The organism is Sphaerisporangium sp. NPDC088356 (assembly GCF_040685555.1).
In the GTDB taxonomy this organism is placed as follows: Bacteria; Actinomycetota; Actinomycetes; order Streptosporangiales; family Streptosporangiaceae; genus Sphaerisporangium.
Genome location: NZ_JBFBIK010000006.1, coordinates 1 through 57671, shown reverse-complemented (window position 1 = coordinate 57671; position 57671 = coordinate 1). Strand labels below are relative to the sequence as shown.

43 protein-coding genes and 1 other RNA gene (1 of these 44 running past the window's edge) are annotated in these 57671 nt (G+C 70.3%); 32 read left to right on the top strand and 12 right to left on the bottom strand.

What is annotated here, in order from left to right:
• Positions 1-1581 carry the 3' portion of a preprotein translocase subunit SecA gene (gene secA / locus AB0O34_RS04380; protein WP_363912476.1) on the top strand. 1224 nt of this gene lie to the left of the window's left edge, so only the last 1581 of its 2805 coding nucleotides appear in the window; its start codon lies beyond the left edge, outside the window; its stop codon occupies positions 1579-1581.
• Between the two features lie 51 nt (positions 1582-1632).
• Here secA and AB0O34_RS04375 read toward each other — a convergent pair whose 3' ends face one another.
• The 3 genes from AB0O34_RS04375 to AB0O34_RS04365 all read right to left on the bottom strand — a co-directional run bounded on the left by AB0O34_RS04375 (position 1633) and on the right by AB0O34_RS04365 (position 4548).
• Positions 1633-2238, bottom strand: a complete 606-nt coding sequence (locus AB0O34_RS04375; RefSeq protein ID WP_363912474.1) for an Rv3235 family protein — start codon at positions 2236-2238, stop codon at positions 1633-1635.
• Positions 2239-2445: 207 nt separating this feature from the next.
• Positions 2446-3777 (bottom strand): PTS transporter subunit EIIC, encoded by a 1332-nt coding sequence (locus tag AB0O34_RS04370; protein ID WP_363912472.1) that lies wholly within the window; start codon positions 3775-3777, stop codon positions 2446-2448.
• A 30-nt stretch (positions 3778-3807) separates the two neighbouring features.
• On the bottom strand, positions 3808-4548 hold the full coding sequence (locus AB0O34_RS04365) for a GntR family transcriptional regulator (RefSeq protein WP_363912470.1): 741 nt from the start codon (positions 4546-4548) through the stop codon (positions 3808-3810).
• Between the two features lie 159 nt (positions 4549-4707).
• Here AB0O34_RS04365 and AB0O34_RS04360 point away from each other — a divergent pair, with 159 nt between their 5' ends.
• The 12 genes from AB0O34_RS04360 (at position 4708) to AB0O34_RS04305 (ending at position 15993) form a co-directional block, all read left to right on the top strand.
• Positions 4708-5742: an SIS domain-containing protein gene (locus AB0O34_RS04360; RefSeq protein WP_363912468.1), complete on the top strand. Its 1035-nt coding sequence runs from the start codon at positions 4708-4710 to the stop codon at positions 5740-5742.
• Between the two features lie 40 nt (positions 5743-5782).
• A complete protein-coding gene (locus AB0O34_RS04355) occupies positions 5783-6019 on the top strand; it encodes a PTS glucose/sucrose transporter subunit IIB (RefSeq protein WP_363912466.1) in 237 nt (78 codons plus the stop codon).
• Between the two features lie 32 nt (positions 6020-6051).
• Entirely contained in the window at positions 6052-6501 is a 450-nt protein-coding gene (locus AB0O34_RS04350; protein ID WP_363912464.1) for a PTS glucose transporter subunit IIA, read from the top strand.
• A 43-nt stretch (positions 6502-6544) separates the two neighbouring features.
• Positions 6545-7183 carry an HAD family phosphatase gene (locus tag AB0O34_RS04345; RefSeq protein WP_363912462.1) on the top strand — a complete coding sequence of 213 codons (639 nt, stop codon included), beginning with the start codon at positions 6545-6547 and terminating at the stop codon, positions 7181-7183.
• A gap of 80 nt (positions 7184-7263) precedes the next feature.
• A complete protein-coding gene (locus AB0O34_RS04340) occupies positions 7264-7521 on the top strand; it encodes an HPr family phosphocarrier protein (RefSeq protein ID WP_363912460.1) in 258 nt (85 codons plus the stop codon).
• A 22-nt stretch (positions 7522-7543) separates the two neighbouring features.
• Positions 7544-9214, top strand: coding sequence for a phosphoenolpyruvate--protein phosphotransferase (gene ptsP / locus AB0O34_RS04335; protein ID WP_363912458.1), 1671 nt, complete (start codon positions 7544-7546; stop codon positions 9212-9214).
• Positions 9215-9294: 80 nt separating this feature from the next.
• The gene (locus AB0O34_RS04330; RefSeq protein ID WP_363912456.1) at positions 9295-11019 is read left to right on the top strand and encodes a glycoside hydrolase family 3 protein; all 1725 of its coding nucleotides are present in this window, start codon (positions 9295-9297) and stop codon (positions 11017-11019) included.
• A gap of 51 nt (positions 11020-11070) precedes the next feature.
• Positions 11071-11724 (top strand): HAD family phosphatase, encoded by a 654-nt coding sequence (locus AB0O34_RS04325; protein ID WP_363912454.1) that lies wholly within the window; start codon positions 11071-11073, stop codon positions 11722-11724.
• 181 nt (positions 11725-11905) lie between these two features.
• Complete coding sequence (locus tag AB0O34_RS04320) at positions 11906-12412, top strand: hypothetical protein (RefSeq protein WP_363912452.1); 507 nt, start codon at positions 11906-11908, stop codon at positions 12410-12412.
• 67 nt (positions 12413-12479) lie between these two features.
• Positions 12480-13118: an HAD family hydrolase gene (locus AB0O34_RS04315; RefSeq protein WP_363912450.1), complete on the top strand. Its 639-nt coding sequence runs from the start codon at positions 12480-12482 to the stop codon at positions 13116-13118.
• A gap of 182 nt (positions 13119-13300) precedes the next feature.
• Entirely contained in the window at positions 13301-14008 is a 708-nt protein-coding gene (locus AB0O34_RS04310; RefSeq protein WP_363912448.1) for a haloacid dehalogenase-like hydrolase, read from the top strand.
• A gap of 104 nt (positions 14009-14112) precedes the next feature.
• Positions 14113-15993, top strand: a complete 1881-nt coding sequence (locus tag AB0O34_RS04305) for an acetoacetate--CoA ligase (RefSeq protein ID WP_363912446.1) — start codon at positions 14113-14115, stop codon at positions 15991-15993.
• 78 nt (positions 15994-16071) lie between these two features.
• Here the strand turns inward: AB0O34_RS04305 and AB0O34_RS04300 are convergent, their stop codons facing one another.
• Both AB0O34_RS04300 and AB0O34_RS04295 read right to left on the bottom strand, forming a co-directional pair.
• Positions 16072-16503 carry a VOC family protein gene (locus tag AB0O34_RS04300; RefSeq protein ID WP_363912444.1) on the bottom strand — a complete coding sequence of 144 codons (432 nt, stop codon included), beginning with the start codon at positions 16501-16503 and terminating at the stop codon, positions 16072-16074.
• A gap of 203 nt (positions 16504-16706) precedes the next feature.
• Positions 16707-18212 carry an FAD-binding oxidoreductase gene (locus AB0O34_RS04295; RefSeq protein ID WP_363912587.1) on the bottom strand — a complete coding sequence of 502 codons (1506 nt, stop codon included), beginning with the start codon at positions 18210-18212 and terminating at the stop codon, positions 16707-16709.
• A 284-nt stretch (positions 18213-18496) separates the two neighbouring features.
• Here AB0O34_RS04295 and AB0O34_RS04290 point away from each other — a divergent pair, with 284 nt between their 5' ends.
• On the top strand, positions 18497-23362 hold the full coding sequence (locus AB0O34_RS04290; protein ID WP_363912442.1) for an NAD-glutamate dehydrogenase: 4866 nt from the start codon (positions 18497-18499) through the stop codon (positions 23360-23362).
• A gap of 11 nt (positions 23363-23373) precedes the next feature.
• Here AB0O34_RS04290 and AB0O34_RS04285 read toward each other — a convergent pair whose 3' ends face one another.
• Complete coding sequence (locus AB0O34_RS04285; protein ID WP_363912440.1) at positions 23374-24429, bottom strand: hypothetical protein; 1056 nt, start codon at positions 24427-24429, stop codon at positions 23374-23376.
• Between the two features lie 83 nt (positions 24430-24512).
• On the opposite strand from AB0O34_RS04285, the gene prfB reads away from it, so the two are divergent.
• From prfB to ssrA, 6 genes are all read left to right on the top strand, one after another.
• Complete coding sequence (prfB, locus tag AB0O34_RS04280; protein ID WP_363912438.1) at positions 24513-25631, top strand: peptide chain release factor 2; 1119 nt, start codon at positions 24513-24515, stop codon at positions 25629-25631.
• A gap of 474 nt (positions 25632-26105) precedes the next feature.
• The gene (gene ftsE / locus AB0O34_RS04275) at positions 26106-26795 is read left to right on the top strand and encodes a cell division ATP-binding protein FtsE (protein WP_114029179.1); all 690 of its coding nucleotides are present in this window, start codon (positions 26106-26108) and stop codon (positions 26793-26795) included.
• A gap of 34 nt (positions 26796-26829) precedes the next feature.
• Entirely contained in the window at positions 26830-27738 is a 909-nt protein-coding gene (gene ftsX, locus AB0O34_RS04270) for a permease-like cell division protein FtsX (protein ID WP_363912436.1), read from the top strand.
• A gap of 23 nt (positions 27739-27761) precedes the next feature.
• On the top strand, positions 27762-28229 hold the full coding sequence (gene smpB, locus AB0O34_RS04265; RefSeq protein ID WP_363912434.1) for an SsrA-binding protein SmpB: 468 nt from the start codon (positions 27762-27764) through the stop codon (positions 28227-28229).
• A 31-nt stretch (positions 28230-28260) separates the two neighbouring features.
• Entirely contained in the window at positions 28261-30144 is a 1884-nt protein-coding gene (locus AB0O34_RS04260; RefSeq protein WP_363912432.1) for a penicillin-binding transpeptidase domain-containing protein, read from the top strand.
• A gap of 317 nt (positions 30145-30461) precedes the next feature.
• Positions 30462-30839, top strand: a transfer-messenger RNA (tmRNA) gene (ssrA, locus tag AB0O34_RS04255).
• A 453-nt stretch (positions 30840-31292) separates the two neighbouring features.
• On the opposite strand, the gene AB0O34_RS04250 is transcribed toward ssrA, so the two are convergent.
• Together AB0O34_RS04250 and AB0O34_RS04245 are read right to left on the bottom strand one after the other, a co-directional pair.
• Positions 31293-31928, bottom strand: coding sequence for a hypothetical protein (locus AB0O34_RS04250; RefSeq protein ID WP_363912430.1), 636 nt, complete (start codon positions 31926-31928; stop codon positions 31293-31295).
• Positions 31929-32194: 266 nt separating this feature from the next.
• Complete coding sequence (locus tag AB0O34_RS04245; RefSeq protein ID WP_363912428.1) at positions 32195-33301, bottom strand: trypsin-like peptidase domain-containing protein; 1107 nt, start codon at positions 33299-33301, stop codon at positions 32195-32197.
• Positions 33302-33647: 346 nt separating this feature from the next.
• Between AB0O34_RS04245 and AB0O34_RS04240 the strand changes: the two genes are divergently transcribed.
• From AB0O34_RS04240 to AB0O34_RS04210, 7 genes are all read left to right on the top strand, one after another.
• The gene (locus AB0O34_RS04240; protein ID WP_363912426.1) at positions 33648-34736 is read left to right on the top strand and encodes a hypothetical protein; all 1089 of its coding nucleotides are present in this window, start codon (positions 33648-33650) and stop codon (positions 34734-34736) included.
• A 91-nt stretch (positions 34737-34827) separates the two neighbouring features.
• A complete protein-coding gene (locus AB0O34_RS04235) occupies positions 34828-35667 on the top strand; it encodes a TIGR03619 family F420-dependent LLM class oxidoreductase (protein WP_363912424.1) in 840 nt (279 codons plus the stop codon).
• A gap of 163 nt (positions 35668-35830) precedes the next feature.
• Positions 35831-38029: an acyl-CoA dehydrogenase gene (locus AB0O34_RS04230; RefSeq protein ID WP_363912422.1), complete on the top strand. Its 2199-nt coding sequence runs from the start codon at positions 35831-35833 to the stop codon at positions 38027-38029.
• A gap of 194 nt (positions 38030-38223) precedes the next feature.
• Positions 38224-39855, top strand: a complete 1632-nt coding sequence (locus AB0O34_RS04225) for a hypothetical protein (RefSeq protein WP_363912420.1) — start codon at positions 38224-38226, stop codon at positions 39853-39855.
• Between the two features lie 452 nt (positions 39856-40307).
• On the top strand, positions 40308-41615 hold the full coding sequence (locus AB0O34_RS04220) for a glycosyltransferase family 4 protein (RefSeq protein ID WP_363912418.1): 1308 nt from the start codon (positions 40308-40310) through the stop codon (positions 41613-41615).
• A gap of 20 nt (positions 41616-41635) precedes the next feature.
• Entirely contained in the window at positions 41636-45781 is a 4146-nt protein-coding gene (locus AB0O34_RS04215; protein WP_363912416.1) for an alpha-(1->3)-arabinofuranosyltransferase, read from the top strand.
• Complete coding sequence (locus AB0O34_RS04210; protein ID WP_363912414.1) at positions 45778-46767, top strand: DUF3068 domain-containing protein; 990 nt, start codon at positions 45778-45780, stop codon at positions 46765-46767. The genes AB0O34_RS04215 and AB0O34_RS04210 overlap by 4 nt, the downstream gene beginning before the upstream one ends.
• Here AB0O34_RS04210 and AB0O34_RS04205 read toward each other — a convergent pair.
• Entirely contained in the window at positions 46708-47451 is a 744-nt protein-coding gene (locus AB0O34_RS04205; RefSeq protein ID WP_363912412.1) for a class I SAM-dependent methyltransferase, read from the bottom strand. The genes AB0O34_RS04210 and AB0O34_RS04205 overlap by 60 nt on opposite strands.
• 126 nt (positions 47452-47577) lie before the next feature.
• Here AB0O34_RS04205 and AB0O34_RS04200 point away from each other — a divergent pair, with 126 nt between their 5' ends.
• Positions 47578-49455 carry a hypothetical protein gene (locus AB0O34_RS04200; protein WP_363912410.1) on the top strand — a complete coding sequence of 626 codons (1878 nt, stop codon included), beginning with the start codon at positions 47578-47580 and terminating at the stop codon, positions 49453-49455.
• Here AB0O34_RS04200 and AB0O34_RS04195 read toward each other — a convergent pair.
• A complete protein-coding gene (locus AB0O34_RS04195; protein ID WP_363912408.1) occupies positions 49409-50746 on the bottom strand; it encodes an acyltransferase in 1338 nt (445 codons plus the stop codon). The two genes, AB0O34_RS04200 and AB0O34_RS04195, sit on opposite strands and share 47 nt — an antisense overlap.
• Before the next feature lie 201 nt (positions 50747-50947).
• Here AB0O34_RS04195 and AB0O34_RS04190 point away from each other — a divergent pair, with 201 nt between their 5' ends.
• From AB0O34_RS04190 to AB0O34_RS04175, 4 genes are all read left to right on the top strand, one after another.
• Positions 50948-51892, top strand: coding sequence for a DUF3068 domain-containing protein (locus AB0O34_RS04190; RefSeq protein ID WP_363912406.1), 945 nt, complete (start codon positions 50948-50950; stop codon positions 51890-51892).
• 53 nt (positions 51893-51945) lie between these two features.
• The gene (locus AB0O34_RS04185; RefSeq protein ID WP_363912584.1) at positions 51946-52806 is read left to right on the top strand and encodes a decaprenyl-phosphate phosphoribosyltransferase; all 861 of its coding nucleotides are present in this window, start codon (positions 51946-51948) and stop codon (positions 52804-52806) included.
• Positions 52807-52864: 58 nt separating this feature from the next.
• Positions 52865-54190 (top strand): FAD-binding oxidoreductase, encoded by a 1326-nt coding sequence (locus AB0O34_RS04180; RefSeq protein ID WP_363912404.1) that lies wholly within the window; start codon positions 52865-52867, stop codon positions 54188-54190.
• Positions 54191-54269: 79 nt separating this feature from the next.
• Entirely contained in the window at positions 54270-55022 is a 753-nt protein-coding gene (locus AB0O34_RS04175) for an SDR family NAD(P)-dependent oxidoreductase (protein WP_363912402.1), read from the top strand.
• A gap of 381 nt (positions 55023-55403) precedes the next feature.
• On the opposite strand, the gene AB0O34_RS04170 is transcribed toward AB0O34_RS04175, so the two are convergent.
• Positions 55404-56180: a type I restriction enzyme HsdR N-terminal domain-containing protein gene (locus AB0O34_RS04170; RefSeq protein WP_363912582.1), complete on the bottom strand. Its 777-nt coding sequence runs from the start codon at positions 56178-56180 to the stop codon at positions 55404-55406.
• A 964-nt stretch (positions 56181-57144) separates the two neighbouring features.
• A complete protein-coding gene (locus AB0O34_RS04165; protein WP_363912580.1) occupies positions 57145-57435 on the bottom strand; it encodes a MerR family transcriptional regulator in 291 nt (96 codons plus the stop codon).
• Positions 57436-57671 lie beyond the last annotated feature (236 nt).

Sequence of the window (57671 nt, the reverse complement as noted above, 5' to 3'; positions counted from 1 at the left end):
ATGGTCCGCAAGGACCAGGCCGACGTGGTCTACAAGAGCGAAGACGCCAAGTTCAACGCCTGCGTGATCGACATCAAGGAGCGCTACGAGCGGGGCCAGCCGGTGCTCGTCGGCACCACCTCGGTCGAGAAGTCCGAGAGGCTCTCCAAGGCGCTCAAGCGGGCCGGCGTCCAGCACGAGGTGCTGAACGCCAAGAACCACGCCCGTGAGGCCACGATCATCGCCGAGGCGGGCCGCAAGCACGCCGTCACCGTCGCGACCAACATGGCCGGCCGAGGCACCGACATCATGCTCGGCGGCAACTCCGAGTTCCGCGCCGACATCGAGCTCCAGCAGCGCGGCCTGTCCCCCTCGGAGACCCCCGAGGAGTACGAGAAGGCCTGGCCCGAGGCGCTCGAGAAGGCCAAGGACGCCGTCAAGGCCGAGCACGAGGAGGTCACCGAGCTCGGTGGCCTGTACGTCCTCGGCACCGAGCGCCACGAGTCCCGGCGCATCGACAACCAGCTCCGAGGCCGCTCAGGCCGTCAGGGCGACCCGGGCGAGTCCCGCTTCTACCTGTCGCTCGAAGACGACCTGATGCGGCTGTTCAACTCCGCCCGCGTCGAGATGATCATGACGCGGCTGAACATTCCCGAGGACGTGCCGATCGAGTCGGGCATCGTCTCCAAGGCGATCGCCTCGGCCCAGCACCAGGTCGAGCAGCAGAACTTCGAGATCCGCAAGAACGTCCTCAAGTACGACGAGGTCATGAACCGCCAGCGCAAGGTGATCTACGCCGAGCGCCACCGGGTCCTTGAGGGCGCCGACCTTCGCGACCAGGTCCGCGACTTCATCACCGAGGTCGTCGAGGGGTACGTCCAGGCGGCCACCGCCGAGGGGTTCGCCGAAGAGTGGGACCTCGACAAGCTGTGGAAGGCGTTCCAGCAGCTCTACCCGATCTCGATCACGGTCGACGAGCTGATCGAGCGCGAGGCCGACGGCGAGCGCGAGAACCTCACGCCCCAGCTGATCACCGACTGGGTCAAGGCCGACGCCCTCGCGGCGTACGAGCGGCGTGAGGAGGAGCTCGGCGCCGAGACCGTGCGCGAGCTGGAGCGGCGCGTCATCCTCTCCGTGCTCGACCGCAAGTGGCGCGAGCACCTCTACGAGATGGACTACCTCCAGGAGGGCATCGCGCTGCGGGCCTACGCCCAGCGCGACCCGCTGATCGAGTACCAGCGTGAGGGCTTCGACATGTTCGCGGCCATGCTCGACGGCATCAAGGAGGAGTCGGTCGGCTACCTGTTCAACCTCGAGGTCGAGGTGCAGGACAACCCGATCGTCGAAGAGGTCGCCGCCGTCGACGCCAACGTCAGCGAGGCCGGAGCGATCATCTCCAAGGCGCTGCGCCGGCCGCAGCGGCCCACCGAGATGATCTACAGCGCTCCCGGCGAGAGCGGCGAGGTGGAGCAGACCCGGGTCCGCACCACCGCGGAGGAGCGTGCCGCGTACGGCAACGTCGAGCGCAACGCCCCCTGCCCCTGCGGCTCCGGCAAGAAGTACAAGCGCTGCCACGGCGACCCGAAGAACGTCCAGGTCTGACCGTCGCGCGACGGCCCCGTGACCATCTGGTCGCGGGGCCGTCTCCATGTCTCACGCCGTTTCGAAGTCCGTGCACAGCCACTGCGTGCCGTGCCGTTCGAGGCGGATCGCCAGCACATGGCTGCGCTCGCCGCAGTGGACCAGCACGCACGCCTCGACGGCGCCGTCACGGGGCTGGTTGACGTGGGGCAGCCCGGCCATCGGCGGCCGTCTGGCGTGGATCATCTTTCCCGCGCGCACCAGCTCGGCGTACGCCCGCTCGGTGAGGCGGTCGGCGACGGTGCTCGGCGGGCGGCGACCCGCGAGGATCTCGGCCATGGCCTGCCCGAGACTCCGCAGCCTGCGCTCGTCGGGCATCGACCCCGCAGCCCCGCCCGCGCGGATGGCGTACGGACCGCTCGGCGGGCGGGGGGTGCGAGGCCGGCCAGGCCCGCTCGGCGGGTGAGGCGCGAAAGGCGCACGAGGCTCGCAGGGAGGCTCACAGGGCGGGTCACAGGGCGGGTCACAGGGCGGGTCGTAGGCGAGGGCGAGTGCCCCCTGGGTCGGCGGCGGGGGCAGGGGCGGCGAGCCGGGGCCGCGCTCGTCGTCGTAGGGCGGGTCGGCCGGAGGGACGGCGCGCAACCGGGGGAGGGTGATCGGTCGGGGGGGACGGGACATCGGGGCACTCCGGTGTCGTCGGCGAAACTTGACGCACTAATGAGTTTCCGGCCCGGCCCGGTGATACGGCGCGCTCCAACTTCCTGCTCCAGCGGCCGGTTCGTACGGCTTGCGCCGTAAAGATCACCGCCGGTTGGAGCGTCAGGCGGTCCGCCGGGCGCCCTTTGCGGAAGGCCGGCGCGTCGAGGAGGACCGTCCGAAACCCGCTCAGGGGGCGTTGGCGCGGGTGCTGGGCTCGCCGGAGTCCACGTCCGGCTCGGGCTCGCGCCCGGGGGTCAGGATGTTCAGCCGCTTGATCAGGAAGCTGAACACCACGTAGTACACCACCGCGTAGATCAGGCCGAGGAACATGATCTGCCAGAACTTGTCGGTGTTGGACTTGGTGGCGTTGAGCGTCGCGTCGATCGCGCCCGCCGAGAAGCTGAAGCCGAGATGCCCGTCCAGGGCGGCGACCAGGGCCATCGAGAGCCCGGTGAGCAGGGCGTGGATCACGAAGAGCAGCGGGGCGACGAAGATGAACGCGAACTCGATCGGCTCGGTGATCCCGGTGACGAAGGCCACCAGCGCCGCCGAGATCATGATGCTGCCGACCGCGGTGCGGCGGTGCGGCGGCGCGGCGCGCCAGATGGCGATGGCGGCGGCGGGCAGGCCGAACATGATCACAGGGAAGAAGCCGGCCATGAACTCGCCGGATCCGGGGTTGCCCTGCAGGTAGCAGGTGAGATCACCCGCGAACTGCTTGCCCGCGACGGTGCAGTCGGGCACCTGGAACCACACGATCGAGTTCAGGAAGTGGTGCAGGCCGAGGGGGATGAGCAGCCGGTTGAACACGCCGTAGATCCCCGCGCCGGCGGTGGAGTGGTCCGCGAGCCACCGGCCGAAGCTGGTCATCCACTCGCCGACGGGCTGCCAGAGGAGCCCGAACACCACGCCGAGCAGCAGCGCCACGAAGGCCGTGACGATCGGCACGAACCTGCGCCCGCCGAAGAACGCCAGCCAGGTGGGCAGCTTGATGCGGTAGTAGCGCTGGTAGAGCAGGGCGGCGGTGATCCCGATCACGATGCCGCCGAGCACGCCGGTCGGGTTGCCCGCCGCCAGGTTGATCACTTCCGTCGGCTTGCCGTCGGCCCCGACGATCGTCTGCGCGACCCTCTTGTGGACGGCGAATCCGGAGGAGGCGTCGAAGAACAGCAGCTTGGAGACCCGGTCGAAGACGAGGTAGCCGATCAGCGCGGCGAGCGCCGTGGACCCGTCGGAGCGGCGGGCGAACCCTACGGCCACGCCGATGGCGAAAAGAATGGGGAGGTTGTCGAAGAGCACTCCACCCGCGCCCCCCACGACCTCGGCGATCTTGTCCAGGGCCGCGTTCCGCGTACGTCCGAGGAGGTCGTCCTGGCTGAGCCGTAGCAGCAGGCCCGCGGCGGGCAGGGCGGCGATCGGCAGCATCAGCGAGCGGCCGATGCGGGACATGATCGCCATGAGGACGGAGGCGGATGAGGGGGCTGCGGGCGGGCCCGCGTCGGCCGAGGTGGAGCTCATCGGCTTTCCTCCAGGAATGGGATGGAAGGCTCAGCTGCGCCGAGTCGGTATCTCCAGCACCGTGCGGAGCTGGTACCGGTCGGCACGGTAGGTCGAGACCCCGAACTCGACGCAGACGCCGCCGGTGAACGACCGGCGCTGGAGCAGCAGCACGGCACCGCCCCGGGGCAGCTTGAGCAGATCGGCGTCGCCCGGATCGGCGATTCCACCGTCGATGGTCAGCTCTCCCGCGTCCAGCACCACTCCGTGGCGCGTCTCCAGGAGCGCGTAGAGCGACCGGCCGGACAGGTCGAACGTCTCCAGGTCCGGCGCGAAGGAGACCGGGATGTGGGCCCTTTCGATACACAGCGGTTCCCCGTCCGCCGTGCGCAGCCGTTCGATGAAGTGCACGGCCTCGCCCGGCTGGATGCCGAGCTCCCGCGCGAGGTGCGCGCTGGCCCGGACCACCCGCCGGTCCAGGTCGCGGGAGCCCGGTTCCATTCCACGGGCCCGCATGTCGTCGCTGAACGAGGTGAGCCGCAGCGCCATCTCGATCTTCGGGCGGGCCACGAACGTACCTTTGCCCGCGACGCGGTGCAGCCGGCCCTCGGAGACCAGGTGGTCCACCGCCTGGCGTACGGTCATCCTTGACAGGCCGAAACGCTGGCAGAGCTCTCGCTCGGAGGGGATCGCCGCCCCGATGGAGAGCTCGTTGTTCTCGATGAGGTCGAGGAGGATCTCGCGAAGCTGGAAGTACTTCGGCACGGGGCTGTCGGGGTCGATCTGGGCCACTGATCCTCTCCCCTCTCGATGTCGGTGTCGGTATAAGTTAGGGTTTGTGCTGGTCTAGTCCGGACTAGACCACACGCCAGAAATGAGTGTCAACGTACGGACCGGCGACGGATCGATAACGGCCCGATCTCGCCCTCCGCAGCTGAAGGACGGGCACGGATGACGACCAAGATGCGCAGCGAGATAGCCGAGCAGCCGGCCGCGCTGCGAGCCACGCTCGATGCCCTGCTCCCGCGGATCGACGAGGTGAAGAACCTCGCCGGGCGCACCCGGCAGCTCGTCTTCATCGCCCGGGGCACCTCCGACAACGCCGCGGTCTATGGCCGCTACCTGATCGAGGCGCACGCGGGCAGGCTCTCCTCGCTCGCCGCCCCCTCCATCGCCACCACCTACAAGCGCAAGCTCGACCTCACCGGCGTGCTCGCCGTCGCGCTCTCGCAGTCGGGCAGGACCGAGGAGATCGTCGAGACCCTCGGCTGGGCCAAGGACTGCGGCGCCAGCACGGTCGCCATCACCAACGGCGGGGAGCGGTCGCCGCTCGCCCAGGCGGCCCACCTCGCCCTGTGCACCGAGGCGGGCGAGGAGAAGGCCGTCCCGGCCACCAAGACCTACACCACCCAGCTCGCGGCACTCGCCGTGCTGGCGCTCGGGCTCGGCGCGGACGTGGACGCCGACGACCTGAACCGCGTGCCCGACGCCGTCGAGCAGCTGATCGCGGACCCGGGCGACCTGGACGCGGTGGTCGAGGGGCTGGCCCACGTGTCGGGCGTGGTGGTGTCGGGCCGGGGCATGGCGTTCTCGACCGCGCTGGAGACCGCGCTCAAGCTCAAGGAGGCGTGCTACCTGCACGCCATGGGCCTTTCGTACGCCGACCTGCTGCACGGGCCGATCGCCGTCGTGGACGAGAGCACGCCCGCGCTGCTCGTCGCGGCCGACGAGGGGCCGACGCTGTCCGGCACCGTCGCGCTCGCCCGGCGGGTGACCGGCGCGGGAGCGTCCTCCTTCGGCGTGGGCGGCGGCCCCGAGCTGGCGGCGGCCTCCACGGCGGCGCTCAACGGCCCCGCGCTGCCCGAATGGGTGGCGCCGATGGGCCTCATCGTCCCCGGGCAGATGCTGACCGAGGCGCTCGCCCGCAGGCGCGGCATCGACCCCGACTCTCCGCGCGGCCTGAACAAGGTGACGCAGACGGAATAACCTCATTACCTTTACCTCGGGCGTAATGAGGAGGACGGAAATGGCGGCAGACGCTAACGCGATCATCGCCGGTCTCGGTGGAGCTGACAACATCATCGACATCGAGCCGTGCATCACCCGCCTTCGCACCGAGGTCCGCGACGCGTCCAAGGTCGACCACGCGGCACTGAGGGCGGCCGGTGCCCACGGCGTCATGGCGGCGGGCAACGTCGTCCAGGTCGTGGTGGGCCCCGACGCCGACACGATCGCCTCTGACATCGACGACATCATCGCTTGATCCCCGCGCCGGGACGCCAAGGTGGGAGGCCTGTGACCACTGTTCTCGCCCCGGTGGCGGGGTCCGTCGTGGGGCTGGCGGCCGTGCCGGATCCGGTCTTCGCCGAAGGCCTGGTGGGACCGGGCACGGCCATCGACCCGGCCAGGGAGCCAGGCAGGGTCCTCGCGCCCATCGACGGCAGGATCCTCAAGCTCCACCCGCACGCTTATGTGATCGTGGGCGAGGACGGCAGGGGGGTCCTCGTCCACCTGGGCATCGACACGGTGCAGCTCAGGGGCGAGGGCTTCAGGCTCCTCGCCAGCGAGGGGGAGCGGGTGCGGGCCGGGCAGCCCGTCGTGGCCTGGAACCCCGCCGCCATCGAGGCCGGCGGAAGGTCCCCGGTCTGCCCGGTGGTCGCCCTCGACGCCCGCCCCGGTACTGTGAGCCCGGTCGTCACGGCCGGGCCCGTGCGAGCGGGAGACCCGCTCCTACAGTGGGACTGAGCCCCGGGGCGCCGGCGCGATCGAGAGTCAGGGGGAACGGCGGGTGGCAGCGAAGGCCGCGCTTTTCGACCTCGACGGCACGCTGGTCGACAGCGAGCGGCGGAGCCTCGCTTTGTGGAGCACTCTGCTGGTCAACCACGGGGTCGACCACGACGAGCACCTGCTCAGGGAGTTCATGGGACGCCGGGGGCCCGACGTGCTGGCCGAGAAGGCCCTGCTGTTCCCGGGCAGGCACGTCGACGACCTGTTGGCCGAGCTGAGGTCCTACTACGACAGGCCGGGGCTTCCGGAGGTCACCCCGGTCCCGGGCGCGGCCGACCTCGTGCGGCGCATCGACGGCCACGGCCTTCCCGTGGTGCTCGTCACCTCGGCGCGGCGGTGGTGGGCCCTCCGCTGCCTCAAGCTGCTCGGCATCGACGACGTGGTACGTACCATCGTCTCCGGCGAGGATGTCGCCATCGGCAAGCCCGATCCCGCCGGGTTCCTCGCCGGAGCGAGGGCCGCCGGAGCGCGTCCGGGGGAGTGCGTCGCGTTCGAGGATTCGCTCGCGGGGATCGCGGCGGCCAAGGCGGCGGGTATGACTTGTGTCGGGGTGGCGACAACCCACCACGTGAGCGAACTCTCCGCTGCTGATCTGGTCGTATCCGATCTAACCGGTGTTGACTGGCCGTTACCGCTATAAGGCGTCTCTTTTGGAATAACGCGCCAGTCGTACTGATTTGAACGGGTGGTCCGGACCGCCCGGCCAGTTGAGGAGGAACCGTGCCCGAGCGCAAGGTCATCGTGGAGTCAGAGGTCGGCCTGCACGCCCGTCCCGCCGCGACGTTCGTGCAGACCGCCGCCAAGGCGCCCATCGACGTCACCGTCGCCAAGCCCGGCGGAGCGCCGGTCAGTGCGAAGAGCATCCTTTCCATCCTGGCGCTGGACGTCAAAAACGGGGAGGCGATCGTCATCCACGCCGAGGGCGATGGCGCCGACCAGCTGCTGGACGAGCTGGCCGCGATCGTGTCGGCTCCGTGAGACGGCCCTCGGTCAGGCCGCGATGGAGAGGCTGACGGGAGCCGGGGTCAGCCCCGGCGCCGGGTACGGTCCTGCGTACCTGCTTGGGGGCACCGTTCCCGAACCGCCCGCGGGCTCGCGGCACGACGGCGATCCTGTGGGCGAGACGGCGCGTGCGGAGGCCGCCGTCGCGCGGGTCGCCGCCGAGCTCTCGGCCCGTGGCGAGGCGGCCGGCGGTGACGCGCGAGATGTGCTGGAGGCGCAGGCCCTGATCGCGCGGGACCCGACCCTGTCGGCCGAGGTCGCCGAGCTGATCGATGCCGGTACGGCCGCCGAGCGCGCCGTCTACGAAGCTTTCGGCAGATATCACGACATGTTGGCGGAGATCGGGGGATACCTGGGGCAGCGGGTCGCCGACCTGGACGACATCCGCGACCGGGTGATCGCCGAGCTGACGGGCATACCCATGCCCGGCCTCCCCGAGAAGGGCGAGCGCCCGTACGTGCTGGTCGCCCGCGATCTCGCTCCCGCCGACACGGTGCTGCTGTCCAAGGAGGTCGTCGCCGCCTTCGTCACAGAGCAGGGCGGCCCCACCAGCCACACCGCGATCCTGGCCCGCTCCATGGGCGTACCGGCCGTGGTGGCCTGCTCGGGCGCGACGTCGATCGTGAACGGGACGTTCGTGCTCGTCGACGGCACCACGGGCATGGTCGGGCTCGTGCCCTCGGACGAGGAGGTCGCGGCGACGATCGAGGCCGCGGACGCCCGCGCCGGCGTGCTGTCGTCGGCGAAGGGGCCGGGCGCGACCGCGGACGGGCACCCCGTGGCCCTGCTGGCCAACGTCGGAGGGCCGCGTGACCTCGCCGCGGCGCTGGAGTACGGCGCCGAGGGCGTGGGGCTCTACCGCACGGAGTTCCTCTTCTTCGACCGCGAGGTGGCCCCTTCGGAGGAGGAGCAGGAGGCCGCGTACCACGAGGTCCTGGCCGCGTTCCCGGGCCGCCCAGTGGTGGTGCGCGTGCTCGACGCGGGCGCGGACAAGCCGCTGGGCTTCCTGCCGCCCACGGGGAACGAGCCCAACCCGGCCCTGGGCGAGCGCGGGCTGAGGATTCTGCGGATATTTCCGGATGTGATGGTGAACCAGCTCCGGGCGCTCGCCCGGGCCGCCAAGGGCACCTCGGCCGAGCTCCACGTCATGGCCCCGATGGTGGCGAGCGCCGAGGAGGCCACCTGGTTCGCGGGCGCCTGCCGGGCGGCCGGCCTCCCGTCGGCCGGGATCATGATCGAGATCCCCGCCGCCGCGCTCAGGGCCGCCGACCTCGCGCCCGCCGTCGACTTCTTCTCCATCGGGACCAACGACCTCGCGCAGTACGTCTTCGCGGCCGACCGGGAGGTGGGGGCGCTGACGGTCTACCAGGACCCCTGGCAGCCCGTCATGCTCGACCTCGTCGCGATCGCCGCGTCGGCGGGCGTCCCGTGCGGGGTGTGCGGAGAGGCGGGTTCCGATCCGGCGCTCGCGTGCGTGCTCGCCGGCCTCGGAGTGACATCGCTGTCGATGGGCGCGCCCGCGTTGCCGTGGGTACGCGCCGCGCTGGCGCGGCACACCCTCGACCAGTGCCAGGCCGCCGCCGCTGCCGCGCGTGCCACGAGCACCCCCGAGGCGGCCCGCGCCGCCGCCCGCGCGCACCTGCCCGGCCTCGCCGACCTCTCCCTTTGAGCCAGGCCCCTCTGAGGGGCCGGGTCTCGGGTCGCGGAACGGCGGGCCGGCCACGCGACGACGCCGATACGGTTGAGGCCATGGGTGGACCTCTGCGCGCGGCGGCGTTACTGATGATCGTGTCGATGGCCGCGGGGTGCGCCGGCGCTTCTTCCGGCGCGGAGCAGGCCCCTCCGGCCACGAGCGCCCCGCCCTCCTCCACCCCGGCCGTCACCGCCTCCCCCGAGGTGAGCGCGTCCCCGAGCCCCTCGGTCCCGGCGACGCTCGCCGCGATGAGCGTGGAGGACAAGGTCGGGCAGCTGTTCATGCCGGTCCTGTACGGCTCGCGCGCCGACGGCGCCCACGGCGACAACCAGGCGCGATTCGGCGTGGCCAGCCCCGCGGCCGTGGTACGCAAATACCATCCGGGCGGCGTCATCCTGTTCCCCTGGGCGGGCAACGTCCAGGACGTCGGCCAGATCGTCAAGCTGACGGGCGGCCTGCAGAAGGCCTCGGAGATCCCGTTGATCATCGGCGCCGACCAGGAGAACGGCCTCGTCTCGCGGCTCAGCCCGCTCGTCACCGACGTGCCCGGGAGCATGGCCATCGGCGCCACGCGCGACCCCGGCGACGCCCGTACGGCCGCGCGGGTGACCGGCGAGGAGCTGCGGGCCCTCGGCATCAACCTCGACTTCGCGCCGGTCGCCGACGTCAACGTCAATCCGGACAACCCGGTGATCGGCTCCCGTTCGTTCGGGTCGGATCCGGCGCGGGTGGCGGCCATGGTCGGGGCCGCCGTCGACGGGTTCCACGACGCGGGGGTGGGCAGCGCGGCCAAGCACTTCCCCGGGCACGGCGACACGAAGGTCGACAGCCACAGCGGCCTGCCCGTGATCCGGCACTCCCGGTCACAGTGGGAGAAGATCGACGCGCCTCCGTTCAAGGCGGCGGCCCAGCACGGGGTCGACATCGTGATGTCCGCCCATGTCGTGATGCCGAAGCTCGACCCGTCGGGCGACCCCGCGACGCTCTCCAAGCCGATCCTGACCGGGCTGCTGCGCGGCAAGCTCGGCTACGACGGCGTGGTGAGCACCGACGCCCTCGACATGAAGGGGGTGCGGGAGAGGTACGGCGACGCGGAGGTGGCCGTGCGAGCGATCCTCGCCGGCGTCGATCTGCTGCTCATGCCGCCGGACTTCCCGAAGGCCTACGGCGCGGTGCTCGACGCGGTCAAGTCAGGGCGCATCTCGCGCGAGCGGCTCGACCAGTCGGTCAGGCGCCTGCTGACGCTGAAGGCATCCCGGGGGATCCTGGAAGGCTCCGTGGCGGACGCGGGCAAGGCCGCCGAAGTGCTGCGCTCGGACGAGCACCGCGAGACCGCCCAGGGCATCGCCGACCGTTCCGTGACGCCCGTGAAGGGGGCGCGTGGCCTTCCCGTGAAGGGCGACGTGCTGGTCACGGGCCCGGCGGGCAGGCGCCTGGCGGGCATGCTCGACGGCGCGTCGGCGGCGGGCACCGGGGACACCCCGACCGCCTCGCAGATCGAGAGCGCGCGGTCCGCCGCCGTCGGGGCCGACACCGTGGTCGTCACGACCAAGGACGCCGGTCCGGCCCAGACGCGGCTCCTCTCGGCGATGGCGAGCACCGGCAAGCGGGTGGTCGTGGTCTCGATGGGCGCCCCGTACGAGCTGGCGCGGCTGCGCGGCTACGACACGGCCCTGGCCGTCTACTCCGACGGCGAGGCGTCCCTCAAGGCGGCCGCCAAGGCTCTGACCGGGGCTCTCAAGCCCAAGGGGGTCCTTCCGGTGGGGCTGGGCACCCGGTAGGAGAACGGCTCGGCTTACTCTGAAAGGCCGAGCCGTACATGAGGAGCAGACATGGTGAAGGGTGTACTGATCGACTGGGGTGGCGTGCTCACCACCGGCCTGCATGAGGCCATCGCCGAATGGCTCGCCGCCGACGGCATCGATGACGCCCATTACCGTGACCTGATGCGCGAGCTCATACGCCATGCCTACGAGGGGAACGCCGACGGGGAGAGCCCGATCCACGCCCTTGAGCGCGGAGAGATCGACGCGGCGGAGTTCGAGCGCGACCTGGCGGCGAAGCTCGTGACGCTCGACGGAGTGCCACCCGTCGCCGAAGGCCTGCTCGCGAGGATGTTCGCGGGGTTCCGGCCGGTTCCGACGATGTACGACATGCTGCGCGCCGCCCGCTCGGCGGGCCTGTCCACCTGCCTGGTCTCCAACTCCTGGGGCGATCATTACCTCCGGGAGGGCTGGGACGACTACTTCGACCAGATCGTCATCTCGGGCGAGGTCGGCATGCGCAAGCCCGAGCCGCGGATCTTCCACCACGCCCTCGGGCTCGTGGGGCTGCGCCCGGAGGAGTGCGTCTTCATCGACGACATCGAGGCGAACATCGAGGCCGCCCGCGCGCTCGGCATCGTCGGCCTGCACCACCGCGACGCCGACGCGACCATAGCGGCGGTGGAGGCCCTGTGCAGCCTTCCCCTCCGCCCTCCCGTGTGACCTCGCGGCGGCCTCACCAGCCGGCTCCGGCGTCCTTCGCCGGGCGGTCCGCGCGGGCCTTCTCGGGCCGGCTTGCGTGATCCTGTACGGGCGGTGACGCGGCGCCTGGCACACTCGTGGAGTTGATCGGGCGCCGCTCTGGCCCCGATATCCGGAAATATCGTGAATGAGGAACGAACGCATGCGCGTCTACCTGCCGTGCACCCTTCCCGCCCTGGCCAGCGTGGTCGCCACGGGGGAGGTCGGCCCGGCCCCGCTGACCGGCTACGCGGTGACCCCCGCACTGGTCGAGTGGTACGTCTCGGGTGACACCGAGGAGCTCGAATACGTCGCCCTGACCGACGCCGCCAGGGCGTCCCTGCGAATGCTGGCCGCCGACCGCGCGGACGGCGTGGAGGTCCCGGCGCGGCGGGTGGTGATCGCCGCCGAGGTGCCGGACGACATGGTGAAGGCCGGCACGGACATCGACGAGCGCTCGCGGGTGCGGATCCCGGTCGCGGTGCCGATGAACAAGATCGCTGCCGCCCACGTCGACGACCCGCAGGCCGTACCCGACGTGGAGACCGCGCTCGCGGCCGTGTTCGCCGCCGACGACGGCGACGACGACGCCCGGTTCGAGGTCGACGGCGCCGAGGCCCACGAGCTGCTGTGGTACGCCACCCAGGAGATCCCCGACCTCCTCACCTGACCCGCCGGGCCCCCACCCCTATATCCGAGTGCTTGATCCGAAGGGTTCGCTTATCCTGGATCCCGATATGAAGCACATCATCTGGGACTGGAACGGCACGCTTTTTCACGACATCGAAGCCGTGGTGGGAGCCACGAACGAGGTCTTCAAGCCATACGGCGTGGCCGCATTCGACAACGACGGCTTCCGGGCCGCCTACACCCGCCCGATCTGGGTCGCCTATGAGCGCATCCTGGGCCGGCCCCTGCGCGAGGGGGAGTGGGAGGCGCTCGACCAGGCCTTCCATGACCACTACCACAGGCTGATGCTCTCGTGCGCGCTCGCCGAGGAGGCCCTCGACTGCCTGCGCACCTGGGCCGACTCCGGGCGCACCCAGTCGCTGCTGTCCATGTGGGCACACGACCGGCTGGTGCGGAAGGCCTCCGAGCTGGGCATCTCCGATTACTTCGCCCGCATCGACGGCCTGAGCAACGGCGCACCGGGTGGAGGCAAGGCTGAGCACATGGTGGTCCACATCGAGTCGCTCGACGTCAAGCCGTCCGAGATCCTCGTGATCGGCGACAGCCTCGACGACGCTCACGCGGCCGAGCATGTGGGCGCCCGCGCGGTCCTCTACACCGGGGGCATGACCAGCCGCGCCGACCTCGCGGCCTCCGGCTTCCCGGTCGTCGACTCCCTGTCCAAGGCGTTCGACCACGCCAAGTGACCGGCCGTCCGGGGTGTCTCGCTCCGCGACGTGAGCCCCCCATCCGGACGACCTGAGCGGTCAGCCGGGGCATTCCTCTCGACGGGTGACAAGTTGGGCATGGCTCGGCGTCGGGGGCGCGCGTTCGTCGTACTCTGAGCGCGCACCCCTTACGCCTTCGGAGGCCCCCCATTAACCGTCTCGTGCTGTGGAACGTCGACCTCACCCTGGTCGACGTGGCGATCGTCACCCGTGAGGCCTACGCCGACGCGTTCCGGCAGGTCACCGGGCGCCCGCTGGTGAAGCTGGCGCCCGCGATGGGCCGTCCGGACTCGGAGATCATCTTCGAGACGCTCGCCATCAACGGCATCGTGACCGGTGACGACCACCTTCCCCGTTTCATCGACGCCCTCGCCGGCGCGTTCGCCGCCAGGCGCAAGCGTCTCGGCAAGGATGGGCGCGTCATGTCCGGCGCCAAGGAGGCGCTCAAGGCCGTGGCCAGGCTCGACGGGGTGGTCCAGTCGGTGCTCACCGGCACCATCAAGAGCAACGCCATCCTCAAGCTGGAGGCGTTCGGCCTGGAGAGGTACGTCGACTTCGAGGTCGGCGGCTACGGCGAGGAGGTCTACCCCAAGGCGACCCTCCTCCAGGTCGCCCAGGGCAGGGTCAAGCGGATGTACGGGTACGCCTGCGACGGGTCCAACACGGTCCTGATCGGCGACTCGGCCAGAGACGTGCAGGCCGCCCGCATCGCCGGGGCCGCGATGATCGCCGTGGCATCGGGCCGCTCCACCTCGGCCGAGCTGCGTGAGGCGGGCGCCGACATCGTCCTTCAGGATCTGACCAACGCCTCCGAGGTGGTCGCCGCCGTCGCCCGCCTCACCAGCCCCCTCGACCGGAAGGCCGGCTGAGGGAGCTGTTTGGCCTGGCGCGGATTCGGGATACCAGGCCGGTGGGCGCCGATGTGTGGGTGGGCGGGATGGCGACGGGGCGGGGGCTCCGACAGGATGGGGCCATGGTTGAGGAAGGTGCGCTGCTCTGGGAGCCGTCCCCCGAGGTGATCCGCGACGCGAAGATCACCCGGTTCGTCGCGTGGCTGGGGCGTTCCGGGCGCGATTACGAGCATCTGTGGCGCTGGTCGGTCGAGGCTCCCGAAGAGTTCTGGACGTCGGTGTGGGACTACTTCTCGGTCGTCGGTGACCGTGGTGACGGGCCCGTCATCAGTGGGACGATGCCGCACGCGAAATGGTTCGAGGGAACGACCCTGAACTACGCGGAGAACGCGCTACGCGCGGATCCCGGCCGCCCCGCCGTGATCTCCCGCGACGAGGCGGGCGACCGGCGCTCCTTCACGTACGGCGAGCTCGCCGATGAGGTCGCCCGGGTACGGGCGGGCCTGGTGCGGCTCGGGGTCACCCGGGGCGACCGCGTCGCGGCGTATCTTCCGAACGCCCCTGAAGCACTGATCGCCTTCCTCGCCACCGCCAGCCTCGGCGCCATCTGGTCGTCTTGCTCGCCCGACTTCGGCGTCCCCAGCGTGGTCGACAGGTTCACGCAGATCACCCCCAAGGTGCTGATCGCGGTCGGCGCCTACAGCTACAACGGCCGCTCGTTCGACCGGTCGGCGGTCGTGGCCGACATCGCCGCCAAGCTGCCGAGCCTGGTCGCGACCGTCGTGGTCGGCACGGACTCCTGGGACCTGCTGCGGGCCGAGCCCGCGCCGCTCGCCTTCGAGCCGGTTCCGTTCGACCACCCGCTCTGGGTCGTCTACTCCTCCGGCACCACGGGGCTGCCCAAGCCGATCGTCCACGGCCACGGCGGCATCGTGCTGGAGCACCTGAAGGCGCTCACCTTCCATCAGGACCTCGGCGAAGGCGACGTTTTCTTCTGGTACACGACGACCGGCTGGATGATGTGGAACTACCTGGTGGGCGGCCTGCTCGTCGGCGCCACCGTGGTCCTCTACGACGGCAGCGCCACGCATCCCGGGCCCGACGCGCTCTGGCGGCTGGCGGCAGAGGAGGGCGTCACCTACTTCGGCACCGGCGCGCCGTACATCATCGCCTCCATGCGGGCCGAGCTGAGGCCGTCCGGCCTGGAGAGGCTCAGGGGGGTCGGCTCCACGGGCTCTCCGCTGCCGCCCGAGGGGTTCGGCTGGCTGTACGACGTGCTGCCGGGCGTCCAGCTCGGATCGTTCTCCGGGGGCACCGACGTGTGCACGGGGTTCGTGGGCGCGGTGCCGGTGCTGCCGGTCAGGGCGGGGGTGATTCCCTGCCGCTGTCTCGGCGCCTTCGTGGAGTCCTACGACCCGGAGGGCGACTCGGTGGTCGGCGAGGTCGGCGAGCTGGTGGTGACCCGGCCCATGCCGTCGATGCCCGTCATGTTCTGGAACGACCCCGACGGCACGCGCTACCAGGAGAGCTACTTCGCCGACTATCCGGGGGTCTGGCGGCACGGCGACTGGATCAAGATCCTTCCGGACGGCTCCTGCGTGATCTACGGCAGGTCCGACTCCACGCTGAACCGCGGCGGGGTGCGCATGGGGACCAGCGAGTTCTACCGGGTCGTCGAGCGGTTCCCCGCCATCTCGGACAGCCTGGTCATCGACACCGGCCAGCTCGGGCAGGAGGGCCGGCTGCTGCTGTACGTGACGATCGCCGATGGAGAGGCGCTGACCGACGGGCTGGTCACGGAGCTGAAGAACGCCCTGAGGAGCGAACTTTCCCCGCGTCACGTGCCGAACGAGATCATCGAGGTGCCGGGCATCCCGCGCACGCTGAGCGGCAAGAAGCTGGAGGTGCCGGTGCGCAAGATCCTGCTCGGCACACCGGTGGAGCAGGCCGCCAACACCGGCGCCATGGCCAACCCGGAGGTCCTGCGGCACTTCGTCCCGTGAACCCGGCGGCGCCGGAGGGGCCGGACCCGGATGCCGGGCCGTCGAGAGATCACTTCGGTGTCGCATGCCGCGTATCCGTCAGGTCGCGAAGACCTGGGCGTCGTCGGCGAACGCCTTGAACTCCATGGCGTTGCCCGCGGGATCGAACAGGAACATGGTCCACTGCTCTCCCGGCTCCCCGGCGAAGCGCAGGTAGGGTTCGATCACGAAGCGGGTCCCGGCTGCCTGGAGGCGCCCGGCCAGCCGGTGGAACTCCGGGATGCCCAGGATGAGCCCGAAGTGCGGCACGGGCACGTCGTGCCCGTCCACCGGGTTGTGCGCGGGCGCGGCGGGACGCGGGGCGAGATGGGTGACGAACTGGTGCCCGCGCAGGTTCCAGTCGATCCAGCGGTCGGAGCTGCGGCCCTGCTCGCAACCGAGCACCTCGCCGTAGAAGATTCGGGCGGCCTCCAGGTCGTCGACCGGGACGGCGAGATGGAAGCGGGGGATGGAAGGGGCGGGCGAAGGCATGGAGATCTCTCCTCGGTCCGTGGCGCTCCGCCGGAAGCGCCGGCGGGATGGGTGAAGACCATCTTCGGGCAGGTGTGGTGACCCGCACGCGGCGGGTGGGGCGAGCACCCACATAACCCCCTACCGGGCACCGCGCGAGGGCCCTTGGCGGGCACTGCGCGGCGGCCCGGGGGACAAGACCTTCGGTCACCGCGCGGAAGCGGTCAGATCGCCTGGGGGAAGCGGAAGAGGCGCTCGGGGTCGTAGACCGCCTTGACCTTGGCGAGGCGGCCGGCGTTGGCGCCGTAGTAGGCCTGACGCCAGCCGCTCAGGGCCGGGTCGATGTAGTTGACGTAGGCGTGGTCGCCGAAGTGCGGAGCCATGGCGGCGTGCGCGCCGCGCAGCCAGGTGGCCGCGCCCGCCATGTGCGCGTAGTACTGCACGCTGAACAGCGCGGTGCGATGCGGGAAGGCGGTCGCTCCTGGCCGCACCCGCCCGACCGCGCCGCCGAGGGCGTCGAGGAGCACGGCGTGCCGGCCGGGGCGGGCCGTCTGGTCCACCAGGGCGCCGATGCCCGAGGCCGACAGGGGCCGGTAGGCCATGTGCGACTTGGCGCTGAACGCGTCGCGCGGGAAGCGGCCGTCGGCCGTCTGCCCCGGCAGGCTTCCGGGCCGGTGGCACTGCGACACCGTGCGGGTGGAGCACCCCGCCTCGATCATCATGGCCTTGCGGTAGGAGGTCTGGGTGACGTAGCGGGTGGAGGGCTGGGAACCGATCTTGGCGATCAGCGGTTCGAGCCGGCGCTCGCAGTCCGCCCGGGATCCGATGTAGAGGCCGCCGATCTGCAGGTCGAGCGAGGGGTCCTGGCTGAGGTGGAGGTTCGACCACATGGCGTCCGGCTCGTGGGGCGCCCACGCCTGCCAAGCGGCGATCGCCTTGCGGGCACGCGACCACGGCCAGTGCAGGAAGAACAGCGTGACGTCGCGCGTGGCGTGCGTGCGGAAGGTGAACGACACCGCGACGCCGAAGTTGCCGCCACCGCCGCCGCGTGAGGCCCAGTAGAGTTCGGGCTCATGGTCGGCGTCACAGGTCAGCACCCGGCCGTCGGCGGTGACGATCTGGAGCGACTCCAGAGCGTCGCAGGTCAGGCCGTACTTCCTGGCGACGACGCCGATGCCGCCGCCCAGCGTGAGCCCGGCGATGCCCACCGTCGGGCAGGAGCCGCCCGGTATGCTCACCCCATGCGAGGCCAGCCGGTCGTACACGTCGACCAGTTGCGCGCCCGCGCCCACGACCGCGCGCCCCGATGTGGCGCGCACGCCGTTCATGCGCGAGACGTCCACGACCAGACCCGTGCCCGACGACCATCCCGCGTAGCTGTGGCCCCCCGACCGCGAGGTCACCGGCACCCGGAGCCGCTTGGCGAAGGCCAGGCACTCGGCCACGTCCGACGGGTTCGCGCAGTACGCCACGGCGGCGGGCCGTATGCCGTCGAACGACGGGTTGTAGAGACGCCGGGCCGCGTCGTACGAGGCGTCGCCGGGGAGGATCAGGCGCCCGGCCAGGCCCTTCCCCAGCGAGGTCCAGTCCGATGGCGAGGGGCCGGTCCGCGCCGTGGTCCCCGCGGCCGCGTGTGCGGTGGCCCCGGTGTGCCCGCAGGCGCCGGCCACGGCCGTGGCGGCGACGGCGGACGCGCGGAGGAAGCTCCGGCGGTCGAGCGCGGGGCGCATGGTCACTCATCCCCCAAGAACGGGTCATCGGTCGCGCAAGGTCGCGCTCGTTGAGTGAGACGTCCGCGAGGGTGGCTTGGTTTATCACAGATGGGTCACGGTGCACGTGGTGGGGTGGAAGGCTCGTCCGATGCGGGAATTGCGCACGATTCCGGACAAGTTGACGTTTCACGTGTGATGGGCTGATATCGGGTACGGCCAGAGAGGATCCGGTCAACGGAGACCGAGGTCCGGGCTGTGACCATCTTGAACAAGGCGAACCCTCACAAAGGAGTGAGAGCGACATGCCGCTCGACGAGGCAAAGGACCGGCTTCTGCGGTCCGCTGCTGAACTGTGTGCAGAAGCCCCAGGAAACGATCACCTCGACTTCGAGAGCATCCTGGCGTTTCTGCGGCTCTACTACCGGCATGTCGCGCCAGAGGACGTGATCGACCGCGACCCCGTCGAGCTGTACGGGCCGGCCATGGCGCACCGGCGGCTCGCGGACTACCGCCCGCAGGGCCGGGCACTGGTCCGCGCCTACACCCCGACGGTCGAGGAGCACGGCTTCGACCTCGGGAACTCCGTCGTCGAGGTGGTCACCGACGACATGTCCTTCCTCGTCGACTCGGTCACGATGGAGCTCGACCGTCACGAGACGGGCGCTCACATGATCGTGCACCCGCAGATGAAGGTCCGCCGCGACATGACGGGCAAGATGCTCGGCCGCGACCAGGCCGAGCTCACCGGCCAGGTGCTGGTCGAGTCGTGGATGCACATCGAGATCGACCGGCAGGCCGACCCCGAGGTGCTCGCGAGCCTGGAGCGGGACCTGCAGCGAGTCCTCCAGGACGTCCGCTACTCCGTCGAGGACTACCCCAAGATGCGGGGCCTGGCTGTCCAGATCGCGTCGGACCTCGAGGCCGCCCCGCCGCCCCTCTCGTCCGGAGACCTGGAGGACAGCCTGGAGCTGCTCCGCTGGCTCGCGGACGGGCACTTCGACTTCCTCGGATACCGCGAGTACCGCCTGGAGATGGGCCCCGACGGCGACGGGCTGCACGCCCTGCCCGGCACAGGCCTCGGCATCCTGCGGGCCGACAAGGCCGGCTCGGCCAGCTTCGCCGCGATGTCCCCCGAGCTGCGGGCGAAGGCCCGTGAGAAACAGCTGCTCGTCGTCACCAAGGCCAACAGCAGGGCGACCGTCCACCGGCCGGCCTACCTCGACTACATCGGTGTGAAGCTCTTCTCGCCCGAGGGCGAGGTGATCGGCGAGCGCCGCTTCCTCGGGCTGTTCTCGCACGTGGCCTACAGTGAGTCGATCTCGCACATCCCGGTGCTGCGGCGCAAGCTCCAAGAGGTGCTCGACAAGGCCGGGCTCACCGCCGAGAGCCATGACGGCAAGGACCTCATCGAGATCCTGGAGACCTATCCGCGTGCGGAGCTGTTCCAGGTCCCGGCCGACGACCTGGTGCCGATGGCGCTGGGGGTCCTGCGCCTGCGCGAGCGCAAGCGGGTCAAGCTCTTCCTGCGCCGCGACGACTACAGCCGCTACATCTCCTGCCTGATCTACCTGCCGCGTGACCGGTACACCACCGACGTCCGCCTGCGGATGCAGGACATCCTGATCCAGACGCTCGGCGGCACGACCCTCGACTACAGCACGATGATCGGCGAGTCGCCGCTGGCCCGCCTGCACGTGGTCATCCGCGGTGAGCGCGGCAAGCCGATGGGCGGCACCGATGTGGACCTCTGGGAGCTGGAGGCCCGCATCGCGGCCACCACCCGCTCATGGAAGGAGGACTTCGCCGCGGCCATCAGCGAGTTCTCCCCGCGGGAAGAGGCCGCGTCGCTCACCCGCCGCTACGCCTCGGCGTTCCCCGAGGGCTACAAGGCGGACTTCACGCCCCGTACGGGCGTCGCGGACCTGCACCGCCTGGAACGGCTCACCGACACCCCCGGCCAGATCGGGATGGACCTGTACGAGCCGCGCGACCCCGCCCAGGGCGAGCGGCGGTTCAAGATCTACCGCATCGGATCGGCGCTCTCGCTCTCCGAGATCCTGCCCCTGCTGTCGCGCATGGGCGTCGAGGTGGTGGACGAGCGGCCGTACCAGATCACCAGGAAGGGCGAGCGGCAGGCCTGGATCTACGACTTCGGCCTGCGGACCACCGCTTCCGGGGTGGCCGACCATGCGGAGTTCAAGCGGTTGTTCCAGGAGGCCTTCGCCGCGCTCTGGCGGGGCGAGATCGAGAGCGACGGCTTCAACGGGCTCGTGCTCGGCGCCGGGCTAACCTGGGAGCAGGCCCAGATCCTGCGGGTGTACGCGAAGTACCTCCGCCAGGCGGGCATCGCGTTCAGCCAGCGCTACATCGAGAAGGTGCTCCTCGGGAACATCCGGCTGGCCAACCTGCTCGTCCGCCTCTTCGAGGCCAGGCTCGACCCGCGCCGCACCGAGGACGCGCGGCAGGACCTCACCGAGGCCCTGCACGAGGAGGTGCTCGCGGCCCTCGACGAGGTCGCCTCGCTGGACGAGGACCGCATCCTGCGGGCCTACCTTGAGATGATCCTCGCCACGCTGCGCACCAACGCCTTCCAGCAGGTGGACGGCAGGCGCAAGCCGTACATCTCCATAAAGCTCGACTCCTCGGCGATCAGCGTGCTGCCGCTGCCCCGGCCCAAGTACGAGATCTTCGTGTACTCGCCGCGGGTGGAGGGCGTGCACCTGCGGTTCGGCAAGGTCGCGCGGGGCGGCCTGCGCTGGTCGGACCGTATGGAGGACTTCCGCACCGAGGTCCTCGGCCTGGTCAAGGCCCAGATGGTGAAAAATACGGTCATCGTGCCCACTGGGTCCAAGGGCGGCTTTGTTGTGAAGCGCCCCCCAGCGGGCGGCGGGCGTGACGAGCTCATGGCCGAGGGCGTGGCGTGCTACCGCCAGTTCATCTCGGGCCTGCTCGACATCACCGACAACCTGGTCGACAACAAGGTGGTCCCGCCCGCCGACGTCGTGCGGCACGACGGCGACGACACCTACCTCGTCGTCGCGGCCGACAAGGGCACGGCGACGTTCTCCGACATCGCCAACAGCGTGGCCAAGGACTACGGCTTCTGGCTCGGTGACGCCTTCGCCTCCGGCGGCTCGGTCGGCTACGACCACAAGGCCATGGGGATCACCGCCCGGGGCGCCTGGGAGTCGGTCGCCTACCACTTCCGCTCGATGGGGATCGATGTCCAGACCACCGACTTCACGGTGGTGGGCGTCGGCGACATGTCGGGCGACGTCTTCGGCAACGGCATGCTGCTGTCGCAGCACATCAAGCTGGTCGCGGCCTTCGACCACCGGCACATCTTCGTCGACCCTTCGCCGGACGCCGCGCGCGGCTTCGCCGAGCGGTCGCGCCTGTTCGCCCTGCCGCGCAGCTCATGGGCCGACTACGACGCCGGGCTGATCTCCACCGGTGGCGGCGTCTGGCCGCGTACGGCCAAGTCGGTGCCGGTCTCGCCGCAGATGCGAGCGGCGCTCGGCATCCCCGACGGGGTGTCGGCGCTCACCCCGAACGACCTGATCAACGCCATCCTCAAGGCCCCCGTCGACCTGCTGTGGAACGGCGGCATCGGCACCTACGTCAAGGCGTCCGCCGAGAGCCACGCCGACGTCGGCGACAAGGCCAACGACTCGCTGCGCGTCAGCGCCGCGGAGCTACGGTGCAAGGTCATCGGCGAGGGCGGCAACCTCGGCCTCACCCAGCTCGCCCGCATCGAGTTCGCGCTGAACGGCGGGTTCGTCAACACCGACTTCATCGACAACTCGGCCGGTGTGGACACCTCCGACCACGAGGTGAACATCAAGATCCTGCTCGACCGGGTGGTACGTGACGGCCGGCTCACCGACCAGCAGCGTGACCAGCTCTTCCTCGACATGACCGACGAGGTGGCCGGGCTCGTGCTCAGCGACAACCAGGCGCAGAACGTCGTGCTGGCCGCCGCGCGGGCGCAGGCCCCCGAGATGCTGCACATCCACTCCCGCTACCTTCGCAAGCTGGAGCGCGAGGGCCTGGTCAACCGCGAGCTGGAGGCGCTGCCGTCGGACAAGATGCTGGCCGAGCGGCGTCAGGCCGGCCTCGGGCTCACCGCGCCTGAGTTCTCGGTGCTGCTCGCCTACACCAAGCTGGTGGCCGACCACGAGCTGCTCGCCTCCGACCTGCCCGACGACCCGTACCTGGAGTCGTGGCTGGTTTCCTACTTCCCCTCGGCGCTGCGCGAGCGCTTCCGCACGGCCATGGACGCCCACCCGCTGCGCCGCGAGATCATCACCACCCGCGTGGTCAACGATCTGGTCAACGCGAGCGGCACCACGTTCATGTTCCGCTTCGGCGAGGAGACCGGCGCGTCCACCCCGGACATCGCCAGGGCCTACCTGGTGTCCAGGGAGGTCTTCGGGCTGCCGGCCTTCCGGCGGGACGTGGAGGCGCTGGACAACAAGGTCGACACCGCCACCCAGCTCGCCATGCTGCTGGAGGGCCGCAAGCTCGCCGAGCGCGGCGCGCGCTGGCTGCTCGGCAACCGCAGGCCCCCGCTCGACCTGGCCTCCACCGTGAGGTTCTTCGTCGACGGCGCCGACGGGCTGCTGGCGCACCTGCCCAAGCTGCTCACCGGCCCCGACCTTTCGGCCTTCGAGGAGCGCCGCGACGGGTTCCTGGCACGGGGCGTGCCCGCGGAGCTGGCCGAACGGGCGGCGGTGATGGTGCCGGCGTACTCGACGTTCGACCTCGTGGAGATCTCCTCGCGTACCGGCCGTCCGGTGAACGACGTGGCGGAGGTCTACTTCGACCTGGCCGAGCGGCTCCAGCTCGCCCGGCTGCGCGAGCGGGTCATCGCCCTGCCCCGCGACAACCGGTGGAACTCCATGGCCAGGGCGGCGCTGCGCGACGACCTGTACGCCGCGCACGCCACGCTCACCCGGGACGTCCTCACGCACAGCGAGCCGGGGCTGTCGCCCGAGGAGCGCCTGGCCCGCTGGTCGGAGGCGAACTCCGCGGCCGTCGCGCGGGCACGCCAGACACTGTCGGAGATCTGGGAGAGCGACCACTTCGACCTCGCCACGCTGTCGGTGGCGCTCCGCGCGGTGCGCACCCTGGTCGCGACCAGCAACCTGCCCCACGCGGAGGGCTGAGCGCTACGGCGTCACTTGTAGCTGACGCCGGTGGCGGCGCCGTCGAATCCGATGATCTTCGCGGGTTCGGCGGCGCCCCTGCGCGAGACGTGGCTGACGTACTGCTGTGTCTCGATCACGCGGAGCATGTTCGGGACCACGACGCTGCCCACGGCCCAGCGAACGTCCTTGGGGACGGGCACGAGCCCGTCGGCATGCTTGATCTTGGCCTGCCGGAGCGTGGTCCGCGTCAGGGAGTACAGGATGACGGCTCCGCCGTCGGTGGTGCGCAGGGCGTAGATGGGGAAGGCGGTCGCCGCGAAGAGCGAGTCGTACAGGAACCCCCGCAGCTTGGACTCGGACTGGATCTTCTCCACCTCGGTGAAGTAGCCGGTGGTCTGCGGCCCGGCCGCGATCAGGCCGGCCGCGAACCCGCCGGGGCCCTCCTCGGCGATCGTCGCGTGCAGCGGCGCCATCAGGTGCGGGCTTATCGCGATCGAGTCGTCGCGGGTGGCCAGCGGGGTGGCGTACCCCTGGGGGTCCAGGCTGACCTCGGGCAGCTTCGTCCGGGGGTAGAGCAGGGAGGCGAAGCTCAGCTGCCAGCGGGAGACGTCGTACTGCTTCATGAAGGCGAGCACCGCCGTGCGGCTAGCCCCGCTCTCGTCCCGCCGCTCGACGACGGCGGCGAACCAGTAGGGGAACCGGTCGAGCCGGGGGACCAGCAGCTTAGGCCTCCCCCAGGTGTACCGGGGCGGCTTCATGCCGGTCGACTGGAACGCCGTGGCGGTGAACAGGCTCTGCGCGTCGCGCACCTGCTGCCTGGCAGGGTACTCGTCGCCCGACGCCCTGAGCGCGTCGTCCGTCGCAAGGATGAGGTGCACCTGCTCGGCGGCCTCGGCGGGCGTGACGGCCGGGGTGTCCCCGACCTGCGGCGAGGAGGAAGGCGACGGGGCGGGCGTCGACGCGCCGGTGGCCGCCGAGGTGGCGGCGACGGGGCTGCGCCGGATCTCGTGCCCGCTGGAGGCGCATGCGGAGGCCGTGGCGGCGAACAGGAACATCGCCAGGACGGCACGCATGGTCCTGTTCACGCTCGCCTCCCGATGAGTCCCCCGCAGACCGCCCATGCTAGCCACGCGCGAGGTGCCTCCTGTGTCGCGTACCCTTGGCAGATGTGGCAGCCATCGATCCCGCAGAAGAGATCAGCGAGCTTACCGGCACACTGAAGGGCATTCAGGACGTGCTGGACCTCGACGTCATGCGAAAGCAGATCGCCGAGTTGGAGGAGCAGGCTGCCGCGCCCGACCTGTGGAACGACCCTGAGCAGGCGCAGAAGGTCACCAGCAAGCTGTCCCACATGCAGGGCGAGCTCAACCGCGTCGAGAACCTTTTGCGCAGGCTCGACGACATCAACGTCCTGTACGAGCTCGCCGAGGCCGAGGACGACGCCGAGACGCGTGAGGAGGCCGGGCGGGAGCTCGCCTCGCTCCGCACCGACGTCAACGCCCTTGAGGTCCGCACGCTGCTCTCGGGGCCGTATGACGCGCGTGAGGCGCTGATCACGATCAACTCCCAGGCCGGCGGCGTGGACGCCGCCGACTGGGCGCAGATGCTGCTCCGCATGTACCTCCGCTGGGCCGAGCGCAAGGGCCACTCCACCGAGGTGTACGACACCTCCTACGCCGAAGAGGCCGGCATCAAGTCGGCGACGTTCGTGGTCAAGGCGCCCTACGCCTACGGCACGCTGAGGGGCGAGCACGGCACCCACCGGCTCGTCCGCATCAGCCCGTTCGACAACCAGGGCCGCCGCCAGACCTCCTTCGCGGGCGTCGATGTGGTGCCGGTCGTCGAGCAGACCGATCACATCGACATCAACGAGGACGACCTGCGCATCGACGTCTACCGCTCCTCGGGTCCCGGCGGCCAGGGCGTCAACACCACCGACTCCGCGGTGCGCATCACCCACCTGCCCACCGGCATCGTCGTCTCCTGCCAGAACGAGCGCTCCCAGCTCCAGAACCGCGCCTCCGCGATGACGGTGCTGCAGGCCAAGCTGCTGGAGCGCAAGCGGCAGGAGGAGGCCGAGAAGATGTCGGAGCTGCGTGGCGAGTCGACCACCTCGTGGGGCACGCAGATACGCAACTACGTCCTGCACCCTTACCAGATCGTGAAGGACCTGCGCACCTCCGTCGAGGCGGGCAACCCCAGCGCGGTGCTCGACGGCGATCTGGACGAGTTCATCGAGGGCGAGATCCGCTGGACCCGGCGCATCGAGTCGGGCGCCGCGGGCTGACCCCTCGTACGGATCCCGAGGCTCCGGGATCCGTACCGATGGCCGATCAGGCGCCGTACAGGTGCTTCAGCGCCAGGGTCGCGGCGAGCAGGACAAGCAGGATTATCGCGATGAGCATGGGGGATAGACCCCCCAGTCCATGGTGATGGACCCTGTCCCTGCTCGCCCGGCATGCGGGGCACCGGCCCTCGACGACTGGACCGGCACACTGTGCACAGATGAGATGTTCGCAGCTCACGGGATATCTCCCTCTCCACGGTGATCGCTTTACCAGCCTGTTAGCGAGTGTGGAATCGTTTTGTTTCCGTTATGGACGTTCCATGCCAGTGTTACCCCTAGACTGAGCCTCGGCCAACCGGAACGTCGATCAATGGTAAAGAGCGGCGCCCCCCGGCCGGCGAGCAATGCGCTGTGGCCCACGCGGTCACTTCCGCGACCGTCCTAACCCCTAGACTGGCATGCCGTGATGCGCCTGTGATCCATTTCGATAATGTCACCAAGGTCTACGTTAACCAGAACCGCCCCGCCCTCGACCACGTCAGCGTTGACGTCGACAAGGGTGAGTTCGTGTTCCTGGTCGGTCCTTCTGGCTCGGGGAAGTCGACCTTTCTCCGTCTGGTCCTGAAGGAAGAGCGCCCGAACTCGGGCGCGATACATGTCGCCGGGAAGGACCTGGCGCGCCTGTCGAACTTCAAGGTGCCGCACCTGCGCCGCCGCATCGGCTGCGTGTTCCAGGACTTCCGGCTGCTGCCCAACAAGAACGTCTACGAGAACGTGGCGTTCGCGTTGGAGGTCATCGGCAAGCCCCGGCGGTTCATCCGCAAGGTGGTGCCTGAGGTCGTCGAGCTGGTCGGCCTCGAAGGCAAGGCCCACCGCATGCCCGACGAGCTGTCCGGAGGTGAGCAACAGCGGGTCGCCATGGCCCGCGCGTTCGTCAACCGCCCGATGATCCTGCTCGCGGACGAGCCCACGGGAAACATCGACCCCGCGACCAGCATCGGGATCATGAAGGTGCTCGACCGGATCAACCGGACCGGCACCACCGTCGTCATGGCCACCCATGACGCCGCCATTGTCGACTCCATGCGCAAACGCGTGGTCGAGCTGGAGGACGGCAAGATCGTCCGAGATCAGTCACGCGGCGTCTACGGTCAGGCGTACTGATCACCAAGCGAGAGCAACAGGGGACACCCACAGCATGCGGGCAAACTTCATCTTCTCTGAGGTCTGGATCGGCCTTCGCCGCAACCTAACGATGACCGTCGCGGTCATCGTGACCGTGGCCATCGGCATGGCGCTGCTCGGCATTGGGCTGATGATCAACGCGCAGGTCGGCAGCATGAGCAGCTACTGGTCCGACAAGGTCCAGCTGTCTGCGTTCCTGTGCAAGAAGAACGACCCGTTCGCGGCGTGCAAGGGCCGCGGCGCCGTCAGCGACCAGGAGAAGCAGGCGCTGAAGACGCAGATCGAAGGCATGGGCCAGGTGGAACAGGTCTTCTTCGAGGGCCAGCAGAAGGCCTACGAGAACTTCAAGGCCGCGTACAGCAGCAACAGCGTGTTCCTCTCCGCGGTCAAGGTCGACGACATGCCCGAGTCCTTCCGGGTCAAGCTGAAGAACCCGGATGACTACAAGGCCGTGTTCGACGCCCTCAGCGGCGCGCCCGGCGTCTCGAACGTGGTCAACGACCAGCAGTTGCTCGACAAGTTCTTCGGGCTGATGGACAAGCTGCGCTGGGCGGCGCTCGTCGTGGCGATGATCCAGGTCTTCGCGGCGATCCTTCTGATCGGCAACACGGTGCGGCTGTCCGCGTACAACCGGAGGCGGGAGACCGGGATCATGCGCCTGGTCGGCGCCTCCAACCTCTACATCCAGCTGCCGTTCGTCATGGAGGGCACCATCGCCGGCCTGGTCGGCGGCGTGATCTCCGCGGTGCTGCTGATGCTCGCCAAGGTCGTGCTGTTCGACGGCATGAAGAGCTATTTCGTCCTGTCCACGCAGCTCGGCTGGACCGAGGTCGCGCAGGTGATCACGCTGACGACCGTGGTCGGCGTGCTGATCTGTATCCTCGCCTCCTTCGTCACCCTCCGGCGATACCTGAGGGTGTGACACACCCCGGTAGGCTCGACGCTATGCCACGTGAGACCGGGCGCAAGCTCATCGCCCAGAACAAGCGTGCCCGGCACGACTATCAGATCGATGACACCTACGAGGCAGGGCTCGTCCTCATGGGCACGGAGGTGAAATCCCTCCGTGCCGGCCGGGCGAGCCTGACCGACGGGTACGCACAGGTCAAGGATGACGAGGTGTGGCTGATGAACATCCACATCCCGCAGTACCACATGGGCACGTGGACCAACCACGCCGCGCTGCGCCCCCGCAAGCTCCTGCTCCACCGCAAGGAGATCGGGAAGATCATCAACAAGACCAAGGAGTCCGGGCTGACGCTGGTCCCGCTCTCGCTGTACTTCAAGGACGGCAAGGCCAAGGTCGAGATCGGCGTGGCACGGGGCAAGAAGACCTGGGACAAGCGGCACGACCTCGCGGAGAAGCAGGCGACCCGGGAGATGGCCCGCGCTCTTCGTCACCGCAACCGATGAGGTCCGATCAGCCGTGCCGCTAGTCGTACGAATGAGAAGAGCCCTGTCGGCGGCACTGTCGCTGGCCGTGGCCGTCCCCCTGCTGTCGGCCTGCCTGAGCGAGCCGTCGCCGCACGAGGCCGTCAGCCAGTTCCTGGTCGGATGGCAGACCGGCGACTACGACTCGGCCGCCGAGCGCACCGACGGCGATCCCAAGGTCGTCAAGAGGGCCCTGGAGGACGCCGGCCTGCAACTGGACGCCGTGTCCCTCCGCTTCTCCCTCAAGGGGCTGCGGACCAAGGGCGAGAACGCCGACGCGAGGTTCCAGGTCCAGGTAGACCTCGGGGACAACAACCCCCTGTGGCAGTACGACAACGATCTGCCGCTGCACGTGGTCGACGGTGTGTGGAAGGTCCGCTGGTCGCCCAGCGTCATCCACCCGCAGCTCCGCGAGGGGCAGCGCTTCGCGGTGGAGGTCTCCTCCATGGGCCGCCAGCCCATCGAGGACCGCAACGGCGACGCGCTCCAGAAGGAGGCGACGCTCTACGTCGCGGGCGTCTACCCCGCCAGGGTCAAGGACCCGGTGGGCGTGTGCGAGCGGCTCTACCAGGTGACCGGCTTCGCCCAGGACCGGCTGCTGAGCCGCATCAGGTCCGCCCCGCCCCAGGACTTCGTGCCGCTGGTGACGTTCGGCGGCACCAAGTACGCCCAGCTGCGCGACCGCCTGGACGAGATCCCCGACCTGAAGATCGACAAGAAGTCGCAGCCGGTCGCGCCCGACCAGCCCGTCGACATCATCGGCAAGGTCGGCACGATCACGCCCGAGACCGAGCAGCAGCTCGGCGGCCCGCAGCGGGCCGGTGACAGCGTCGGCCAGGGCGGGCTGCAGAAGGCCTACCAGGACCAGCTCACCGGCTCCACCGGCACGAAGGTCATCACCTACGACCTGAAGACCAGTGAGCAGGTGGCCGAGCTGGCCCAGTGGCCCGGCAGGTCGAACACCACGTCGGTGAAGACCACCATCGACAGGGGCGTGCAGCGGTCAGCCGACCTCGCCGTCAGCGGCACCGCTCCCGCCACCCTGGTCGCGGTCAAGGCCTCGACCGGCGAGATCCTGGCCGTGGGCTCCCATGAGATGAACCAGGCGCACGACGGGCTGAACGGCCGGTTCCCCCCGGGCACCGCGTTCTCGGTCGTCGCGGCCGAGGGGCTGCTCGCCGGGGGAGTCGATCCGAAGCAGAAGGTGCCGTGCCCGGTCGGCCGCACGGTCGGAGGCGCGCGGTTCGAGCAGGTGGCCGTGGGCCCGGTCGGCACGCCGCCCACCATCGCGAGCGATTTCGCCAACGGATGCGTCACCGCGCTGGCGTCGCTGGCCCGCCGCCTCGACGCGAGCACGCTGACCGAGGCGGCCTCCCGCTTCGGCATCGGCGGAGGCTGGACCCTGCCGCTGCGGTCGTTCAGCGGCACCGTCCCCGCCGCCACGAGCGACGCCGCCAAGGCGAAGATCATCGCGGGTCAGAGCGTGCGGGTCAGCCCCCTGGCGATGGCCCTGGTCGCCGGCGCGGTGGCTTCCGGCACGTGGCGCCCGCCCACGCTGGTCACCTCGCCCGGCTCGCCCGATCTCTCGTCCGACGTCCCGCCCGCCGCCCCTCCGCGCCCCGTCCCGCTGGACCCCCAGACCCTGACCAAGCTGCGCGCCCTCATGCGCTCAGGGGTCACCTCCGGTACGGCCGCCGTGGCCGCCGCGCCGGGCGAGAAGGTTCACGGCATCTCCGCCGCCATCACCTACACCGACAAGAAGCGCGCGAGGAGCCTCTCGTGGTTCGTCGGCTGGCAGGGTGACATCGCGGTGGCCGTGCTGAGTGAGACGACCGGCGTGACGGCCTCCGCGCAGATCGCCGGCCAGTTCTTCCGCAGCGCCCGCACGGCCGCGTGAAAATAGTTTCGCGGGCGAGCAACCTTTGGGGGCTCTGCCTGCGTCTTTCTGAATGACTGGGCACCGCTTGGGGGTTGCGGGCTCAGTCGCCGTGATGAGACCAGGGCTTCATCTCGGGGGAAGCCCTGCCGTCCGGACCGGCTCGACCCTGCCGGTCGGCCCCCGGGGGCGTGCGCCACGTGCCACGCCTCCGGGGGTTTCGGCACGTACGGGCGCGGCCCTGGAGGCATGCCGGGGAATCAAGTTGGCGCCGCGGGTGTTCTCTGGAGTATCTTCTGGTTGCTCGGTCTTTCGCGAGACCGGGCGACAACTCCACAGGGGGTGACTGGTTTCGACTTCGACATGTCGCGCCAGGGGAAGCGGGTCGAGGACTGCGGACATAACCTCGTTAACACTGTGACCGCAAAACAATAAGTGCCAATAACACGCGCACTCAGGGCCACATGGCCCTCGCCGCCTGAGCGAGGACCAAGCCCTTGTCAGCCCGGGACCGCCTCCGGCCCGGATCTGGCATCGCTAGGAGGCTAAACCGATCGACCCGGTCACGGGGCCGATAGGGAAACCTAACAGTGACTGAGCCCGTCGATGACACGCCTGCGTGATCATCGGGGCTGAGAAAATCGCAGCAGGCTGCACCCGGAGAAGCCCTGTCGTGGTGTTGAAGGACGCGGGTTCGATTCCCGCCACCTCCACCAGATCGCCAAGGGCGGTCGGTAGGCCCCCAAGGCCTCACCGACCGCCCTTGATCCTTTTCTTGCACCTGCTCGTTCAGAAGACCTGTCACGGTGTCGCCGCGTCAGAAGGTCATGGCCGCGTTGGGGTCGACGCGCATCCTCAGGACCTCCGGCACTCTGGAGTGATCTCGCATCCATACGGCGGTGGTAGGACAGATGTAGCCCACCAGTCGGTCGATGCTCGCGGCGTCGGCCTCCAGGTGACGCCGGAAGATCGGTTCATGATGGGCTATCCGGTTACGGAGAGTGCGGAGGTAGTCCAGATCTTGATGAAGGTCCTTCATGGAGTGCGTTACGGAGAGCGACCTCCAACGTCTGAAGGGGGCCCAGCATCGCTGAGCTGATGGCGATGTTGAAGGCATAGAGTCGCAACGCCTCGTCAGTGCCGCCGCTCGCCTAGCGGCGGTTCGCTTGTCAGCGGTACAGGCGGATGGCGCCGATGAGGGCCTGGTGGGCGATGGCGAGGACCTCGTCCGCCACGGCGGGTGACGGGGGTGGCGCGACGACCTGAACCATCTGGGTGCTGGGCTCCCCGACGTCGGGGAACAGCTCCCACTTCCACGCGGAGCTCGTGGGGTTGTCGAAGCGGTCGAGGGAGACCACGAGCGACGCCATGCCGTCCCATCCCCACGGAGGCGTCTGCGGGAGCCGGGCCAGCCGGATGGACGCTCGAGGAGCCGGTCCGGTGATTCGTGAGCCGGGTACGTCCGGCTCGTCGCGGTCGCTGGTCGTTCTGGGGGGCAGGGTCGTCAGGGCGGCGCGGTGGGCGGCGGTGGTGAGCAGGGTGAGCGGGTCGTCCAGGTCGGAGAGTGAGGCCTGGCGGTACGCGGTCGTCTGGCCCAGGAGAACGGCCTCGGCGAGGCGGTGGTCGGTGCCGTGGAAACCCGCCCAGTCCGCCGGCCGGATGCCATGGCGCTTCCCGGTCGCGTGCAGGTCGGCCAGCACCTCGGAGGCGGCCTCCAGCACCGAGGGCGTGTAGACGGTGCGATATTGACCTCGCGCCGCCTGCTCGATCATCCCCCGCGCGGAGGCGGATGTGGTGGTGGTCATCGGCTGCAATTCTCCATCGCGGCGATCAGCGGGTTGAGGACTAAAAGGACATCTCACCCTTGACGTAAAGGACTCTAGTCGTTCTTGATCCAATGGCGTAGTCCGGGTCCCGGGGTGCCGCGATGGAGCCGTGTCCGGGTCGTCGAGGGTGCCTGCTCGCGACACGCCGATCGGCCTGGGGTTTTACTGGAGTTCTACTGGCAGCGACCACCACCGCGATGCGGACCGTCGTGGAATCGCCGGCGAGACGGGGGGGGGAACGCGGGTCAGCTGCCCGAGAGGGTGCCGAGGATCACGGTGACGGTGTCGGTCTTCCCGTTCGGGTGGAGGAGCTCGACCCTTGCCTGTGCGCCCGGCTTGAGGCCGGCGAGCACCTCGGAGAGGGTCGCGGCCGTGGGCGTCGGCTTGCCGTTGACGCTGATGATGATGTCGCCCGGCTTGATGCCGGCCCTGGCGGCGCCGCTGCCCGGATCGACCTGGGCGACGCCCACGCCCACCGGCTGGCCGTCGGGTCCGACGACGGTGTTGACCCGGACGCCCAGGGCGGCGCGGCGCGTGTTGGTGACCTTGCCGTTCCTGATGATCTGTTCGGTGACGTCCTTGGCCGTGCTGCTCGGGATGGCGAAGCCGATGCCGGGGGCCGCGCCCCCGCCCAGCTCGGGGTTTATCGCGGCCAGGGTCGGCACGCCGATGACCTCGCCCGAGAGGTTGGTGAGCGCCCCGCCGCTGTTCCCCGGGTTGATCGAGGCCGAGGTCTGGATGGCGTTGGTGATCGTGGCACCCGGTGACCCCTCGCCCTGGGGTTCGGTGACCGTGCGGCCGAGCGCGGACACGATGCCGTTGGTCACGCTCCCCGACAGGCCGAGCGGGTTGCCCATGGCGAGCACGATCTGACCCACCTTGAGCTTGGTGGAGTCGCCGAACGTCGCGGGGGCCAGCCCCGTCTTGTCGCTGACCCGGATGACGGCGAGGTCGCCCAGCGGGTACGACGCGACGAGCTGGGCCTTGCGGGGCTTACCACCCGTCGCCAGGATGACCTCGAAGTTCTTGTACTTACCCACAACATGGGCATTTGTCACGATATGTCCGTCAGTGTCGTACACGACGCCCGAGCCGAGGCCTCCGGATGTGTTGATCTGCACGATGGACGGAAGCACCTGGGCGATGACCCGCTCGTACGCCTGCTCCTCCGAGACCACCGTCGCGGCCGGCGGGGAGGGTGTGTTCCCACTCTTGGAGGCACTGTCCGTCGAGGCGGGCGCCCCGGTGAGCCCGCCGCAGCCACTGAGCACCACCAGGACCCCGGCCACTCCGGCGGTGAGGGCGTGCCGGCCTATGTGTCCGGCGCGCCGAGTACCTGGTGTCGTCTCCATGGAACAGGTGATGCCCCGAGCGCACGGAAGATACTCGCTGTTCGGGACGCACAGGTTGATCTTGCAAGCGGTCGGCCGGTCGGCTCCGCCCGTACGGGCGCGCCCCGCGCCGATCACACCATGATGTCGCGGGCCCGATTTTCTTCGATCAGGGCTCGCACGTTCTACCTGCTGAAACGCGTTTTCCGCCGCCGAAGCCTGGGGTGCCCGCCCGCGGGGATCACGATTTGTGACGTAGTCTGCGGACATGGCGGACGGCGCTGGAAACTCCCCCAGCCGCCCTGGGTCGGGGCGGCCTCCGACGTACGTTCCCTCTTACGAGGCGCCCACCACACCGATGCCGCGGGTGAGCCCAGAGCAGGCACTCGCCATGGCCGAGGCGGCGAAGGCCCGGGCCGCTTCCAAGGCCGCCGCGCGGCAGGAGCCCGGCGACGCGGCGACGGCCGACACCGACACCGACACCGACCATACGGCTCCGGAGGACAGCGCGCAGGAAACCGCGGACTACAACGTGACGGCGGATGTGCGCAGGCCCACTGGACCGTTCCTCCGGCCCGACCGGCCCGTCGCGGGGTCGCCGGCCACCTCGGCCCGTCCCGAATCGGCTACGCCGCGGCCCCCCGCGAGTTTCGGCGCTCTCGCCGACCAGGCGAGGCCCGCCGCCCCTCGGGTGAGGAAGCAGCCCCGGTGGCTGGCCCTCGCGATCTTCCGGATCGGCGACATCCCTATAAGAGCGGTGTACGGCGTCGGCGCGGCCATCGTCACGGGGATCATCGTGGTCCTGATCTTCATGCTGTTCGGCGGCGAGACCTCCCGCGAGCAGGTGCGCGTGAGCCCGGCGCAGGCGGGCGGCCCGGCCGTGCCGAGCGCGAAGCCGTCGCCGAAGCCGACCCCGATCGCGGTCCCGCCGGTCCCCGCCGCCAAGGCGATGACGGTCTTCTCCGGCACGGGCACGCCGATCGCGTCATACGTGGCCGACCAGACCGCCGGCATCAGCTACGCCAAGTACGGCACTCCGTGGGCCCAGACCACCCGTGCCCCCTTCTCGGCCGCGCAGAAGGCGGGCTCGTCGCGGCAGCCGCAGGCGCTGATCGGCTCGGCCCCGGTGCCGGTGGCCGTTCCGAAGACGCTCGCGACGTACGAGGACTTCCGCAAGCTGGCGGGCAAGGCGGCGAAGTGGACGCTGCGCTATCAGCCCGCCGGGTCGAAGTTCACCTGGACCGTGTCGCAGCAGGCGCGGTACAACCTCGGATGGGTGCTCGGCTACAAGGTCAGCTACCTCCAGGGCGGCAAGAGGCACTCCTCGCAGGCCTACGTCATGGTCGTCTCGACGGGCAAGAAGAAGCCCGCGATGCTGTTCGCGAACGTCCCCGACACCCGCGCGGCTCTCTACCACGACCTGAACATGCTCTTCTGGACGGCCCGCGCGATCTAGCCCGAGGCCGTGGAACCGGCAGATAAGACCTGGTCAGGAGACGTCCGAGTGTCGGCGCGACGATGGCGGGGGCCCGGGTTACCTTGGGGCGATGGACACTGGATTCGGCTACTTCGCGACGCATGACGCGGTCGCTCCCGACACCCTGGCCCGGCTGGTGGAAGAGCGCGGGCACGCGGCCGTGCTCTTCTCCGAGCACACCCATATCCCAGCCCGCGCCGAGCTGCCGCAACGGCCCGAGAACGGCCCGCTCCCGCGCAAGTACTGGCACACTTACGACACCCTCACGACGTGCATGGTCGCCGGCATGGCCACCACCAAACTTCGCGTCGGCACCGGTGTCTGCCTGGTGGTCCAGCACCATCCGATCACCCTCGCCAAGACGGTGGCCAGCATCGACCGCCTCACCGGCGGCCGCTTCGAGTTCGGCGTCGGCGCCGGCTGGAACGACCCCGAGATCCGCAACCACGGAGTCGACCCCTCCAAGCGGTTCGCCGTGATGAAGGAGCACGTCGAGGCGATGGAGCAGATCTGGACCCACGACGAGGCCGAGTACCACGGTGAGTTCGTGTCGTTCGATCCGATCTGGTCATGGCCCAAGCCGGTCCAGCAGCCGCACCCGCCGGTCCTGGTGGGCGGCACCGGCCCCAAGGTGCTCGACCGGGTCCTGTCGTACGGTGACGTCTGGCTGCCGAACTACGCTCCGGGCGTGCTGGAGCGCGTGCCCGAGCTGTTCCGCCGGGCGGAGGAGCTCGGGAAGTCCGTACGAGTGATGATGATGTCGGTTCCGCCGGACCCGAAGGTGCTTGAGGAGTGCGAGAAGGCCGGGGTCGCGCGGGTCCTGCCGTGGCTGCCCTCGGCCGGGCTCGCCCGCATCGAAGAGGAGATGGACGCCTTTGAGAAGGCGCTGGCCGACCTGCACGGCGAGTGATTTCTTTCCGGTGAGCCGACCGTGCCAGGGGTTTCCCCGTATTCACGCGGTGTGATCGGTAAGTTGATTCCGGCCAGATGTGGCCTGACCGTGGTTCGCCATGGAAGCATCTTCTAGAATATGGTTCTGTCACGTCTTGGGGCCGAACCGCACGGAGGGTGTTATGGCGATCGGGTTGAGCGAGGAGCACGAGGCGCTCCGCGAGTCCGTGAGCGGCTGGGCGGAGCGCAACGTTCCCGCCGAAGTCGTGCGTTCGGCCGTCGGCGCGGAGACCGAGGAGCGGCCCGGCTTCTGGGCCGGCCTCGCCGACCAGGGCCTGCTCGGCCTGCACCTGCCGGAGGAGTACGGCGGCAGCGGCTTCGGCCTGCTGGAGACCGCCGTCGCGGTGGAGGCGCTCGGCGAGCGCATGGCGCCCGGCCCGTACGTCCCGACCGTGCTCGCCTCCGCGGTGATCCTCGCCTCCGACGGCAAGGCCCGCGCCGAGCTCCTGCCCGGCCTCGCCGAGGGCGCGCTGACCGGCGCCGTCGCCTTCACCGGCACGCTGACCGGCACCCGCGACGACGAGGGTGTCCTGACCGTCAGCGGTACGGCCGAGCCCGTGCTCGGCGCCGCCCTCGCCGAGGTGTTCGTGCTCCCGGTGAGCACCGACCGCGGCGAGGAGTGGGTGGTGCTGTCCAGGGAGAGCGTGACGGTCACCCCGCTGAAGAGCCTCGACCTCACCAGGGGCGTGGCCAAGGTGGAGATCGGTTCGGTGGGCGTGCCCGGCGAGCGGGTGCTCGACGGGCTGACGGGCGCCGTGGTGCGCGACCTCGCCGCGATCGTGCTCGGCGCGGAGGCGGCCGGCGTCGCCTCGTGGTGTGTGCGCGCCGCCACCGATTACGCCAAGGTGCGCGTGCAGTTCGGCCGCCCGATCGGCCAGTTCCAGGGCATCAAGCACAAGGCGGCCCGGATGCTGGTCGCGCTGGAGCAGGCCCGTGCCACCGTCTGGGACGCCACCCGAGCCAGTGGCGACGAGCTGGGCTACGCCGCCGCGATCGCCGGGGTGATGGCCCCCGACGCCGCAGTGCAGTGCGCCAAGGACGCGATCCAGACCTTCGGCGGCATCGGCTACACCTTCGAGCACGACGCCCACCTCTACTTCCGCCGCGCGCTGACCCTCCGCGCGCTGCTCGGCTCGTCGGCCGAGTGGGCCGAGTCCGTCGCGTCGCACGCCCTGGCGGGCGTGGCCAGGGAGATGGAGCTCGACCTCCCCGAGGACGCCGAGGCGCTGCGCTCCTCCCTTCGCGAGGAGATCGCCGAGATCGCCGAGCTGGAGGGCAAGGAGCAGAAGCGAGCGCTCGCGGGCAAGGGCTTCGTGATGCCCCACCTGCCGAGGCCGTGGGGCCGTGGGGCCTCCCCGCTTGAGCAGGTGCTCATCTACCAGGAGCTGAAGGCCGCGCGCGTACGGCTGCCACAGATGATCATCGGTGCCTGGGTCGTGCCGTCCATCGCGGCGTACGGCACCACCGAGCAGCAGGAGCGCTTCCTGCCCGCCACCCTGGCCGGAGAGATGATCTGGTGTCAGCTCTTCAGCGAGCCGGGCGCCGGCTCCGACCTCGCCTCGCTGCAGATGAAGGCCGAGCAGGTCGAGGGCGGCTGGAAGCTCAACGGGCAGAAGATCTGGACCTCCGTGGCGCACGTCGCCGAGTGGGGCATCTGCATCGCCCGCACGGACACCTCCAAGCCCAAGCACGACGGCATCACCTACTTCGTCGTGGACATGAAGGCCCCCGGGGTCACCGTGCGGCCCCTCACCGAGATGACCGGTGAGAACCTTTTCAACGAGGTCTTCTTCGACGACGTCTTCGTCCCGGACGACCTGGTCGTGGGCGAGATCAACGAGGGCTGGCGGGTCGCGCGCAACACCCTCTCCAACGAGCGCGTGTCCCTGTCGTCCGGGTCCGGCGGCACGGGCTCCTCGGTCACCGACCTGCTCGGCCTGGCGTCCCGCCTCGGCCGCGAGCTGACGGCGGCCGAGCGGCAGGAACTGGCCCGCGTGGTCTGCGAGGGCCACTCGATCAACGCCCTGAGCATGCGGGTCACGCTGAAGCAGCTCGCCGGGTCAGAGCCCGGCGCGGACGCCTCGGTGCGCAAGCTCCTGTCGACCTCGCACGCCCAGCACGTGTCCGAGTGCGCGGTGAGCCTGCTCGGCGCGTCCGCCACGGTGGCCGCCGACATGAAGCTGGGCGACGCCGGCTACTGGAACCGCGCGGTCCTCGCCACCCGGGCGATGACCATCTACGGCGGCACGACCGAGGTCCAGCTCAACATCATCGCCGAGCGCATGCTCGGCCTCCCCCGCGACCCGGAACCCGGCAAATAGCTCCGCCAAGATCCTTGGCGTCGCTCCTGAGGAGTGATTTCCCAGGGCCTGACGGGGGCTTGCCGTCAGGCCCTGCCTTCCGCGGCCGTTCAGGAAACGCCTGGCCTCGGGTGGTCCGGTAGATTCTGGGGGTCATGGTGCCTGCCTAGCTGGGAAATTGCGAGGCCATGCGCGATCACCGGTTGGTGCGGCTGGTGCCTGCGCTTGTGGGGCTGGTCGTGGGGGTGCTGGCCCTCGGGCCCGCGCTCGGGCGTGGGTTCGTGCTGCGGTACGACATGGTCTTCGTGCCCGACCCTCCGGTGGCGTGGCCGTCGGGGGGCTTCCCCCGCGCGGTGCCGAGCGACCTCGTGGTCGCGCTGCTCTCGCACCTGGTGCCCGCCCTGGCCGTGCAGAAGCTGATCCTGCTCGGGATCTTCGTGCTCGCCGCGTCGGGGGCGGCGGCTCTGGTGCCGGGGGACCGGCTGGTGCCCCGGCTGGCGGCGGCGATGTTCTACGCGTGGAACGCCTACCTCGCGCAGCGGTTGCTGCTGGGCCAGTGGGCGCTGCTGCTCGGGTTCGCCGGCCTGCCGTGGGCGGTCAGGGCCGCGGCCAGGGGCGGGCCGTGGCGGCTCGCCCTGGCGCTGGTCCCGGCCGCGGTCGGCGGCTTCCAGGCCATGCTCGTGTCGGCGCTCGCCGTACTCCCCGTGGCCGCCACTCGCCCCTCCTCCCGTACTCCCGGGTCCCTGGAAGGGGTGGCCCGGACTCGCGGATCCCCGGAAGCGGTGGCTCGGACTCCCCGGTCCCTGGAAGGGGCGGCTCCTCAGGGGGCCGGTCGCTTTCGCGGGACGCTGGAGGCTCTGGCGGTACTGGCGGTGTTCAGCCTGCCGTGGGCGGTTCCCGCGCTGCTCAGCCAGGCCGTGACCGACCCCGCGGGGGTGGACGCCTTCGCGGCCAGGGCGGACGGGCCGTTCGGCACGCTGGGCAGCCTGCTCAGCCTCGGCGGCATCTGGAACGCCCAGGCGGACGTCCCCGGCCAGGCCGCCTGGGTGCTCGCCACCGCGCGCCTGCTCGTCGCGGTGGTGGCCGTTGCCACCTTCGTCCGGCTTCCCCGCACCGAGGTGCCCTACTGGAGGGGGCTGCTGATCGCGGCGTCCGCCGGGCTGGTGATCGCGCTCGCCGGAGCGTACGCACCGGGGGTCCTGAAGGGGATGATCGGGCTGTGGCCGGGGTTCGGGCCGCTGCGTGACGGGCAGCTCTACGTCGCCCCGCTGGTGCTGGTGCAGGCCGTCGGGTTCGGGGTGGCGGTGGGCCGGCTCTCCCGTCCGGACGCGCGTGGGCACAGGACGGCGGTGCTGGTACCGGCCGTCGTCGGCGTGCTGCTGCCGGTGCTCGTCCTGCCCGCCTTCGCCTGGGGGGCTTCGGGGCGGCTGGCGGCGGTGGAGTACCCGGACGACTGGCGGCGCGTGCAGGCCATCGTCAACGGCGACCCCCGGCCCGGGGCGCTGATCTCGCTGCCGTGGGGCGCCCACAGGGCCTTCGCCTGGAACGGCGGCCGGGTGATCCTCGACCCGGCCACCAAGTCGTTCGCCCGTCGGGTCGTCTGGGACGACGCGCTCGTCGTCGGTCTCGCCCGCGGGCGGTCGCTCCGTGTCGCCGGGGAGGACCGGCTGGCCAGGCGCGTCGGGGCGGCGATCGCTGCGCGCGGCGGCCCGCTGACCTCCGTGCTCAGGGCGGCCGGTATACGGTACGTGCTCATCGTGGGACAGAACGAGAACGCGTTCCGTTCACGGCTGCCCGGTGCCACCCCCGCCTACGTGGGCCGTCAGGTGCTCCTGCTCCGACTGTGACCTAGTGAACGGCCGATCGAGAGTGCATACTGGACGGTAAGTCCATTTATTACGTTTTGACCAAGCTGCTGGCTTAGGACCTGTATCACGTTCTACTCTCGGTAGGCCCACAGCGTCCGCCCTTTGGAGGGAGAAGCCCAATGGTGCGAGTGCTCGCCGCTCTCGTCGTTGGGGTGGTTCTGGCGATCGGCGCCTCCGTAGGCGTCCTCAACGTTGTCGCCGCCAGCCCTCAGCCACCCAACAAGCCGTTGTACAACTACGGCAACAGATGATCTTCCACGGGCGGGTCTCACACCACGATCGGTGAGCCCGTCCGGTTCCACTTCAAACGAGCACGAGGCGTGGCTTCGCCATGCCGGAAAACATCCCGGAAAACCCGCGCCGGTGCTCGAAACCAGGCCCGAGCACGCGCGTAGCAGCCAGGGGGGGCTCGAGACACAGAAGGAGTGGTCGTGGTCGCACAGCAGGCGGGCCGGGCGCCCCACGATCCCGACGACGTGCCCGTACCTCCGACCGGGCCCATCGGCCCGCCCCGCCTCACGGTGGAGACGGCGCACGATCCGGACCGGCCTCTCCAGGACGTCAGGGTCGCGGTGCTGAACTTCCGGGAGCCGCTGCAGTCGGTCGCCGGCGGGGCCGAGGAGTACGCCTGGCAGGTCGGCCGGTACCTGGTCGGCCAGGGCGCATCGGTGCACTTCCTGACGAGCCGTGAGCCGGGACAGCCCGGCGGTGAGCGCCGTGACGGCATCGAGCTGCGGCGCATGGGCAACCGCTACCTGGTCTACCTGCTGGTCCCGCTGTGGATCCTGCTGCGCCGCCGCCGCTTCGACGTGGTCGTCGACTGCATGAACGGCATCCCGTTCTTCGCGCCGGTGGTGGCCGGCAGGCGTACGACCGTCGTCTCCCTGGTCCACCACGTGCACGACCGGCAGTTCTACGCGTTCTTCCCCCGCTGGCTCGCACGCGTCGGATGCTTCGTCGAGGGGCCGGTCGCGCGGCTGCTCTACCGCCGCTGCACCACCGTTACCGTGTCGGAGTCCTCTTGTACGGAGCTGCGCGAGCGGCTCGGCTGGCTCGCGCCCATCGAGGTCATCCCCAACGGCAGCCCCGCCGCGCGCCCGGTGGCCACCGGCGTCGGCGGCGAGGAGGTCACCGGAGACCCGGTCATCGCCTACCTCGGACGGCTGGTCGGCCACAAGCGGGTCGAACGCGTCGTGGAGCTGGTGGCCGAGCTGGGGGAGACCTGGCCCGGCCTGCACGTCCACGTGATCGGCCGTGGCCCCGAGTACGGCCCGCTCGGCCGCGGGGCCGCCGCGCTCGGGGTGACCGGCAGGGTCAGCCTGCACGGTTTCCTGTCCGAGCCGGAGAAGAACGCGGTGCTCGGCGCAGCGCGGCTCAACGTCACGGCGTCGGAGTTCGAGGGGTGGGGGCTCACGGTCATCGAGGCCGCCGCTCTCGGCGTGCCCACCGTCGCCTACGACGTGGCGGGCCTGCGCGACTCCGTGCGGCACGGCGTCACCGGCTGGCTCGTCCAGGACGGCGAGTCGCTGGCCGACGTGGTCGACCGGGCGCTGAAAGAGCTGGAGGACCCGGCGAGGCGCGCGGAGATCCAGCAGGCGTGCCGCGGCTGGGCGGCGGAGTTCTCGTGGGGAAGGACGGGCGCTAGGATGACCGGACTCATCACGGCCGAACTTGAGCGAAAGGGACACCCCCGGTCCCTAGGTCTCCGTCTTGCCACAGGTGAGAGCCATATTCCCTGAACCCCCGCCAAGGGTGCGTTTTGACCGCTGATGCCTGGTTCCGCCGTCTGACGGTCGGCCGTGCCGGGCCCGATGCCCCGGGAACCCGGCTGCGCGGACGGCTGCGCCTGCTGGCGAGTTGCCTGCTCCTCGGGGCGATCGCCTTCAACACCTCGCCCGGCGAGGTCATCGCCGAGACCAAGCTCGACATGGCGGTCAACCCGATCGGCTTCCTGGAACGTGCCGCCCACCTGTGGGACGACGCCTTCTTCGGTCACCTGCAGAACCAGGCGTACGGCTACCTGTTCCCGATGGGGCCCTTCTACGCACTGTTCCGCTGGCTCGACATGCCTCCGTGGAACATCCAGCGGCTGTGGATGACGCTGGTGCTGTGCGCGGCGTTCCTCGGGACCGAGCGGGTCGCGCGTGCGCTGCGTATCGGCACGCCCAACACCAGGATCCTGGCCGGGCTCGCCTACGCGCTCGCGCCGCACGCGCTGGCACTCATCGGTGTCAACTCCTCGGAGTTCCAGCCCAGCGCGGTGCTGCCGTGGATCCTGCTGCCGCTCGTGCGCGGCACCGGCCAGAGCATCAGCCCTCGCCGCGCCGCCGCGCTCTCGGCCGTCGCGTTCCTGTTCGCCGGGGGCATCAACGCCGCCGCCGAGCTGGCCGTGCTCGTCGTGCCGTTCCTGTACCTGCTCACCCGCCGGAGCGGCCCGCGCAAGCGGCGGCTGCTGGCCTGGTGGCTCGCGTGCGTCGCGGCCGTGTCGATGTGGTGGCTCGTCCCGCTGGTGCTGCTCGGCCGCTACATCTTCTCCTTCCTGCCCTTCATCGAGACCGCCGCCGCGACCACGGGCGTGACATCCCTGCTGAACACCCTGCGCGGCACGTCGAGCTGGATCTCCTTCCTGCCCGTGGACGGCAAGCCGTGGCTGCCCGCCGCCTACGACCAGGCGACCCAGCCGTGGCTGGTCGTCGTCACCGCCGCCGTCGCCGCCCTGGGAATCGCGGGGCTGGTCCGCAGGTCCACGCCCGAGCGCACGTTCCTGGTGCTGTGCGTGCTCGCCGGGGTGGTGATCGTCACCGCCGGGCACGCCGACGCGCTCACGTTCCCGTGGGCCGCGCAGTTCAGAGCCCTGCTCGACGGCCCGCTCGCCCCGTTCCGCAACCTGCACAAGTTCGACGCGCTGCTGCGGCTGCCGCTCGCCCTCGGCCTCGCCGCCCTGCCGGCGTGGCGCCCGGAGGCTACGCGGCTGGCGGCCGTCAGCGCGGGGCTGGCCGGGCTCGCCGTGCTGCCCGTCGCCACCTCGGGGATCACTCCCGCCGGGGCCTTCACCGACCTGCCCTCCTACTGGCGGGACGCCGCCACCTGGCTGAACGGCAACACCGGCCAGGGCATGGTGCTCGCGGTCCCCGGCTCCAAGCGCGGCGAGTACCTGTGGGGCCGCCCGCTCGACGAGCCGATGCAGTCGCTGCTGACCGTGCGCTGGGCCACGCACTCGAACGTGCCGTGGGGCTCGGCCGGGCTGGCACGCCTCCTCCAGGCCGTCGACGAGCGCTTCTCCAACGGCGAGGGCTCCGAAGGCCTCACGCTGACCCTGCGCCGCATCGGGGTGAAGTACCTGCTCGTCCGCAACGACCTGGCCCGCGACACCATCGGCTCGGCGTGGCCGGCCCGCGTCCACCAGACCATCGAGGACTCCGCGGGGCTGGTACGGGTCGCCCAGTTCGGCCCCCTGGTCGGCCAGATCTCCAGCCCCACCGCCTCGAACTGGTTCGACCAGGCCTACCCGGCCCTTGAGGTCTACGCGGTGCCCGATCCCGCGCCGGTCGCGGGCACCGTGCCCGCCGGCTCCACGCTGCGGATGGCGGGCGCTCCCGAGGGCGTGCTCGACATGGCGGAGCAGGGGGTGCTGAAGGACGACGCCCCGGTCCTTGTGGGAGACGAGCCCGGGGCCGCGTCGGTGCCCGCCAGGAAGACCGTGGTCACCGACACCCTGCGCAGGCGGCAGATGGTCTTCGGCGACGTCAGGCGGAGCTCCGGGCCGACGCTGACCGAGGGCGGGAAGCTCGACGCCACCACCGACCTGCTGGACCCCGCCTGGGCCTCCGCCACCTCGTCCGCGCGCTTCCTCGGGATCGACGACATCCGGGCGTCGTCCTCGGACGCCGACATCACCGCCGCGGCGGGGGAACGAGATCCGGGCCGCCTGCCGTTCGCCGCCTTCGACGGGGACGCGCGCACCGGATGGCGGTCGGACGGGTGGAACGGCGCGCTCGGCGAGTGGCTGGAGGCGCGGTTCGTCGAGCCGGTGCCGATGAAGGAGATCACGATCGCGTTCGACCAGGGCGCGATCGGACCGCCCGTCGCCGAGGTCGAGCTCTCGACCGCGGCGGGCGCGCGGCGCGTGCCCGTACGGGAGACCACCGATCCGCAGCTGTTCGCGCCTCCGCCGGGACCGACGACCTGGCTGCGCATCCGGGTCACCAAGCTGGCCTACCAGCCGAAGAGCTCCTTCGGCAGCCGGGTGGGCATCACCGAGGTCGCCATCCCCGGGGTGCGGCCGGCGCGGGCCATCGCCGCTCCGGGGCTGCCGGGGGGCGGCGACGCGGGGACCGTGATGCTGACCTCGCAGGACAAGGCCCCGGCCTGCATGCGCGGCTCGTCCGCCTGGACCTGCTCGAACCGGCTGGAGATCCTGGGCGAGGACGGCTACGGCTTCCAGCGGCTGTTCGCGGTGGACTCCAACCAGACGCGCACGCTGAGCGGTACGGCCGTGCTCACCGACCCGAGGTCGGCCGACCTGCTCACCACGCTGCCGAACGCCTACCCGCACGTGACCGCGTCCTCGACGATCACCGACTACCCGGCCGCGCTCGGGCGCTCGGCCATGGACGGCGACGAGAAGACGCTCTGGTACGCCCAGCCGTTCGACCGGCACCCCACGCTGTCGATCGACCTCGGCAGGGTCCATAGGTTCTCCCAGATCAAGGTGCTGTTCCCCGACTCCTTCCTCGGCAAGCCGCCGGTGAAGATCACCATCCGCACGGGGGCGCGCAGCGTCCAGGCGTGGATCGGCGGCGACGGGCGGGTGGCGTTCCCGGCGCTCACCACCCGGCGGCTCAGCATCGAGTTCACCGCGCCCGCCTCGCGGTCCATCGAGGTCACCGAGGTCTCCATCCCCGGAGTCAAGCCCCTCGGCCAGCTCGGCGGGTTCCCGCTCCGGCTGCCCTGCGGCTACGGCCCCACCCTTGAGGTCGACGGCAACACCGTGCCGACCCGCATCGTCGGCGGGACGCTCAACGACGTGCTGAACGGCCGTCCCCTCACCTACGCCGGGTGCACGCCGGTGCGGCTCATCCCGGGGATGACCTGGGTCGGCGCCCCGTTCAGCGACGCGTTCAGGGTCAGGTCGGCGGTCCTGCGCGGGGAGGCGGCCGCCGACGACGGCACCACCAGGATCCGGCCCGCCCGCGTCGAGAGCTGGGGGCCCGAGGAGCGGCGGCTGGCCGTCTCCACGAGCGAGCGCTCCTACCTGACCGTCGGCGAGAACTACAACCCCGGCTGGCACGCCTACCTGAAGGGCGCGCCGCTCACGCCCGTACGGCTCGACGGCTGGCGGCAGGCGTGGATCCTGCCTCCGGGCGCCGGGACGGTGGTGCTCCGGTACGAGCCGGACGCGCCGTACCGGGTGGCGCTGCTCGCCGGGTTCGGCCTGGTGCTGGTCGCCGCCGCGCTGGCGCTGACACGCGCGAGGCCGGGGCGCCGCCCGCCCAGGACGGGCGCGGGCCGGGTCGGGGCCCGCTGGGTCTGGCCCGCCGCGCCGCTGGCCGGCCTGTGGATCGGCGGGTACGCGGGCGCGGCGGTGCTGTCGGCGCTGGCGCTCGTGGGACTGTGGCTTCCCCGCGTGCTCGCCGCCCAGCACGCCGGCGGCGGCCGGGCGCGGCGCGCCGCCCGGATCGTGCTGTCGCCCTGGGTGCCCGCGTGGGCGCTGGTCCTGGCCGGGCTGAGCGCCGCGGTGGGCGCCGCGTACCAGGTCACGCTCCTGACCGGCCTGGTGCCCCAGCTCTGCTGCCTCGTGGTGGTCGCCCGGCTGCTGGCCGCCGTACCGTCCCTTGAGCCCTCCCCGCCCCCGGCGCCCGCACCGAGGCACCGCGAAGGCACGCTGACGGAGGTGGGCGGGTGACCCGCGAGCAAGCGCTCAGGACCATCCCGTACGTCGTGTTGGCGTTCCTGGTGACGATGGCGGTGCTGCTGCGCTACTACGTCTACGGCAACAGCCTGATGCTGCCCCTCGAACAGCGCCGGATCACCCACCTCACCGCCCCGGCGGCCACCTACCTCGACACCGCGACCTTCCAGGTCCGTACGGGCGTGCCGGTGACCGACACGGTGTCGCTCTACGGCGATCCGGTGGCGGGGGACGCGCACACCGCGGTGTGGGTGGAGTTCTCGTCCCTGGAGACGCGATACGGCCAGCGGATCGACTACCACGAGCGCCGCACGGCCTTCGACCGGCACACCGGGCTGTCGGTCGACTGCTGCGAAGCGTACATCGACACCGACACGGCCGTGCGGCAGACGGGGCTGGCGTTCCGGTTGCCGTACGGGGCCGAGCCACGCGGGTACCCGATCTTCGACACGGTGCTCAAGCGCCAGGTCACGCTGCGGTACGAGGGCGAGGAGGACGTCGAGGGCCTGCCCACCTACCGCTACTCCTACACCGTCGGCCCGGCCAAGGTGGAGGACCTGCCCGACCAGGTGCCGGGCAAGGTGCTCGGGCTGCCCGCGTGGAAGCTCGTCAGCGTGGCGAGGTACGTGCGGATCACCAGGACGATGTGGGTCGAGCCCGAGAGCGGCCTGCCGGTCCGCGTGCGGGAGCAACGGGTGGACACCCTGCGCACCCCCGACCAGGTGGACCGCCTGGTGAGCTTCCAGGCCGACCTCGCCACCGAGCCGGGGGACGTGGACGCCCAGGTGGGCGAGGCCGCGGGGTACCGGCGATGGGCGATCATGATCCGCGACGTGTTCCCGGTCGTCTGCCTCGCGCTCGCGCTCGCGGTGATCCCGGTCGCGCTCGCCGTGCGCCTCCGCCGCCGGAAGCCGGACGGGTCAGCGGCGGCGCAGGACGAGCAGCAGGTTCCAGGTCACGATCTCGCGGACGCCGGGTAGCCGCACCACGCCGGTGGCCCACTCGGGGTGGTACCGAGGTCGCGCGTCCAGCACCTCCGCGTCCGTACGCGACCGGGCCCAGCGCAGGGCGCCGGCCACCGACACCGGGTACAGGCTCTCGCCGTACAGGTTCTTGGGGCGGTGGCCCTGGCGGCCGGTGTAGCGGCGCGCGGCGCGGTGGCCGCCGAGGTAGTGCCAGGGGGAGGTCTCGTGGCCGCCCCAGGGCGAGAGCCAGTTGGTGAACGACAGGTAGACGACCCCGCCCGGCCGGGTGACCCGTACCATCTCGCCGGCCATGCGCCAGGGGTCGGGGACGTGCTCCAGCACGTTGGAGGAGAAGCAGACGTCCACCGAGGCGTCGCGCAGCGGGATGTCCAGCGCGCTCCCGAGCACCGCGCCCTCGGGGACGGCGCCATCCCTGGCCATCATCTCCCCGGCGTCGCAGTCGACGCACAGCGTCCTCGCGCCGTGGGCCCGCAGTACCTCGGTGAAGTACCCAGGCCCGCCGCCCACGTCGGCCACGAGCGCGCCCGGCAGGGCGGTGTAGGTCGCGAGCTGGGCCGCGGTGTCCCGGGCGAGCATGCCGTAGAAGAGGTCCGGGTCCGTCTGCTCCTTGCGGAAGGCCGACAGCAGCCGGACCGACCGGCCCAGCGTGGCGCGGAAGGGCGCGTTCGAGGTCTCCACGTCTGCTTCCATTCACAGGACTGTTCGGGTGCCCGGGAGCATAACACCGCGTTGCGCCTGGTTTACGGGGCTCGTAGGGTGTTCGTTACTCGGGGGTAGCAACCGGCGCGTGATCGGAGGGGACCGTTGCCGCAGACCGCGGAGGTCGAGCAGCCGGAGCGGCCGGCCGTACGCATCGCCTACCCGCCGTGGATGGCGCGCCTCGCGAACCCCGTGCTGCTGCTCGGCACGCTGCTGGTGGTCGCGTCGATGGGGCTGCGCGTGCCCATCCTGCGCAGCGCGTACTTCATCGAGGACGACCTGCTGTTCGTCGGCGACGCCTACGAGCACGACCTGACGTTCGACTTCCTGTTCCGCGTCCACAAGGGCCATCTGATGCCCGGCGCGCTCGGGCTGACGTGGGTGGAGTCCCGGCTCGCCGCCTACGACTGGCTGCTGGTCGCCTCGGTGACCTTCGTCCTCCAGGCGCTGGTCGCGGTGCTGATGTTCCGCCTGCTGTGGTCGCTGTTCGGCCCCCGCATGGGCATCCTGCTGCCGCTCGCGGTGTACCTGTTCTGCCCGCTCACCATCCCGGCCTTCAGCTGGTGGTCGGCGGCGCTCAACGCCGTCCCGCTGCAGCTCGCGATCGTGCTCGCGCTGTCGGCGCAACTCCGCCACGCGCGCGGCGAGGGCACGAGGCACGCGTGGAAGGCCCTGCTCTGGGTGGTCTTCGGCATGGCGTTCAGCACCAAGGGCGTCTTCGTGTCGCTGCTGCTGTTCGCCCTGACCACCGCGTACCTGCGGGTGGACAGGGCCGGGTGGCTCACCTCCGCGGCGCGGGAGCTCCGCGAGCACTGGCGGCTCTGGGGGGTGCACGTCCTGCTCATGGGCGGCTACACGGCCCTCTACCTGTCGCGTCAGTACACCGCGCCGGGGGAGGGCGCGGCGATCCCCAAGCCGGGCGTCGCCGCCGACCTGCTCGGGACGCTGCTCGGCCGCACCCTGCCCACCGGCGTGGTCGGCGGCCCGCTGTCGTGGGGTCCCGTGCCGTCCACGGGCGGCATGGCCGACCCCTCCACGCTCCTCGTCGCCGCAGCCTGGGCCGCGCTCGCCGTCCTGGTGGGCGCCACCCTGCTCTACCGTCGCCGGGCGGCGCGCGCGTGGCTCATCGTCGCGGTGTACCTCGTCGCCGTCGACGCCGTGCCCACGGTGATCGCCCGGGGCACCGCGCTCGGGCTGGTCGGGGCCGAGACCCGCTACGTCGCCGACGCCGTCGTGGTGTTCGCCGTCTGCCTCGGCGTCGCCCTGCTGCCGCTGCGTGACGAGCCCGCCCCCTACCGCAGGCCCGTCCCGGCCGGCACCGTCGTCCCTCTGGTGACCGGGCTGGCCGCCGGGGCGTACCTGACCATGTCGGTGGTCTCCATCGAGAACTTCCGGCAGACCCTCTCCGGAGACCAGGTACGGACCTACCTCGGCAACGTGCGCACGGCCCTGGCCAAGGCCCCGGCCGACACGGTGATCTTCTCGCGGCCGGTGCCCGACTCCATCGTGCTGCCCTGGAACGGCAGCCGCCGCCTCAGCCACCACCTGCTCGCCCCGCTGGCCGCTCCGGCGCTCCGTGCCCGGATGCACGTGCCCGAGCCGTCCGACCACGCCATGGTGTTCGACGACAGCGGCAAGCTGGTCCCGGTGAGCGTCACCCCCGACTTCGCCCAGGTCCCGCCCCCGAAGAAGAAGTGCCTGCCCACGCTGGACGGCTCGGTCTACTACCCCGAAGCGGTCAGCTGGGGCGGGCCGGACGGGGTGGCGGGCCTCGTCTACTCGGCCAAGCGGCCGACCTCGGTCTCCATCGAGGTCAGCGGCCAGAGCCAGCAGCTCAACCTGGCGGTCACCTCGGGCCGGCTGCTGCACTTCCCGATCCTGACGTCGGGCAAGGGCCTGCTCCTGCGGATCGACGACCCCTCCGCGGGGGTCTGCCTCAAGGGGTTCGCGCTTGGGACGGCGGCTCCGGTGAACGGGCGCTGAGAGCGGAGGGCCGCAGGAAGCGGACCAGCCCGCGCGCCGGCTCCTCGACGTACTTGTAGGTCAGCGCCGCGAGCGCGATCGTCAGCGCGCCGACCACGAGGAGGTTGCTCACGAAGTTCCCAGAGAACGGCTGCTGCTCGCTGAGATCGTACCACATGTAGAGCGCGATGAACTGCCACAGGAAGATCCCGTAGGAGATGCGCCCGAAGTAACGCATCACCGGGTTGCCGAGCAGCCGGGCCACGGGGGTGCCGCCGCGCGACAGCGTGGCGCACGGGGCCACCAGGCACAGGGCGATCGTGCTGTAGAGGGCCAGCTCGAACACGCCGCTCCAGACCCCGTCGACGCCCGAGAACCGGGGACCGGTCACCGGGGATGCCGCGACCGCGTAGGCGAGGCCGGCCACCGCCCACAGCGTGCCCGGCGAGGCGTTCACGGCGCGGACCAGGCGCCCGGCCGGGCCGTCCTGGTCGCGGCGCGCCCACACCGACACCACGGCCAGTGCCATGCCGGGCGCGAAGAACGTCAGCGCGCGCGGGAGCCAGGTGTTCATGTACGGCCGGTAGTCGGGGTAGTAGCTCAGGATCGTCCACAGGTAGGAGACCGCGGCGAGCGCGGCGAGGCCCAGCAGCAGGCGCCTCGCCCGCCGCCCGGCGTCCCCGCCGCCCCGGCGCGCGAACCAGGCGAGCCCCGCGGCCAGCAGCGGAAGCACCAGGTAGAACGCCACCTCCACGCACAGGCTCCACATCTGGGCGAGCCCCTTCGGGCCGAGGCCGAACCACCAGGGGTGGGTCTCGTAGTTCTGCGCGAGGAGCACCATCTGCAGCCACGTCTTGACGTCGCCGAGGTGGTCGCGCGACCACAGCAGCATGGCGATGACCACGACCAGCCAGTAGGCGGGCAGGATGCGCAGCGCCCGCTTGACCAGGTAGGTCCCGGTGCTGGGATGCCCGGTCCCGTCCACGACGGCTCTGGCGTACGGGCGGTACAGGAGCAGTCCGGAGAGCGTGAAGAAGATCGGCACGGCCACGTCGCCGCGTGAGAGCAGGGCGGCGAAGAAGTTGTTCTGCAGGGCGGTGGCCGACTCGAAGGCGACGTGGAAGATCAGGACCGCGAAGGCGGCGACGGCCCGCATCCCGTCGAGCGCGTCGAGATGCCCGGACGGCGACGGCGGCCCATCGGGCTTGTGTCCCGCTTCGCCCGCTTCCGGTCGCGTCCCGGGTTCCGGCTCACGGGTCGCGGCGACGGTGGCCGTCGAGGGATCGGTGCCCGACGCGTCCCGGGAGCCCAACCTAGAACCTGTTTCTGTCACTTTTCCGCATCCCTCGTGACGTGGGGTCACTCGCCCAACTAACATATCCCGAAATAGAACTTTGTTTTAGGACATATCGTCGCGAGTACCCCCGCGCGTACCGTCACCAGTTGTCGAGAGCAAGAACATTCCCGCCGCCCGGGTGCAAGCCCGGTCCGGCGGGCACCCCCAGGAGGAGCGATGGGCCGCGTCGTCGGAATTGTTCTGTTAGGAGTAGGCACGTTCCTGATCGCGCTGGCACCGCTCGTGAGGTTCCAGGTCGCGAGTCAGCTCATCGCCGCGCCGGCCGATCAGTACGGCATCACCAAGCTGACCGCCGACAACGCCCAGTACTTCAGTGCCGGTGACCTGAAGGTGCTCACCGGAACCCTCGACATCACCGTCACCACCCGGGGGGACGTCACGGACTCCACGGACGACAAGGTCGTCTGGGACCAGTTCACCTCGGTCAGCGACGTGACCAACAACAGGCCCGGCATCTCGATGACGGAGTTCCGCAGCGCCTTCAACAAGTACACGGGTGCGGCGGTCAACTGCTGCGGGGCGAGCATCGACAAGCAGCCGGTGAAGCTGGACGGGCAAATCTTCCTGTTCCCGTTCGGCGCGGAGAAGAAGACCTACAAGGTGTTCAACTCCAGCACCGGCGCGGCGTACGACGCCACGTTCGACGGCGAGGACACCGTCAACGGGCTGCGGGTCTACAGGTACGTCCAGCAGGTGCCCGCCACCAAGATCCAGACGCTGACCGCGCCGGCCTCCGTGATGGGCATCGACGAGGCCGGTGACGTGCAGCTCGGGCGCTGGTACGACGGCACGGTCACGTTCTGGGTGGAGCCGACGAGCGGCGTGCCGGTCAGGCAGGAGCAGCGGCGTCACGAGGTGCTCAAGACCGAGGACGGCGTCGAGCGCAAGCCGGCGCTGATCGCCACCGCGAAGTACACCCCGCAGACCACCGACGACCTGGTGAAGAAGGCGATCGAGTCCAGGGACCAGATCGGCCTGATCAAGACCACGGTCCCGGTCGTCCTGCTCGTCGCCGGGCTGCTGGTGATCGTCGCCGGGGCGTTCCTCGTCGTCCGGAGCCGTCCGGCGGCGTCGCGGCGCGGGAGCGCCGGGGATTCGTGACCGCCGGGCAAACGGGAGTGCGGCCGTCGGACACCGTTCCGGCGGCCGTCGGCATGGGCGCGCGGATCCGGGGTTTCGCCCGCGCGTGCCGGCCCCGCCAGTGGCTGAAGAACGTCCTGGTCTTCGCCGCCCCGGCCGCCGCCGGGGTGCTGACCACCCCGTCGGGCCTGCTCGACGCCCTGGTGGCGTTCGTGGCGTTCTGCCTGGCCGCCAGCGGGGCGTACCTGCTCAACGACGCGGCCGACGCCGAGGCCGACCGGCGCCACCCGCGTAAACGCCTTCGCCCCATCGCGGCCGGCATCGTGCCGGTGCGGGCGGCGCGGGTGGCCGGGGCCCTGTTCATCGTGGCGGCGCCCGCTTTCGCGTTCCTCGCCGGCGGCTGGCGGCTGCCGGCGGTCGTGGCGGGCTACCTCGTCCTGACCCTCTCCTACACCTACTGGCTCAAGCACGAGGTGGTCGTCGACCTCGTCGCCGTCGCCGGGTGCCACGTGATCAGGGCCTTCGCCGGCGCGGTCGCGGTGGGCGTGCCCGTGACGAGCTGGTTCCTGGTGGTGATCTCGCTCGGCTCGCTCCAGGTGGTGGTGGGCAAGCGGGAGGCCGAAATGCGCAACCAGGGCACGAACGGCACCCGCGCGACCCTGGTCACCTACACCACGACCTACCTCGCGCACGTACGCTCCATGGCCTCGGGCGCGATGATCGTCACGTACTGCCTGTGGGCGCTGCAGATCCACGCGGACACCCTCTATGGTGTGAGCATCGTCCCGTTCGTCCTCATCGTGCTGCGGCACAACCTGCTGGTCGACCGGGGGATCGGGGAGGAGCCGGAGGAGCTCGCGCTGCGCGACCGGCCGCTTCAGCTCTTCACCGCCCTGCTCGTCATCCTGCTCGTCGTCGGAATCTACGTGCGATGACCTCCCACACGCCGCCGGATCCCGGTGAGATGACCTTCGCCCTCAGGACTCGTTCGCGATGACCTTCCTGTCCGGCTGGGGGCGCACCGCTCCCACGCCCGCCACGCTCGTCACGCCGCGAACGCCGTCCGAACTGGCCGCTCTGGTCAGCGGGGCGCCGCCGCGCGGGCTCATCGCGCGCGGGCTCGGCCGGGCGTACGGCGACGCCGCCCAGAACGCCGGTGGTGTGGTGGTGGACGTCGCGGGGATGGAAACGCGCTGGTCGCTGGATCCGGCCACGGGCGTGGTGACCGCGACCGCCGGGGTGAGCCTGCACGACCTGATGCGCGCGCTCGTCCCGCGAGGGTGGTTCGTCCCGGTCACGCCGGGGACCCGCCACATCACCCTGGGCGGAGCCGTCGCGGCCGACGTGCACGGCAAGAACCACCACGTGGACTCCTCCTTCGGCGCGCACCTCCGGTCGATGACGCTCATCACGGCCGACGGGACGACCCGCACGCTGGAACCAGGAGACGAGCTGTTCTGGGCCACCGTGGGCGGCATGGGCCTGACCGGGCTGATCACCGAGGTGAGCTTCGCCTGCGTCCCCGTCGAGACCTCCCGCATGCGCGTGGACGTCGAGCGCACCCGCGACCTCGACCACACGCTGGAGGTCATGACGGCCACCGACGACCGCTACCGCTACACCGTCGCGTGGATCGACCTGCTCGCCCGGGGGTCCCGGATGGGCCGCAGCGTGCTGACACGGGGAGACCACGCACGCCGTGACGAGATCCCGGCGGATGCCGCCCCCCTGGCCTTCGCCCCCTCCTCACGGCTGCCCGCCCCGCCGTGGGCGCCGAACGGCCTGCTCAACCGGCTGACCGTGCGCGCGTTCAACGAGGCCTGGTACGCCAAGTCGCGCGAGCGGCAGGTCATCCAGGACATCGCCCCCTTCTTCCACCCGCTGGACTTCGTGGACGGGTGGAACCGCGTCTACGGCTCGCGGGGGTTCGTTCAGTACCAGTTCGTCGTGCCCTTCGGTGCCGAGGGGACGCTCCGGCGCGTCGTGTCGCGTCTGTCGTCGGAGGGAGTGGTGTCCTTCCTGACCGTGCTGAAGCGATTCGGGGCGGGGACGCCGGGCATGCTGTCCTTCCCCATGCCGGGTTGGACGCTCGCGCTGGACATCCCGGCCGGCCAGGCGGGCCTCGCGGGGCTGCTGCGGGAGTTCGACGAGTGGGTCGCCGGCGCCGGCGGGCGCCTCTACCTCGCCAAGGACGCGCGGATGCGGGCCGAGCTGCTGCCCCTCATGTACCCGCGCCTGCCGGAATGGCGCAAGATACGCGAGAGCGTCGACCCGGAGGGGGTCTTCCGCTCCGACCTGGCAAGGAGACTCTCGCTGTGAACCGAGCGAAGTACGGACCCGGCGACGAGACTCGCCCTGTGAACCGAGCGAAGTACGGACCTGACGAGGAGACCGGCCTGTGAAGAACGCCCTGGGATCGGTGGACTCGGTGCTGCTGCTCGGCGGGCGCAGCGAGATCGGCCTCGCCATCGTGGAGCGGCTCGTCCGTGATGGGGCCCGTCGGGTCGTGCTGGCCGCGCGCGGCGAGGCGGAGGCCGCGGCCGTACGGCTGAAGGGCCTCGGCGCCGACGTCCACGTGCTGCACTTCGACGCGACCGAGCCGGAGACGCACGAGCAGGTCATCGCCTCCGCCGCCCAGTTCGCCGGGGACCTCGACGTCGTCGTCGCGGCCTTCGGCGTGCTGGGGGACCAGGCGGCGTACGAGGCCGACCCGGTGTCGGCGGCCCGCTCCGTGGCGGTCAACCTAGGCGGTCACGTGTCGGCGGGACTGTTCGCCGCTCGCCGGCTGCGCGAGCAGGGCCACGGCACGCTCGTCGTCCTGTCGTCAGTGGCCGGCGTGCGCGTGCGGCGGGCCAACTTCGTGTACGGGGCGGCGAAGGCGGGCCTGGACGGCTTCGCCCAGGGCCTCGGCGACGCCCTGCACGGCTCCGGCGTCCGCGTGATGGTCGTACGCCCGGGGTTCGTCACCGGGCGGATGACGGCGGGAATGCCGCCCGCCCCCATGGCCACCACGCCGGGAGCGGTCGCCGACACCGTGGCCGAGGGCCTGCGCGGCGGCGCCGAGACGGTCTGGGTGCCGGGCAAGCTCCGCCCGGCCTTCGCGCTGATGCGCGCACTTCCCCGATCACTATGGCGCCGCATGCCTCGCTAGAACATGTTCTAGTGGTGGGAGAACACCGAGTTACTTGTGAGTAGACAGGTGCTCTCGCCTGCCGGAACGGCCCTACAAAGTAGAACGCGTTCTACACTCGCCCGGCCGTACTGAGGGCTCCCCATGCCCGATCCGCGGCCGGCCGACGAAGAGGATCGCCCCCGCCAGCGCTAGGAGTGACCTCGGCAACCGGCTCACCCGCCTCGGCCCTCCCGACACCTGCCCCGCCGGTTGGAGGCCGACCTGCCGCAGGGGGCGACGAGGTGACAGCAGCGCTGACGGTGACATCTGCCACCACTGGGACCGTGGCAGCGGTACATGACTTCTGATCTCGTGTACGTCCGCACAAAAGCGGGGTGTCATGGTCCCCAATCGCTGAATCTAGGGAAGAGCATCAGGGCGCAGTACTTCTTCGCGGAGGATCCGTGCCAGGTCTTTGGTTTCCGCGTTGTGGCTGGTCTGACGCCGGACTTCTTTGCGAATGGATTCTAGAACCACCTCCGACAAGACCACTTGAGCGAGAGCCCTGGGAGACGTTGCGGCGCGAGCCTTCCAGAGATCATCGATCAGGCGCCGCTTGAACGCATCTTTGCTCAAGTAAAACAGTGAATCCGTCTTGGCGGCTAAGCTGGTGTCGCCGAGCAAATCGACATCAAGCGCAAGGTCGATGATGACTGGCAGGCCGCCCGTCATGTGGTAAACCTGCCACACTTGGCCGTTGGTGAGAATCATCCATTCCACGCCCTCATTCACCGCGTACATCTGTACCTGTCGCAAGTGCTTGACGCCGAGCTTCTGAGTACAGCGCTTGACCTCGATGAAAGCTACGAGCTGCTTGTCGACGCGGACGCCGTAGTCGGCGAACTCACCCTTCACCTGGTATTCGGTGGTCAGTTCCTCGTACTTGTCGTATCCCAGTCCGTCACAGAGGAAGTCGGTCACCAGGAGGCGAGTGTCCCCCTCGTTGGCATCCCTGGCGACGAGGTCTGCGAGAGGCTTTGAATAGCGTCGGATGGCTGCTCGGACGCGATCACGAGCGTCTGTCTCCCACTTGGGAGCGGTTCGCGACGGAGATGCCTTCTTCGCGAGTGTCGGTTCAGGATTCGAGATCTTCGTGGAGGATGACAGAGTGGCCGCGTGGTCCGTAGTAGATGTCATATCTGCCGCCTGCTCACCCATGTTGCCCGCCCTTGTCTCTGGTATCGCGACAACGCAGGATAGGGGCAAGCCTTCCGGCGGCGCAGGTGATTGCAGATCTCGATATAGGTCGTCCCGGGGCGTTCTTGAGGTGAAAGCTCATCTAGGACAGGTGGCTGCGTCCCTTTTGATGTAGATAACACTCTTTTAGGCTTCAGATCTGGTGTTCCAGGTATCAGAACAGGAGTTCGCCGAGGAGCTGTACCGCGCCGGCAGCACGGGGCGGTATGCGAATCTGATCCGCGTGCTCGAGGCGACACTGAAATGCTCACAGGCGCAGCGTCCGGCGTCATCCTGGGGAGGTCCTAGCAGAATGAAGCAGCCAGCCTCGATCGCCCGCTGGCGACGCTGGCTTCCTGGGCCGGAGAGCGTCTGGTAAGTGATCGCGGTCGGTGCGGTTGACTGATCGTGCATGGTGAGACGTGGTGAGCTGACCGATAGGGCCTGGCAGCGGATAGAGCCGCTGCGGCGGCCTGCCATGGACGGGCATCTACGGCTCGTCTCATCGGTGGAGGTTGTCCCCGCACCCTCCCAGACCAGCTGGATGCCGACGTGCCCGGACGAGTTGCTGGGGTGATCGCCGGCATCGGCGAGACGTGATTTGTGGACATCAGATGGGCAGTTCGCACCAGGTGGTGAGGACTGATCGCGCCTGGTCAAAGCAGGGGTGTAGGCAGTGCCTCCCGGCACATAGGTCGGTCACCGTCCCGTCTGAGATCACGTCCCGCAGAGTGGTGGATTTCTCGCCTGCCCAGCCCTGTTTACCCTGGTAGGCGACACGGCCAAGATCGTTGATCCACCACTCGGCGGGACGCCATCCCCGTCCCCTGCCGTCGTCCCCCCTCGGGGAGCGGGCCGGTTGCGGGGGGCAAGGCGCGGCCGTGAGGTGTCGGGGTGACAATGCCGGAGGCGAGGTCGCCGGCATTCATGCCGAGCGGCGGCTCGCGTGGTCGGATCGTTGGCCGCGGGCCCGCTGGAGTTCGGTGTTGAGACGTAGGGCTTCGGCGAGCTGGTCTTCCAGGATGATGATGCGGCAGGCGGCCTCCAGGGCGGTGCCCTGGTCGACCAGTTCGCGGGCGCGGGCGGCCAGGCGCAGCTGGTAGCGCGAGAAGCGGCGGTGGCCGCCCTCGGAGCGCTGCGGCTCGATCAGTTTGGCGGCGCCCAGGTTACGCAGGAACGCCGGGGTGACGCCGAGGATCTCGGCGGCCCGGCCCATGCTGTAGGCGGGGTAGTCTTCATCGTCGAACCGGTGACCGGAGATGTCACTCGGCGTGGCGGGGAGCTCATCGGCTCTTCCCGCGGTGTCGGCCTTGCTGGCCGTTTCAGCCTTATCGGCGGTGTCACGGAGCGTGGGCTCCGAGCGGACGGCCGATGCCATCGGTGCTTGATCCATACAACCTTCCCACAATGCCAACAGGGGCCCCCGCGGCCGGGTGGCCCCGGGGCCCGAGC

Bases quoted from the DNA above. Each gene is read 5' to 3' on its own strand.
- AB0O34_RS04375 (WP_363912474.1), bottom strand. From the start codon at position 2,238: ATGTCCCGTCCCCCCCGACCGATCACCCTCCCCCGGTTGCGCGCCGTC.
- AB0O34_RS04370 (WP_363912472.1), bottom strand. From the start codon at position 3,777: ATGAGCTCCACCTCGGCCGACGCGGGCCCGCCCGCAGCCCCCTCATCC.
- AB0O34_RS04360 (WP_363912468.1), top strand. From the start codon at position 4,708: ATGACGACCAAGATGCGCAGCGAGATAGCCGAGCAGCCGGCCGCGCTG.
- AB0O34_RS04355 (WP_363912466.1), top strand. From the start codon at position 5,783: ATGGCGGCAGACGCTAACGCGATCATCGCCGGTCTCGGTGGAGCTGAC.
- ptsP (WP_363912458.1), top strand. From the start codon at position 7,544: ATGGAGAGGCTGACGGGAGCCGGGGTCAGCCCCGGCGCCGGGTACGGT.
- AB0O34_RS04330 (WP_363912456.1), top strand. From the start codon at position 9,295: ATGGGTGGACCTCTGCGCGCGGCGGCGTTACTGATGATCGTGTCGATG.
- AB0O34_RS04325 (WP_363912454.1), top strand. From the start codon at position 11,071: ATGGTGAAGGGTGTACTGATCGACTGGGGTGGCGTGCTCACCACCGGC.
- AB0O34_RS04320 (WP_363912452.1), top strand. From the start codon at position 11,906: ATGCGCGTCTACCTGCCGTGCACCCTTCCCGCCCTGGCCAGCGTGGTC.
- AB0O34_RS04315 (WP_363912450.1), top strand. From the start codon at position 12,480: ATGAAGCACATCATCTGGGACTGGAACGGCACGCTTTTTCACGACATC.
- AB0O34_RS04305 (WP_363912446.1), top strand. From the start codon at position 14,113: ATGGTTGAGGAAGGTGCGCTGCTCTGGGAGCCGTCCCCCGAGGTGATC.
- AB0O34_RS04300 (WP_363912444.1), bottom strand. From the start codon at position 16,503: ATGCCTTCGCCCGCCCCTTCCATCCCCCGCTTCCATCTCGCCGTCCCG.
- AB0O34_RS04295 (WP_363912587.1), bottom strand. From the start codon at position 18,212: ATGCGCCCCGCGCTCGACCGCCGGAGCTTCCTCCGCGCGTCCGCCGTC.
- AB0O34_RS04290 (WP_363912442.1), top strand. From the start codon at position 18,497: ATGCCGCTCGACGAGGCAAAGGACCGGCTTCTGCGGTCCGCTGCTGAA.
- ftsX (WP_363912436.1), top strand. From the start codon at position 26,830: ATGCGGGCAAACTTCATCTTCTCTGAGGTCTGGATCGGCCTTCGCCGC.
- smpB (WP_363912434.1), top strand. From the start codon at position 27,762: ATGCCACGTGAGACCGGGCGCAAGCTCATCGCCCAGAACAAGCGTGCC.
- AB0O34_RS04260 (WP_363912432.1), top strand. From the start codon at position 28,261: ATGAGAAGAGCCCTGTCGGCGGCACTGTCGCTGGCCGTGGCCGTCCCC.
- AB0O34_RS04250 (WP_363912430.1), bottom strand. From the start codon at position 31,928: ATGACCACCACCACATCCGCCTCCGCGCGGGGGATGATCGAGCAGGCG.
- AB0O34_RS04245 (WP_363912428.1), bottom strand. From the start codon at position 33,301: ATGGAGACGACACCAGGTACTCGGCGCGCCGGACACATAGGCCGGCAC.
- AB0O34_RS04235 (WP_363912424.1), top strand. From the start codon at position 34,828: ATGGACACTGGATTCGGCTACTTCGCGACGCATGACGCGGTCGCTCCC.
- AB0O34_RS04230 (WP_363912422.1), top strand. From the start codon at position 35,831: ATGGCGATCGGGTTGAGCGAGGAGCACGAGGCGCTCCGCGAGTCCGTG.
- AB0O34_RS04190 (WP_363912406.1), top strand. From the start codon at position 50,948: ATGGGCCGCGTCGTCGGAATTGTTCTGTTAGGAGTAGGCACGTTCCTG.
- AB0O34_RS04185 (WP_363912584.1), top strand. From the start codon at position 51,946: ATGGGCGCGCGGATCCGGGGTTTCGCCCGCGCGTGCCGGCCCCGCCAG.
- AB0O34_RS04180 (WP_363912404.1), top strand. From the start codon at position 52,865: ATGACCTTCCTGTCCGGCTGGGGGCGCACCGCTCCCACGCCCGCCACG.
- AB0O34_RS04170 (WP_363912582.1), bottom strand. From the start codon at position 56,180: ATGACATCTACTACGGACCACGCGGCCACTCTGTCATCCTCCACGAAG.
- AB0O34_RS04165 (WP_363912580.1), bottom strand. From the start codon at position 57,435: ATGGGCCGGGCCGCCGAGATCCTCGGCGTCACCCCGGCGTTCCTGCGT.